A 57,671-nucleotide genomic window follows, 5' to 3' on the forward strand; every position below is an offset into this window, starting at 1 on the left:
CTCGGCGCTGGTCCCGGCGGTTACACCGCCGCGTTCCGTGCGGCCGATCTCGGCATGAAGGTCGCTCTCGTGGAGCGCTGGCCGCAACTTGGCGGCGTCTGTCTCAACGTAGGCTGCATTCCCTCCAAGGCGCTGTTGCACGCCGCCAAGGTGATCGAAGAAGCGCACGAGATGGAAGTGGCCGGCGTCACCTTCGGCAAGCCGAAGATCGACACCGAGAAGCTGCGCGGCTGGAAAGAGAAGGTCGTCAGCAAGTTGACCGGCGGTCTGGGCATCCTGGCCAAGCAGCGCAAGGTCGAAGTCATCCGCGGCATCGGCAAATTCGTCTCCCCGCACGAGATGAGCATCGCCAACACCGACATGACGCCTCAGTCCACGGTATTGTCCAAAGGCGAGAACGCGCCGGGCGAAGGCGCGCGCAAGATCTCTTTCAAACATTGCATCATCGCGGCCGGCTCCGAGTCGGTGCGCTTGCCGGGCCTGCCGGACGATCCGCGCATCATCGATTCGACCGGCGCGCTCGAGATCGACCTTCCCAAGCGCATGCTGGTCATCGGTGGCGGCATCATCGGTCTGGAAATGGCCTGCGTGTATGACGCGCTCGGCACCAAGGTCAGCGTGGTCGAGCTCACCGATGGGCTGATCCCCGGTTGCGATCGGGATCTGGTGCGGCCGCTCGAGAAGCGCATCGCCAAGCGCTACGAAAAGATCATGGTGAAGACCAAGGTCACCAAGCTCGAAGCGTTGAAGCAAGGCATTCGCGTGACCTTCGAAGGCGAGCAGGCGCCCGAGCCGCAGATCTACGACAAGGTGCTGGTGGCGGTCGGCCGCAGCCCGAACGGCAAGAAGATCGGCGCGGAAGCCGCCGGCGTGGTGGTCAACGAGCGTGGCTTCATTCCCGTGGACAAGCAGATGCGCACCAACGTCTCGCACATCTTCGCCATTGGCGACATTGTCGGGCAGCCCATGCTCGCGCATAAGGCGTCGCATGAAGGCAAGCTCGCCGCGGAGGTCGCGCAAGGTGAGAAGCGGTACTTCGATGCTCGCGTGATTCCGTCGGTCGCCTACACCGATCCGGAAATCGCCTGGGTTGGCGTGACCGAAACCGAAGCCAAGGCCAAGGGCATCCCGTTCGAGAAGGGCAGCTTCCCGTGGTCGGCCAACGCCCGCTCGCTCACGCTCGGACGAGATGATGGTATGACCAAGGTGTTGTTCGATCCCGAAACGCATCGCGTGATCGGCGGCGGCATCGTCGGGCCGAATGCCGGCGATCTGATCTCCGAGATCGCGCTGGCCATCGAGATGAACAGCGACGCCGGCGATCTGGGCATGACCATCCATCCGCATCCGACGCTGTCGGAGACGGTGATGTTCTCGGCCGAGGCGTTCGAAGGCACGCTGACCGATCTGTACGTGCCGAAGAAGACCGCTCGCGCTAAATAAAACAAAGGCAGGTCGCCGCGCGCCGGGTGCGGCGACCCTGCCTGTCTTTCCGCAGCGACATCGCCTCGCCGCGATGTCACAAATAATTCAACCGATCTTGTTTCCCTGCCGGGGCTGAGCGGCCGCCGTAGAGCAGTCCTTATCTGCAGCTGCCCTGATATCGATGCGCCGGGCGCATGGAATGGCGAGGTAGGGATATGACGAAAGCCGCGCGAAGTTTGCTTGCCCTGACCTTCAGCGGCCTGATTGCTCCGCCGGCCACGTCCGCCGCCGAGCGCTACACACTGCACATCGATCGTCAGCCCGTCGTACGCACGCTCGCCGAACTTTCCAAACAAACACGCCTGCAGATCGTGGGTATGTTCCGAAATGAGGGCGGTGCGGCAAGCCGGCTGACAGGGCCACTCACCGGCGAATTCACCATCGAGTGCGCTTTGCAAATGTTGCTCGCCGACAGCGATCTCACATTCGTTCGCGTCAATGCCAACACGATTGCGGTCATGGCAAAGCCCGCGGAGCCGGAGCCGGGCCAACGCGATCGATCGTGAAATATCGTTTACGGTCTCTCATATATATGAGAACACACCATTGACCGATCCACGTTATCTATCGCGATGCAGCATGTAATGTGTTGATTGTGATAATCCGTGATTAACGCGATGTGGTGTATGGAGCGCGTGGGTTGCTCCTGGCGATGTGATGTCCGCGAAGTGTCATCTCATTCCGTGGTGCGCGCGCTCACATTGCATCGCTTTGATGTGAAATCAACCGATGCGTCATCCATCGTCTGAGGTTTTTATTGCCGTTTACGAGTAAGTACCCGGCACATATCAGATTTTCAGGGGTGACCTTGGCCGCTTCACCGGTCATTCTCTGCATGGAGCCCTTTGCCGCGATCGTCAGATAAAACGTCGACGCATGGCAAAGGTGGTCGAACAAGGCACGTTGCTTCAGGAACGCTCGTGATCGATCGCCGGGGTTATGGGGAAATCGATGCGTTATCACAAACGCCCGGCGATGAGGCGCAGAGTGATGCCGCGTCTTCGGAATCGGACAGTGGCGCTGTCATTGGCGAAGCAGGTGCCGAGCCACGCGACAATCGGATCGCGCAGTGGTTTCGGGACTGGCGCAAGCCCGTGAGGCATTGGTTGTCCCGTCGGGCCTCCGTGCCCGCCGCCGAGCTCGACGATCTCGCGCAGGAAGTCTTCGTGAGGCTGCTTCGCTACAGCGGCAAGACCACGGTCGAGAATCCGCTCGGCTACTTGTTACGCATCGCAAGCAACGTCGCCAGTGAATGGCGCGAGCGGGCGCGGGTTTCCAAACCGCACGAGCAGGAATGGCTCGACGATCTGCTGATCGAGTCCGAGCAGGAGCCGGAAAACTCCGTCTGCCAGGCACGCACCGATGCGAACGTGCAATCCGAAGTCGACAAGCTGCCGTTCCGCCAGCGCCAGGTGCTGCTGCTGAGGGTGAACGAAGGCTTGACGTACAAGCAGATCGCCGAGCGCATGGAGCTGTCGCCGCGCGCCGTGCTTCGTGATCTGTCTCGGGCCTACAGCCAGCTGCGAATGCGACTGGATCCAGAAGACCTCAAGTGAATGGATCCACGCGGGGACGCTCTAATGACAACAGGACATGATCGGATGAGTATCGTGAGTCAGGAAGCCGCATATTGGTTGCTACGATTGAGGGATGACGCCGGCGCCATGCCGCTCGAGGACCGCCTGGAGTTCGCTCGCTGGATCAAACAGTCTCCAGAGAACGTGCGCGAACTCCTGCTCGCCCATCACATGGACGGCAGGCTGTCACGTCAGAAATTGTGCGATCAGAATACCAAGATCGACTCCACTGTGGTGCACGCCGACTTCGGCAGAGGCCTCTTTCAGTACGACTATCAGCCCTGTGCTTCAGTGAGCGACCAGGTGCCGCGGAAGCGGAAGCCGGTGTCCAAGCTGCGGGCATTGTTTGCTCGTGCGGCGATGGTTGCTATGGCGGTGCTGCTCCTGCTTATGCTTGTCAATCGCACGCCGGAAGGTGTGGTCGAAACAGCGGCCAGCCACCTGCAGCAAATGAGCATCGAGGACGGCAGCAGCATCCAGATGGATGCTCGCACTCGATTGAAGGTGGATTTGAAGCCAACCGAAAGAATCGTTCATCTGTATTCCGGGCAGGCGGTGTTCGAGGTCGTCAGCAATCGCAAGCGTCCGTTTATCGTAAGGACCGAGCTGGTCGACGTCACCGCTGTCGGCACCAAGTTCGGTGTGCGCGTCGACGATTCGGGTGTGACCGCCACCGTGCTGGAAGGTGTCGTCGAGGTCACGTCCCGCGATCCTCGCGACGGCGACATCGTCCGCCTGTATCCGGGAGAGAAGCTGCACATGCCGAAGTCGCGGGCGCCCCACTTGCTGTCCGAACGCTCGAAGGAGAGAGTGGACGCGCAACGTGAGTTCGAGTGGACGACCGGCTGGATCACTTTGCGGGATGTCGAGGTGGGCGAGATTGTCAGGGAGTTCAACCGCCGCCATAAAGTGCAGGTGAGCATCGGTGACCCAGACATCGCAGCGCGCACCATCGACTACGGGCGCATGAAGGTGACTTCGGTCGAGAGTTTCGAAGCGGTGATGAAGAGCCAACCGGGCATTCAGGTGACCAACGAAGGTTCGGTGATTACGCTGACGCAGCCCGGGCGCTCGGAATAAGCGGCAGTGACTTACAGGATGTGGCGAATGTCGGCGGCGGTGCTGGTCGCGCTGCTCTGCGCGTCCGGCATCTCTGTTGCCGACGAAGCCACACCGCCACAGATCTACACGTTCAACATCCCTCGCAGCTCGCTGGTCTCCGCGATCCAACAATTCTCCGAACAGACTGGCATCCAGGTCACCGCCAACTTCGGTTCTCCCGAAGAACAGGAGCAACCGGTTGAGGAGATCCTCGGCGACTTCGCCGCTCGGGACGCGCTGCAACGCTTGCTCGCCGGCACCAAGTTGACTGCCAAATGGGAGGGCAATGGCACGGTGCACATCTATCCTCGGAGCTCACCTCGTTCGTGGGATGGCGTGAATCGCGTTGTGGTCACCGGCAGCCGGCTCACGTGGGACGTGGAGGGGCCGGAGCCGGTGAGGGTCTATGACCGGGATGAAATCGATCGATATGGGGTGTCCAGCTTGCCAGGCCTTGCTGGTTACCTTACTCAGCAACCCTATTCTTTTGGCGAATGGGGTCAACAAAGTGGAGCACAACACTTTCAGATGCGGGGGCTGGGTGTGGACACGACACTGGTGCTCATCAACGGACGTCGAGCGCCGCCCAGTGCGACGAGTGTCACTCTGAATGCCTTTGACCTGAATACAATTCCACTCACAGCGGTTGACCGCATTGAAATCATGTCGGATTCCGCCTCGGCGATTTATGGAGCTGACGCGATCGGTGGGGTTGTGAATATCATCATGAAAAAGGATGTTCCGACGCCGGAAGTGTTTTTTCATTACGGAGACGCAGAGGGAGGCGCGCGGGAGCGCCGTGCGGCAACCTCCTTTGGTATTTCGGGCGAGCGATTCAAGTCCGCATTCACGATCGACTACCTCGAGCGCGGAATGCTCGTAGGCGCCGAGCGAGAGCTATGGAATAACCAGGACTTCACGCGATTTGGCGGAAGGGATTGGCGGGTGACTACTGCGAATCCGGGCAATGTATATTCGCTCACGGGCGACCTCCTGGGAACAGATGGAGAGCTTAGTCTCGATAGCTCTCGTCAGACCGTGTCCATTTTGCCGGACTTGGAGCGCCTGTCAGTGTTCGGCTCGGGGGAATCTTCGCTGGGCGACGGGGCGTCCTTATTTGGAGAGACTCTTATTGTCAGGAGTGATGTTGTTGCCCAAGGGCCTTCACCATTTATCTCGCAGCTGGTCGTCCCCGTGGACAACCCATACAATCCTTTTGGCCAGCCGGTCGTCGTGGATTACAAGCTCGCCGGAATGAAACCCCTATCCTATGTAACGGAATCAGAGCTCGAGAGATTCGTGCTTGGGGTGCGTGGTGGATTGCGGAGTTGGGATTGGGAGCTGGTTCTTACAAATAGCAATGAGCGTGTTGCCTCGGCGATCTACAACGAGGTGGATGTCACGAGGATTCAAGCCGCACTGGATTCGACTGACCCGCAGTCAGCCCTCAATCCTTTCAGAGTCGGTCCTGCTGGAAGTGTCGCCTTGTTGTCTTCGCTGGTGGGCGATCCTCAAGTCGCCGGTTCTCACTCGCGTGCAGTGCAAGTAGGAGGATTCTTGCGGGGTCAATTGTTCCGGACGCCCGGCGGTGTGAGCGAATTCGTCGTTGGAGGAGAGTGGCGGCGAGACTCGGTAGAGCTCGATGACAGCATCCATCTTGTGGAGCAGACGGACGAGATCGCCTCTGGATTCGTTGAGCTCAAGGTGCCACTGGTTGAAGGGGTATCGATCAAAGCAGCCTTGCGAGGAGACTACTACGATAACGCTATCGACTCGGTGAACCCGCAGTATGGCCTCGTTTGGCAACCGGCACAGGATTTGTTGGTGCGAGCCGCGTACGGCACGAGCTTCCGACCCCCATCGGCGCTCGAGCTGTTTTCACCAGGAACAGAGTTTTTTCGTCGACCTGTTGCTGATCCACGGCGCGGTGACTCCGTATCTCTCGTCGGTTGGGGCGTAGGCGGCAATCCGGACCTCGAGAATGTATCAGCTCGTTCTTTCACCAGCGGGGTCGTATATCGGCCGAATCGGCGGCCGGGTGTACAGTTGGGCGCTCACTACTGGCGAGTGGTGATGGACGATCGCATCGTCACTCCCAGGACTTCGGGGATTGAGAAGCTCGAAGAATTGGGCCGCGTGACGCGGTTTGCGCCGACTGAAGCCGATGCATTGGCGGGCTGGCCCGGAGCGATCCAGTCCGTCGACGGTTCCCTCGTGAACTACGGGCGACTGGAGACCAGCGGAGTCGATGTTGATCTGTCGTATCGAACAGCGAGCAAACGGGGACAACTACAGTTTGCGCTTTCCGCCACGTGGGTGGATGAATATGCCTCTCAGGACCTGGGTCCAGTGCAGCGATCAGATCGAGTGGGCATCGCGAGTTTGGACGGCACGATTCCAGAATGGCGCTTCGTAGGGTCGCTGATATGGGAAGGAAAAGCTTCGGGTGCATCCACCACAGCGACCTTCACGCCGAGCTATTGGGATGCTGACGCGAGCGGCGCTCTGAATCGGCGATTACCCTCACGTACGATCATCGATATGCAGGCCTGGGTAGAACCCGGCCGGCTCTACGAGTCAGAAGCTCTCGATGGATTGAGGCTGACTGTCGGGGCACTGAACTTGTTGAATGAAGCTGTGGACTTCGCCAACGTGGGCGGATCGCTCGGCCACGATATATCGCAAGGAGATCTAAGGCAGCGGTTCGCGTACTTGCGAATAACGAAGTCCTTCTAGTCTAGGGATCTGGCAGAGGGCCCATTCGCTCGGGCCCTCAGTTAGGTTATTTTACTTCAACATCAGATGCCGGCATAGGTCCACGAGACGTGGTTGTCCTTGATGTCATGGATCGGATGGGGTTGCTTCGTCTCGACCATCGCATCGCCCAAATCGATCATTTTCACGCCGTCGTCCTCAACCTCTCTCGCCGCGATATTCTCATTCATGACGTATACCTCAGAGCGGTTCAGACGTCCTCCTGCCAGCGGGTAACCTGCGCTTCCTAATGGTTAACGGCAATGCGATTTCCCCTGGGGATGAAAAACGTCGGTTAGGTGATCAGTAAGAGGGGTTAAGTTCAATTCATTGTCCGGTCAATGTGAGCAGAGACCGAGAGATCACAAGAACCTTGGTGCTTGGTTCGCCCTTGGTGGTCCGTAGCGGGCCTCATGGAAGAGGTCCGCTGCGTATCTTGCGAACGGAGCGCCGGAAAAAATGGGGTGCAGCCTCTCAGGGATGACGGGCTGCAAGCTCCGTTGCGGGCGGCCTGAGAATCTTCACGTTTGTGAGGACCTACCACTCGGTAGGATTTCTGCGGAAACGCCGAGTCTTAAATTCCATCGGCCAGCGGCGGGCTACATCTGTCGGAACAGGTGCAGATAAGTCCTGCTCACCGGCAGCACTTCGCTGCGGCCTTTGAGATGAAGCTCCGCGGTTTCGTTCGCGCCGCGAGTGACGTGATCGATCGCGTTGAGGTTCACGACCACGGAGCGATGAACCTGCGCGAAGCGTGAAGCATCCAACTGGCCGATGATGTCTTTGAGGGGCGTGCGGATCACGGCTTCGCGAGGCTGCTGTGCGTCGTCACGCCAGGCGACAACGGTGTACTTCTCATCGGAGCGGAGGAAGTCGATGTCCTCGACGGGAATCAAGCGCACGGTTTGCCCGATGGAGGCGCGGACCCAGCGCAGAGGAGAGGACGAAGGAGCGGGGCGCAGGCGGGCCGCGAGTTGTTCCAGCAGCTCTTCGGTGTTGAGCGCTGGTTGAGCTGCGCTAAGGCGCTCTTGCAGCCGGGCCACGGTATCGGCGAGGCGTCGGGGCTCGACGGGTTTCACCAGATAGTCGAGCACGCCCTGTGAGAATGCCTGGACCGCGTATTGATCGTAGGCCGTGACGAACACCAGATGAGCGCGACGACCGATGTGCTGGGCGACCTCGATGCCCGTGACGCCAGGCATGTGCACGTCGAGAAAACAGATCGCCGGATGCAGCGCTTCGAACTTATCGATGGCCTCGCGGCCATTGCGCGCTTGCGCGACCACGTGGAGCGCCGGCCATGCTTGCGCGAGCATGCGCTCCAGTGCGTCTCGCAGCAGCGGCTCGTCGTCGGCGATCAGGGCCGTAGGGCGCTGGGGGCTCATGCACGCCTCTCACGCGCGGGCAGATCGATCTCGGCGCACACGCCATGCGGCTCGACTTCCATCAGCCGTAGCTGAGCATCGCCGCCAAAGTTCAGTTGCAGTCGCTCGCGCAAGGTCGACAGGCCCGTGCCCAAGCCTTGACTGGTGGCGTGCAGACCGACGCCGGTGTCTCGCACGCGAATCAAACAACGATCATTGCGGTGAACGACTTCGATATCGATGCGGCCGCCTTCCTCGCTCGGATCGATGCCATGCCTCACTGCATTCTCGACCAGCGTGAGCAGCGTCATCGGCGGACACTGCAGGTTCCGCGCTGTTTGATCGACGTTCAAAGTGAACTGCAGGCGATCCGGCATGCGCATCTGCATGAGCTCCAGGTACGCATGCACCAGCTCTAGTTCATCGCCGAAGGTGGTGGTCGACTCGTGCAGACGTGGCACGGCGGCGCGCAGGTAGGCAACGAGGCTGGCCAGCACCTTGGAAGCTTGCGGCGATCCTGCATCGACCAGCGCTTGGATATTGGCCAGCGTATTGAACAGGAAATGAGGCTCGACCTGCGCTTGCAGCAGTCGCATGCGAGCATCGAGCGCCTGGCGTTCGAGCTCGCTCTTCTCGAGCTCAAACGCAAGCGCCTGCTCGCGCGCGAACGTGTCGCGCTGTTTCAACATCGCGCCGACGGCGATCCAGGGCGCGAACAGCAAACCGGTGACGGTGAGCATCGCGTAGCCCATCGTTCGCTTTTCTTCTGTGGCGATCCGGGTGTTGCCACCGGTGGTGAGCCAGTATGCGAATAGTGCGCTGAACGGAATGATGGCGGCCACGCCGATGACTTGCAGCGCCGAGCGGGAGAGCCATCGCGGCAGCCGTCGAGGCCACTGCTCGAACAGGCCGAAGACCAGCATGGCCGAAAACCCGACCAGCACCGCGCGTGACACGACGATGATGGTGGCCGTCTCACTGAGCAGGCCGAGGAACAGTCCAAACAGCACCGAGACGGTGAGCGTGAAGCGCAAGCGCCGCCACCCCAGCATCAACGCCAGGCCGTGCGGCTTCGAGGGCAATGCGGCGGCGGTCATGAGTGGACTATAGACGAATGCCGCGAGGCTGCCTGCGCGGCGGCCGACCAACGGACTCGCCCGGCCGTCTTTCGTCCGCCTGAAACGTGCCTGGGTGGCGATTCGCCGCGGTTCGTCGCATGCTTATCTCGTGCATGTGTGGGCTCGTCATAGTAGCGCCCGGTCCTTCAGGGCGCAGACATACAGGGAGTCCGAACCATGACGCTGACAAGAAAAATCCTGGTCATCGGTCTGGCGGTGATTGCCGTTGCGGTGACATCGCTGGCCGTTGCATTGAGCTACACGGCCCCTTGCCCGGCAGCGCAGACGCCTCCGGCCGGCGCCGACGGCATGAAGGCCATCATGCAGCGCTGTTATGGACCGCCGACGGTGCTCAAGCTGGAAACCATCGCCAGGCCGTCGCCAGAGCCCGATCAGATTCTCGTCAAGGTCCACGCCGCCGCGGTCAATCCGCTGGACTGGCATTCGGTGCGCGGCGAGCCCTACATCATGCGCTTGTCATCGGGCATCGGGACGCCGAGCGATGTGAGCGCGGGCGTGGATTTCGCAGGGACCGTCGAGGCGGTCGGCAGGGACGTGAGCCGATTCAAAGTCGGGGATGCGGTATTCGGCGCCCGCGGTGGCGCGCTCGCCGAATATGTCGTGGTTCGTGAAAGCAGGTCAGTCGTGCACAAGCCGGAGAATCTGTCGTTCGAGCAGGCGGCGGCCATGCCGATTGCGGCGATCACGGCGCTACAGGCGCTGAGAGACAAGGGCAAGCTTCAGCCCGGGCACAAGGTGTTGATCAACGGCGCATCTGGCGGCGTCGGTACGTTCGCAGTGCAGATTGCGAAAGCGCTTGGCGCGGAGGTCACGGGTGTTTGCAGCACACGGAACATCGAACTCGTGCGCTCGTTGGGCGCCGATCGCGTCATCGACTACACGCAACAGAATTTCACCGAAGGCGGCGAGCGCTACGACTTGATTCTGGACAATGTCGGCAATCATTCATTTCTGAAGGTGCGGCGCGTGCTGAAGCCTCGAGGCACGATCGTGATCGTCGGCGGACAGAGCGATGAGCCGTTTCTTGGGCCCATGGTCCAGTTCATTGAAGGCATGGCGGTCTCGCCGTTCATCAGCCAGGAGATCGTGGGCTTCATTGCGCACATGAACTCGAGCGATCTGCAGGCGCTCGCGAACCTGGCGCGCGAGGGCAAGCTGACGCCCGTGATCGATCGGCGCTATCCCCTGGATCAGGCAGCCGAGGCCATCGCGTATCTGGAGCAGGGGCGGGCGCGGGGCAAGGTGGTCGTGACGATGCTCGATCAACAGTGAGCCATCAAATATCAGGACCGGCGCGCGAGTATTTCGATCCCCGAGATTTTTCTGCGCGGGCGCGCAGTGTAGAGTTCACTGCGGTTCAAGTTGTGCCCGCTTCGAGAGAATCAATTGCTCAATCTCGGCCACGCGATTCAGCTCAGCGCGTCGGATCTGGTGGGCTACCTCAACTGCCATCACCTGACCCATCTCGACACGCTGGTCGCCACCGGCGCTCTGGCGAAGCCCCAGCTCTGGGACCCGTCGCTAGAGACGCTGTGGGAGAGAGGTGCGGCGCACGAGCGGGCTTATGTTGAACACCTGCGCGCACGAGGCTCGAATGTCGTTGCGATCGAAGGCATCGGCGTCGCCCCCGCGCAGGTTGAGCAGACGTTGGCGGCAATGCGCGCGGGCGCCGAAGTCATCGTCCAGGGCGCGTTTCTGCGAGGCTCGTGGAGCGGTCGAGCCGACGTGCTGATACGCGTGCCGCTGCCAAGCGCACTCGGCGACTGGTCTTATGAAGTCGTGGATACGAAGCTTGCGCGCGAGACCAAGGGCGGCACCGTGCTGCAGCTGTGCTTGTACTCGGATTTGCTCGCGACCGCTCAAGGTCGCCAGCCCGAGCAGATGCACGTGGTGATTCCGGGCTGCGGGTTCGAGCCGGTGAGCTACAGAGTCGCAGCCTACGCGGCTTACTATCGGCACGTGCGCACGGCGCTCGAGGACTCGCTGAAGACGCAGATCCCGGAAGCAACGTACCCGCATCCGAAGGAACATTGCGATATCTGTCGTTGGCGAAGTGAATGCGACGCCAGGCGTCGACGCGACGATCATCTGTGTTTGGTCGCGGGGATCTCGGCATCGCAGATCGGCGAGCTGAACCGGCACGACGTGAGGACGCTTGCGGATCTCGCGCGCTTGCCGCTGCCTATGCCGTGGAAGCCGGAGCGAGGCTTGCCGCAATCCTACGAACGAACTCGCGAGCAAGCGCGCGTTCAATGGGAAGCTCGGAAGGCGGGGAAGCCGATCTATGAAACGTTGCCGCTCGCCCCGCAGGTCGGGCTGCAAAGGCTGCCGCAGCCCTCGCCTGGAGATATCTTCCTGGACCTCGAAGCCGATCCCTTCGTGGGCGAGGAGGGCCTCGAGTTTCTGTTTGGCTATGTGACCGCGCATGCCAAGGACGCCGGCCGATATGTGGCTGAATGGGCTTTCTCGCGCAGCGAAGAGCGCGCGGCCTTCGAGCGCTTCGTGGATTTCGTCATGGCCCGCTGGGCGCAGCATCCGGGCATGCACATCTATCACTACGCGCCCTACGAGCCGAGTGCGTTGAAGCGCCTGATGGGCCGCTATGCCAGCCGCGAGAATGAAATCGATCGGATGTTGCGAGCGTCGTTGTTCGTGGATCTATACGCGATTGCAAGGCAGAGCATTCGCGCCAGTGTCGAAAGCTACTCCATCAAGAACCTCGAGCCGTTCTACGACTTCCAGCGTCATGTGCCGCTGGTCGAGGTGAGAAGTGCGCTGTCGAAGCTGCAGGCGCGCCTGGAGTTGAACGATGCCGCCGCGATCACCGAAGAGAGCAAGGAGACGGTGCTCCACTACAACCGTGATGACTGCCTCTCCGCGCAACGCCTGCGGGATTGGCTGGAGAAGATTCGCGGAGAATTGATTGCGGGAGGCGCAGCCATCCCGCGTCCCGAGGCGGGTGATCCCGAGCCCACGCCGGAGTTGGATGAACGCCAGCGCCAGGTCGCCGCGCTCATCGAGCGTCTCACAGCCGATGTGCCTGCTGACCGAAGTGAACGCACCGCTGAACAGCAGGCGCGTTGGATCCTTGCGTATTCGCTCGATTGGCATCGACGCGAATTGAAGTCCGCGTGGTGGGAGTTCTTCCGTCTCGCCGATCTCACCGCCGAGGACTTGCTGGAGGAGCGCTTCGGCATCGCGGGGCTCGAGTACGTGGGTGCGGTCGGCGGAACGGCGCGCGCACCCGTGCATCGCTATCGCTTTCCGCCGCAGGAGGTGGAATTGCGCGGTGGCGAGACGCTGCACCTGAGCGGCGAGCAGAGACTCGGAACGGTCGACGCCATTTCTTTTGAGGAGGGCGTCATCGATATCAAAAAGCGCGGTGACACCGCGTCAGTTCATCCGCAAGCGGCCTTTGCTCACGATCTGGTGCGCACCGATGTCATCGCGGATGCGCTGCTGCGACTTGGCGCGCACGTCGCAGAGAACGGCGTGGCGGGCGCCGGCGCCTACCAGGCTGCGCGGGATCTGTTGCTCAAGTTGCCGCCGCGTCTTGATGGCGAGCCGCTGCAGTTGCCGAACGAAACTGCAACGCAAGCCGCCGTACGAATCGCAACCAAGCTCGAAAGCGGTGTATTGCCGATTCAAGGCCCGCCGGGCGCAGGCAAAACATTCACTGCCGCGCAAATGATTTGCGCGTTGGTCAAAGCAGGCAAGACGGTGGGGGTCACCGCCAACAGTCACAAGGTGATCCGCAATCTGCTTGACAAGGTCGTGGAGCTTGCCCATCGAACCGGCATCGAGGTGCGATGTTTGCAAAAGGTGGCGGACAAAGCCGAGGACGTGCCCGGCATTCGCTTCGAGACTGATAACGACAAGACGCTCGCCGCCATCGGCTCGTGTCAGGTGGTGGCCGGGACTGCATGGCTCTGGTCTCGCCCGGAGGCTATCGCCGTCGTCGACACGCTGTTCGTCGATGAAGCTGCGCAGATGTCACTCGCCAACGTGCTCGCGGTCTCGCAGGCCTGCCGCGCCCTGGTGTTGTTGGGCGATCCACAGCAGCTCGAGCAGCCCATTCAGGGCAGCCATCCCGAGGGCACCGACGTTTCAGCGCTCCAGCATGTGCTCGATGGCGCGCCGACCATTGGCAAGTCCCAGGGTTTGTTCCTTGAAGAAACCTGGCGGCTGCATCCGGAGATCTGCTCGTTCACATCGGAGATGTTCTACGAAGGCAGGCTGCGCTGCCATGCCGGCCTCGGTGGACAACAGGTGCGATCCGAGGGGTGCATTCGCGGCGCCGGCCTGCGCTTCTTGCCAGTGCCGCATGAAGGCAATCAGAACTCGTCGATCGAGGAGGCGGAGGCGATCCAGCAACTGGTCGAGGGCACTCTGGCGTCGAAGGCCACATGGATCGATCGAGAGGGTCAGGTGCGTTCCGTGACGCTCGAGGACATTCTGATCATCGCGCCGTACAACTCGCAAGTCTTCGAGATCCAGCATCGCCTGCCGCACGCCCGCGTCGGCACGGTTGACAAGTTTCAGGGCCAGGAAGCCGCCATCGTGCTGTACTCCGTGACGACGTCCTCGCATACCGATGCGCCTCGCGGCATGGAGTTCCTGTACAGCTTGAATCGTCTCAACGTTGCCGTGTCGCGCGCCAAATGTTTGTGCGTGCTGGTCGCCGCGCCGGCCATTTTCGAGCCGGCCTGCACGACGCCGCGGCAAATGGCGCTCGCCAATGCGTATTGTCGTTATCGCGAGCTCGCGAATGCTCTACAGATCACAGAGCGTTAGGTCTTTCGGTCAGTAATATCCGCGCCCGGCATCTGGCATACATAGCCAGTCTACAAATCGGGAGGCTGCCTTGGACTTCAATAAACTGTTGGCTCGCGCCAAAGCCATTCTTCTCGCTCCGAAGCAGGAGTGGCCGGTGATCGCTGGAGAGCCGACCACCGTCGCGGACCTCTACAAGGGCTACATCATTCCGCTCGCCGCGATTCCGGCGATCTTCGGCTTTTTGCAGATGAGCGTGATCGGCATGTCCATGCCGTTCGCAGGCACGGTGCGCATCGGCATCGGCACGGGCCTGACCACGATGATCGTCGGCTATGCGCTGGCGCTGGTCATGGCCTATGTAATGGCATTGATCGTCGATGCGCTCGCGCCCACCTTCGGCGGTCAGAAGAGCAACATCCAGGCACTCAAAGTCGTCGCCTACGCGTACACGGCGAGCTGGCTCGCGGGCATCGCGCAGATCGTTCCGGGCCTGGGCATCCTGATCCTGCTGGCGGGCGGCCTCTACAGCATCTATCTGCTGTACCTCGGCTTGCCTCAGACCATGAAGTGCCCGCCCGAGAAGGCTGCGGGCTACACGGCGGTGGCCATCATCATCGCCATCGTGCTCGGCTTCGTGACTGCGGCGGTGGTCGGCAGCATCGCCGGCGTCGGCAGCATGATGGCCGGATCGAGCTACTCCAGCAGCGACGAGGATGTGCAGTTCGACGAGGACAGCCCGCTGGGCAAGATGCAGCAGTGGGGCAAGCAGATGGAGGAGGCCAACAAGAAGCTCGAAGCGGCTCAGCAGTCCGGCGATCAGGCCGCGCAGGAAGAGGCGCTGAAGGCGGTGTTTGGCGCGGCGATGAGCGGCGGTAGTGGCCAGGTCGAGTCGCTCGCGCCCGATCGTCTGAAAGCATTCGTGCCCGATCAGCTCGCAGGGCTGAAGCGCTCGAGCCTGTCGGCGGAGCGCAATGGCGCGATGGGTCTGCAGGTCTCCGAGGCCGCGGCGACCTACTCGGATGATTCCGGTCGCGAGATCAGGCTTGAAATCACCGACGCGGGCTCGGCCAAGGGCCTGCTGGGCCTCGCCGGCTGGGCCGGGGTGGAAGGCGAGAAAGAAGCGGACGGCCGTTTCGAGAAGACCTACCGCAAGAACGGTCGGCTGATCCACGAAGAATGGGACAGCAACGATTCCAGCGGTGAGTACACCGTGGTGCTCGCCGATCGGTTCACCGTCAAAGTCCAGGGATCGGCTGGCAGTGTCGGCGAGTTGCGCGCCGCGGCCGAGCAGGTGGACCTGGATGAGTTGGCCGAACTGCGCGACGAAGGCGTGAAGAATCAATAGCTAATACGCAACGCATGGCCAATGAGGGGCCATGCGTATATGGCTGCCAGCGCTCGACAGGGATGATCGGGCGCTGCACACCCGCGAGCCCGATGCCGCTCCGGCCAGCACCCTCACAAGCTCAGCGAAATCGACTAGACCGCCCATCTCATAAATTCATCCCTAGGCATTTTCCGAATTTGCCGTTCTTTCGCCGATGCATGACAGCGGGCTCTGGTAGTTTTTGCCGGCCCTGCATCGCTGTGTATTGGTCGGGATGCCGCAGTGCGAATTGCAACCGTGGCACCGGCGTTACAGGGAAATCAGCACGGCGCCGAGTGACGGCCCTCAACGGTACCAGCACTACCAGAGGACTGATCTCAAAGGACTTTCGGCGTCGGCCAGCGGGAATGGTTGAGGGATTCGGCCATGCATCAGTTCGAGGTGGCGCAGGGTTTCATAGAACAGTGTCAGGCGGGTCGCCCCGCCCAGGCGCTGGCGCGAGCCTTTCAGGCGGGCACCGAAGCGCTTGGCTTCCGTCATTTCGCGTGCTGCTCGCATGTGGATCCACTGCAGCCGCCTCGCCGGTCGGTGATGCTGCACTCCTACCCGAAGGAATGGGCGCAGCTGTTCAGCGAGGCGGAGTTCTTCGAAGTCGATCCGGTGCTGCTGCGGGCCAGCCGCTCGATGGTGCCGTTTGCCTGGAGCATGGCCGATTTCGACGAAGAGCTCAGCCCACCGCAGCAAGAGATATTTCATGAGGCGCGTCGCTATGGACTGACGCGCGGCTACACCGTACCGATTCATTCTGCGAACTCGCCTCGAGACTTCCGCGCCTCGTGCACGGTGGTGCCCGATTCGGATCGCTTGCCCAAGGCTGCGTACTTCGCGGTCCAGCTGATGGCGTTCTACATGTATGAGGCGGCGAGCAAGGCGGCGGCCGAGAAAGATCCGCCGCCGCTGCAGAAGCCGTTGAGCAAACGCGAGCGACAGTGTCTGGAGCTGGCCGCGCAAGGCAAGAGCGACTGGGTGTCCTCGAAGATTCTCGGGCTGAGCGAGCGCACGGTTCACAACCACGTCGAGAACGCCAAGCGCCGACTGCAAGTGGCGACGCGCGTTCAGGCAGTCGTGCATGCGCTTGCCGGACAACAGATTTCGCTGGGCGATGTGGTTCGTTGCGAGCCCTCGCCGTTGAGCTTCGAGTCGGCGCGCATGGCGCGCGTCGCCGCACGAGGGCGGAGCAAAACTGCGAACTAGTAGCACGAACGTCGACCCTCACGAGCCTGCTTGAGCCAATTGGCTCAGTGCCCGAGGGGGGTGAATTCGGTCATCTTCTCTCCAGCAATGTTTGTTTGGAGAGAGTCGATGATCTTGATCGTCAACGCGGAGAACCGTTCGCTGTTCGTCCCGGAGCTGATCGAAATGCATCGCCAGCGCAAGGTGGTCTTTGTCGACAAGCAGGGTTGGAACGTGCCGGTGATCGGCGACATGGAAGTGGATGACTACGATGCCGAGGACACGACTTATCTCATCGCCAAGGCCGACGGCGGCAGCGCCGAAGTGCTGGCCTCGGCGCGTCTGTTGCCGACCGTGCGTCCGCACCTCATGACCGATTTGTTTGCAAACGCCTGCGAGCGTCGCGCCCCGCGCGGGCCGCGCATCTGGGAGGTGTCGCGCTTCTGCGTGAGTCCGGCGATCGCAAGCCGTCGCAAACGCATCGAGCTGCTCTGGGAGACCGCCTGCGGCGTGATCGAAACCGCGCTGCTGTACGGTGTGCAGAAAGTCACATTCGTCGCCAACGCCGCCTTGTTGCCGCTCGCGCTCGAGTGCGGATGGAAGTGTGCGCGGCTTGGGCCGACGTTGCCGGATGGCGACGATGAGATCACCGCGGTGGTCGCGTCGATCACGCCGAACGGTTTGCGCGCCGTGCGTCGTCGGCTCGGCATCGATGCGCCGGTGACGCGCTTCGCTCTATCAACTGTAAAGATCGCGGCTTAACGTATGTCGCAGGCCATTGCCCCATTGCTCGACGCGAAAGGAATGTATCTGGATCAGCTGCGATCCAAAGGATATTTCATCGTCGAGCGGCTCGCCGCGCAGGCGCTGGTCGATCGTGTGACAGAGGAGCTCGAGCCCTGGTTTCACGCGACTCCAAATTGCCGCGGCGACTTTTACGGTTGGAACACCACGCGATTCGGCGCAGTGCTGTTGAAGTCGCGCGCAAGTCACGCTCTGGTGTTGAACGAGCTAATCCTTGCGATCATGGACGAGGTGCTCGGGCCGCACTGTGACTGGTATCAGCTCAACCTTTCTCAGGGCATTCGCATTCATCCCGGCGAGCGTCGCCAGGCGCCACATCGCGATGAGGAGATGTGGCCCTGCGCGAAAGGTCGAGCGGAATATCTGGTGAATGTGATGTGGGCGCTGTCGGATTACACCGCCGACAATGGCGCGACGCTGCTGTGGCCGCGCAGCCAGTTCGATTCGCTGTCGCGTGAGCTGAGCGAGGTCAACGCAGACATCGCAGAGATGCCGCGCGGCTCGGCGCTCGTCTATCTCGGCTCGGTGACGCATTGTGGCGGCGAGAATCGCAGCGCTGCGCCACGCACCGGTCTCATCTTCAGCTACAGCCTGGGATGGCTGAAGCAGTATGAGAACGCATTTCTGACCTATCCACCGCAGGTCGCGCGCGAGTTCCCCAAACCGATTCGCGACCTGCTCGGCTATCGCATTCACAGGCCGAATCTCGGCGGCTACGAGGGGCAGGATCCCGCGGTGCTGTTCGAGACGCAGTCACACACGCTGGCGGCGGTGGACGCCATTTCGCCGGAAGTGGCTGCGGAATTACAGGCGCATTATCGCAATCGTGCTGCTGGGGGAGGAACGGCGGGACAACAGGGTGAGACGACGGCGTCTCGAAGGGTTTCATCTTCAGGCTAACTAGGAGGGCGCACCATGCTCTCGGCGGATCCAAGCAAGCGAATCTTTGTGTTGAAACGTGACGAAACCAGCAGTCGCAAACCCAGCAGCGATCACGCTGTGGAAGGGATTTACGATCGAATCAAAGCGCTGTTGCTGGCGCATACGCTCGCGCCCGGACAGCTGCTGCAGATTGGCACGCTGGCGGAGGAGCTCGGCGTGAGCACCACACCAGTGCGTGAAGCGTTGACGAGGCTCGCAGCGGAGCGACTGATCGTGTTCGCGCCCAAGCGCGGCTTCTTCGCCAAGACCGCGTCTGAAGATGAGTTGCGCGGTCTGTACACGCTTAATCAGACACTGCTCGATTCCGCGATCCGGGAGTGGACCGCGGCTGCGCAGGCGGAGGAGGAGGCCAGGGCGCCCTCGAAGATCTTCGCGTCCATGCCGCTGTCAGACAAACCGGAGCAACTCACGCGCACGGTGGACGATCTGTTCGTGCGCATTGCAACGCGTTCAGGAATTGGCGAGCTGGCGGACATCGTTCGCAACTTCAACGATCGCTTGCATCACGCCCGCATGATCGAGGGCGAGATCATCGAAGATGCGGTCGAGGAGCTGTCGAACTTACGTCAACTGTATGGCGACAACGATCAGGAGCGGCTGCAGGCGGCATTACAGAAATATCATCAGCGACGTCGCGAAATGGTCTCCTCGATATGTAAAGAGCTGCTGTTTCGTCCCTTTCTTGCCGAAAACAAATAATGAAATGCGCGCTCCGGAGGCATTCTTCGCCTCCGGAGGGCTCGCCCGGCGAGCGCTCCCGGTCAGTACCTAATGACGGATGCCGCTGCCCGGATGCACACTGGTGTGCAGCGGGTGAGAAAAGCGGGTTCGGCCCGATTAGACTAATCGTGGTTTCGAGTTAGATTCTCCAAGGTTGGCCCCTTTGCACGGGAGTTGCGTGGCCGCGTCGCCAGGTCTCACCGGCGCGCCTGGGCCGCGTTGTGAAAACATAGGGACATATCGTGATCGATCGTCATAAGCACCTGGGCAGAGGGGATCGCGCGACGGCGACAGTGTCGCAGCTCGAGAATGCCGGGCAGGACGTCGAGCCCGCGCCGATGATGGATACACATGCGCGCAATGGCCGCGTCAGTGTGTGGTTCGGGCGCTGGCGCAAACCGATTCGCAGCTGGTTCTCGAGCAGGGCGTCGGTGCCGCGCGCCGAAGTCGACGATCTGGCGCAGGAGGTGTTCCTGCGCCTGCTGCGTTATAGCGACGATGTGGCGGTGGAGAATCCCCAGGGCTACCTGTTCAAGATCGCCGCCAACGTCGCCAACGAGTGGCGAGACCGCTCCCGCGTGCGTCAACCGCACGATCGCAGCTGGCTCGATGAGCTTCAGATCGATCCGTCCGATCAGCCGGACAACGCGATGTTTCAAAGCCGCGTCAGCAATCATTTGCAAAGCGCGGTCGATCAATTGCCGCAGCGACAGCGCGAAGTGCTGTTACTGCACGTCAACGAGGGTCTGACTTACAAGCAGATCGCCGATCGGCTCGGGGTCACCTACCGGATCGTCTTGCGAGACCTGACGCGTGCCTATGCCTCATTGCGCATGCAGTTGAAGGGCCAGGACCTCTAGGGAAGGGAGCCAGTGAGGGCAAGGGGCATGAAACACAGCAGCGACACCGAGATCGACGCGCAACTGAGCGAACAGGCGGCCGCCTGGTTCGTGCGGTTGGTCGCGAACGATCTGTCAGCGCGCGAGCGCCGCGAGTATCTCGCCTGGCTGAAAGCATCCGGCCGTCATGTCGAGGCGTTGCTCGACATCTATCGCTATCACGGCTATGGCCGCAAGGCCAAGCTGCACATGCGGGCCACGCCGAATCGCGACCCGGAGTCCAATATCATTCCGTTCACCCCGCGCGGCGTGACGGTGCATCCTCATTCGCTGCGCGAGACGCAGCGACCCCGTCGCGGTCGATTCCCGAAGATCGCGGCGTCGATCGCCGGTGTGATGTTCACGATCGTGGCGGCCTGGATCGTGAAGACGACCTACATCGACAACCGCATCACGACCGGGCCCGGACAGTGGGATCGCGAGCTGCTGTCCGACGGCAGCGTGCTGCGCATTGGTCCGAACACCAAGCTGCGCTGGGCGTTCGATGATTTCCAGCGCAGCATCGTGCTGAGTGAGGGCGAGGCTGTGTTCGAGGTGGCCAAGGATCCGCTGCGGCCATTCATCGTCAGTACGCACTTCGGCAACGTGCGCGCGGTGGGAACCGAGTTCGGCATCTCGCTGATGAACGGGTCGACCGCCGTCGTCACCGTCGCGCACGGCAAAGTGGCGGTGAGCAAGCCGCACGAAGGTCGTTTCGCGATCGAGCAAAAAGCGGATGCGGTCGCGGAGCTGGTGGCCGATCAGCAGATCGTGATGTCGCTGCAAGGCGCGGAGCCCATCAAAGAGGTGGACGCATCGCGCGAGTTGCAGTGGGCGACGGGATATTACGAGTTTCGTGGCGAGACGGTGGGCGAAGCCGTCGAGCAGTTCAATCGTCGCAACAAGCTGCAGGTGGTGATGGCGGATCCGGCCATCGGCAACATCGCGATGCCATTTACCACAGTGAAACTCGACGACCCGGAAACGTTCGTGGTGATGCTCGCCGCGCGCCCCGATGTTCAGGTCGCGTATGAAAACGCCAATGTGATCCGGCTGCTGCCCGAGTAGCGCTCGCAGCTGCGGAGTCCCCGTAGTCTTATGTTGAAACCCACAAGGATCGTGGGAGGCTTGTGTTCGGTCATTCTCTGTTGCGCGGTGACTCCCTCGGTGCAACTCAGCGGCCAGGAACATGAACGCGACCCCTCCGGGAACGGTGACGACGCAGGCCATCGAATGGCATCAGCGTCTGAAACAGGGTGAGATGGATGCGGCCACGCGCGCTCGATTCCGAGCATGGATGCGCTCGCCGGACCACGTCAAAGAGCTCGCGCATATTTGTTTGATCGACGCCTCGCTCGGCGGGATCAAGCGCGAAGGCCGGGCCTTGCCCAAGAATGTCATCGACTTCGGATCGTTTGCGCCGATGGCGCGCCCGCGCACAGCACCCTCCGCTCCACATCGGGCGCGCTTGAAGTCAAAGGTTGCGGCCGCCGCCAGCGTGCTGCTCGCGGTTGCGGTCGGCTCGTTGGCGGCCCTGCTGTCCGGCGATTCAGTCATCGTGACGCGCGAGGGTAGTTGGGACAAACGATTGCTGAATGACGGCACAGTGGTCTACGCGGGCCCGCGCACCAAGCTGCGTTTGCACTTTGACGAGCGCACTCGCGCGGTCGAGCTATTACGAGGCGAGGCGCTGTTCGAAGTGGCCAGGCAGCCCGGGCGGCCATTCGTCGTATCGACCAATGCGGGGCGAGTGCAGGCGCTGGGCTCGGCGTTCGCGGCCGCTGAAGCGGGCGATCAGGTGGTGGTCACGGTGATGAAAGGCAAGGTCGCGGTCACCGGCCATCACGGTGCGCAACCGATGGTGCCGCTCGGCGCGAACCAGCAGGTCGTGCTCTCGTCACGACGCGTGGGGGATCCTGTCACCGTGAACGCCGAAAGAGAACTCAAGTGGGTTCGTAACTGGTACGAGTACGATGGCGAGCAGGTCGGCGAAATCATCGCCGAGCTGAATCAGCGCCACGGCACCCAGATCGTCGTGGACGATCCGCAAGTGATGCCGTTGCGCATGAGCTCGCTGGCCTTCAGGCCGAGTCGGCCGGAAGAGTTCGTCGCCCAAATCAATCGCTGGTACGCCGATTATCCTCACAAGGCCGGCCGCCGCCGCGACGCCGTGCTGCACCTGCAGCGCTCCTAGTCCGCCGTCCGGCCGAACCGGGGTCGTTCACCACGGTTCAGGCCGATTCGACTTAATCCTGAGCTTGCGACTTCGATGCAATGCCGGAGGGATGAATCCCATCCCTGGCCCAGTCTTCTGTTCGAGGGGGGAAAGTTTTGTCTGTCTCAGACCATTGGCCCCTGCGATTGTTGCTAGGTAAGCGCTGAGTCACAAAGCTTGATCGATCGGCAGAAGCAGTCGCCAGACACCCATCGTTGGCGTTCATCCACGGAGGATGAACAGGGCGAGCAGGGGGTTTGTGGGCCTCCGGAAGCCGCCGCGCGCGCTCCACGACCCAATCGCGACGGCCGGCTGATCGAGTGGTTCGGCAAGTGGCGCAAGCCGATCCGCAGCTGGCTGCGCAATCGCGCCTCGGTGCCGCCGGGCGATATCGACGATCTGGCGCAGGAAGTGTTCCTGCGCCTGCTGCGCTATAGCGACGACATCGCCGTCGACAATCCGCAAGGTTATTTGTTCAGAATCGCCGCCAATGTCGCCAACGAGTGGCGCGAGCGCTCCAGGGTACGCAAGCCGCACGACGACAGCTGGCTGGAGGAGTTGCAGATCGAAGCCGGGGACGAACCGGAGAACGCTTTTGCCAAGACGCGCGCCAACGAATATGTGCAGGCCGCGGTCGACCGCCTGCCGCCGCGGCAGCGCGAGGTTCTGTTGTTACATGTCAATGAGGGCCTGACTTACAAGCAGATCGCTCAGCAACGGGGGCTGACCTATCGCATTGTGTTGCGAGACCTCACACGTGCCTACAGCGCATTGCGCATGCAATTGCGGCTGGAGGACCTGTGACCACTTCCAGGGAAGACGAGGACGAGGGCATGAATGGATTTCTGCACGAGGGCGACCCACAACGGCGCGCCACGCACGAGTTGAGCAATGAAGCGGCCGAATGGTTCGTATTGCTGCGTGATGATCGGTTGGGCCTGCGCCACCGCCAGCGCAACGTCCGCTGGCTGAAACAATCGCCGGACCACATCGCGGAATTGCTCCGCATCCAGCAGGTCTACAAGGTGCTGCGCGCGGCCAAGCTGGAGGACCGGGAGCCACGCACTTCGCGATTGGACGACGAACCCGAATCGAATGTGATCGAGCTGGCGCGGCGCCTGCCGCCGACGCCGCCGGAGCTGCCCCGATTGCGGCCGCGCCGTCGGCCGTGGCGCGCGGTCGCGGCAGTGGGTTGCCTCGCGATCTGCATGCTCCTGGCGTTTGTGGTCAAGGGCGCGTGGCTGGATCGAACCATCGAGACCGAGTTGGGCGAATGGCGCACGGCCACGCTGAAAGACGGCACGCAGGTGCGTCTGGGGCCCGGCTCGCTGTTGCGCGTGGCGTTCAACGATGAGCGCCGGATAGTCCGCCTGGTACGCGGCGAGGCGATGTTCGATGTCGCCGAGGGCTCGCGTCCATTCTTCGTTCAGTCCGAGATGATCGGCGTGCTGGCGACGGGCACCCAGTTCCGTGTATCGCGCCGAGGCGGCGAGGACGTGGTCGCGGTCACCGAGGGCAGCGTCTCGATCTATCGCGATGATGGTGAGCCGGTGCTGGGCTCGGTCGTCCGGCAAGCTCGGGCCAACACCGAAGTGCCGCTAGCGGCCGGAGAGCAGGTGTCGGTCACGAGCTCGCACGCGGTCGTAAAGCAAAAGATCAATGTCGATTACGAGCAGGCGTGGGCCGATGGCTGGCTGGTGTACGAGGACAAGACCATTGCCGAAGTCGCCAGCGAGTTCAATCGTCGCAACCGGACCAAGATCGTGGTGGCGGAGCCCGCCATCGCCGAGCGCCAGCTGGCCTTCTTCCGGGGCATCGCCACCGACCCTGAATCGTTTGTCGCCGCCATCTCTCGCAGCTCGGATATCGCCGTGGTCCGCGGCGGGCCGAATGTGCTGCGGATTGAACTCAGTCCACAGAGCTGATTCACAGAGCTCACAGTCCACCCAAGCCCGCCTGAATCCGAACTCGCCCCGACACCGTATTGCTCAGGGGTCGAATTTGATATCAACGCATGTTTCATAGGGGCCTCCGGGCGGATTTCGTCAGGGGCGTTGAAATATATTGTGAGTCGGATCTCGCCCTAAGTAACAAAGTCGCAGCGCATTGCAGCGTCATGCGCTAGATTCCGGTTCATTGGCGGCGGGGCAGCCGTCCCCGACTTCAAAGGGATCTTGCTGGGGAAGATGGTCGCGAAACAGGTCATCGCCGGAGTCGTGGCGGCTGCATTCATGGGCGGTCCGTTGCCCTTGGCTGCGCAAACCACGCTCGCGCCAAGCCAGGGGGTGACTGCGAGGAGCGACCGGGACGAGCCGCCGTCCCTGCACTACTACACCCTGGACATTCCGCGCCTTACCATCATCGAGGCGCTGAAAGAGTTCACCACCCAGACCGGCCTGCAGATCAGCTTCTGGCCCGATGCGCAGACCGACCAGAACATGCTGGTCGGGCCATTGCGCGGCAGGTTCACCGCGGAGGTGGCTTTGACTCGGCTGCTGGCCTCGAGCGGGCTGGCGTTCAGGAGAACCAACGATCGCTCCCTGGTGGTGATGGCGCCCTCGCTGCTCGGGCTGCCCCGCAATGGATCATCGGCGCCAGATCAGGAGCGAAGCCGCTTGGCGGAGGGGCAGCCGCGCCTGCGTGCAGTCACCCGACCGCCGGAGCCGGAAATCCGTGCGCAAGGAGCAGCCGGTTCGAGCAGAACCGAGCGAATGTTCTCGCGTGAGTCCATCGACGAAGTTATCGTCACCGGCACTCGCATGGAGCGCAGTGGCGAAGGGCCGGCGCCGGTGCAGGTGTTCACTCGCCGGGAGATCGAAGAGCTCGGCGCGGCCTCGATTCCCGATGTCTTGCGCTATACGCCGCAGCAGCCGTTCACGCGGCCCGAGTATTACTACCAGAATGGCGGGCAGTACTCGCAGATGCGCGGCATCGGCATCGACACCACGCTGGTGCTCATCAACGGCCGGCGGGTGGTGCCGACCTCCAACAGCCTGACGTTGAATGCGTTCGATCTGAACAGCATCCCGCTCGCCGCGGTGGAGAAGATCGAAGTGCTGTCCGACTCGGCCTCGGCCATCTACGGCGCCGACGCGATGGGCGGCGTGATCAACATCGTGCTGAGAAAAGAGATTCCTCAACCGGTGCTCGACGTTCAGTACGGCAGCGCGAGCGGAGGGGGCGATCTGTTGCGCGGCTCGCTGAGCGTCGGCTATGCCACGGAACGTTTCAAAGCGTCGCTCATCGCCGATTATCACCAGCGCGACTTTCTGTTCGGCGTCGAGCGCGACCGCTGGCGCAATCAGGATTTCAGCCGTTACGGCGGCATCGATTATCGAACGCCGGGCGGCGCGCCCGCCAACGTGCGCTCGAGCACCGGCCAGAATCTGCCGGGCCTGCCCAGTTCGTTTGCGACCGTGCCGGAGGGCAGTCGGGGCGTCGGACTCACGCCGGATGACTTCATTCCGACGGCCGGCATGCGCAATCACACAAGCACGCTGTCCACGCTCGCCATCGTGCCCGAATCTCGCCAGCGCAACCTCGCGCTGTTTGCAGAGTATGAGCTTGCGCCCGAGCTGAGCGCTTTCGCAGAGGTGTTGCACACCCACCGTGATGTCCTGAATCAGGATGAGCTTCCCTCGGTGGTGGGCGCGCGCGTGCCGGCGAACAATCCGTTCAACCCATTTGGCCAGGAAGTGCTCGTGGACTTCGCGCTCGGGGGCATCGGTCCGCAGCGGACTTCGGAACATTTGCAGACGACGCGCGGCGCCGCAGGCCTGCGTGGCGCGCTGAGTTCCGGCTGGCAGTGGGAGATCGCGGCTGTGGCGAGCACTGAAACCGACGATGTCGTGATCCCCAATCGCGTGAGCGATGAGCGGGTCAGCGCGGCGCTGGCGCAAACAGATCCCGCCCGCGCGCTCAACCCCTTCGTCGACGGGCCTGGCGGCGGCCCGGAGTTGCTGGCGTCGCTCATGGATCCGTCTGTCGATCATCACTTCTCGCGCGGCCGGCAGGTATCTGCCTTCATGCGCGGCGACCTGTGGGAGCTGCCGGCCGGGCCGCTGCAAGCGGTGGTCGGCAGCGAGTGGCGCGATGAGCGAATGGTTTACGACGGCGACACCGAGTCGCTGGCGGACGGGCGCGATGTGAAAGCGCTGTTCACCGAGTTGCGCGTGCCGCTGCTCGGGTCGGCGCCCGACGCCAATGAGGACAGGTTGACGATGACGCTGGCCGCGCGGCTGGATGACTACAGCGATTTTGGCAGCACCCTGAACCCACAGATCGGCTTGATGTGGCGGACGAGCCAGGAGCTGTTGTTGCGCGGCTCGTACGGCACGAGCTTCCGTCCGCCTTCGCTGTTCGAGCTGCATTCGCCGCGCATCTCGGTGTCCAACATGACCGTGGTGGATGCCGCTCGCAATGACGCCAGAAGCAGCGTCACCATCGTTGGCGGCGGCAATCCCGATCTGCGGCCCATTGAAGCGAGATCGATGACGGCGGGCCTGGTGCTCACGCCGAGCGCCGTGCCCGATCTGCGCCTGCTGGCCAACTACTGGAAGATCGGCGTCGACAATCGCGTGACGTACCTGCAGTTCAATTCGCTGCTTGCCAACGAGCACGTGTTCAGCGATCGAGTGCTGCGCGATGAGCCGACGCCGGCCGACATCGCCGCGGGCATCCCCGGGCGGCTGTTGCAGCTGGATATCTCGCGTATGAACTTCGGTCGGCTCGACACGAGCGGCATCGACTTCGAGGTGAGCTATGACATCGCGACCCGCTGGGGCGATTTCACGCCGCGTCTGTCGGCGACCTGGGTGAACGAGTTCGACTCCGTCGACGAGCCGCTCGGCAACGCCGTGAATCGCGTGGGCGTCGCGAGCGTCCTGGGCTCGGTGCCGCGCTGGCGTGTGATCGGCGGCCTTGGCTGGAAGCGCAATGGACTTTCCGCCTCGACCACGATCGATTGGTTGCCCGGCTACATGGATGCGAACCGCGAGGGGCTCACCACGCGGCGACTGCCCTCGCGCATCCTGGTGGATTTCCAGGCGAGCCTCACGGTGGACGAGATGTTCGGTCCGAGCCCGCTATGGAACGATCTGAAGCTGCAGGCCGGCGTGAGGAACGCGTTCGATGAGTTGCCGCCGTTTGCGGAGATCGGCTTTTCCAGCGGCTACGATTCCTCGCAGGGGGAACTGATCGGCCGCTTCGGCTACCTGAGATTGACCAAGGGCTTCTGAGTTTTCACGCCGCCGCCCGCTGCTGCGCGCCCTGCATCCAATGCCGCGCCCACAGCTCCGTATCCAGATGTCGGAACACCTCGCCCAGATAAACCGTGTTCTTGGTGGGGCCGGCCGCGAGCACCTCCTCCAGCAACGCGCGCTTCAGCAGACCTTGGCTGGCGAGCACGCCTTCCAGCAATGTTTCTGTCAGGAAGGCGCGTTGCCGTTCGAAGATCTGGTCGTGAAAGCCTGGCGCCCGATCTTTCCACAGGCGTCGCAGAATCGGCTCGGGCACTTCCGCGGCGAACGCTTTGCGCGCGAGGCCCCGATCGCGGCCCTGATTGAAATGAACATAGATGGGAATCCGCAGCAGCAGTTCGGTCACGGGCTGCGTGTACAGCGGTGAAACGATCTCCGGGACGTCTGCGTCGGCCGGCACGGCCACGTTGTAGTAGTCGGATGCACTCGTCAGCGTGCCGATGCGCCGGATCTTGTCCCATGGCGTGCGCTGCTGGCCATGGAACCAGGGGTGCGACACGTGCATGCCGCGATAGTCCTGCTTGATGTGGTCGCTGACCAGCTGACTCGCCTCGAGAATGCGTTCGCGAGGAATACCGCCTTCATTGGTGAAATTGCGACGGACGGCGGTGGTCAGCACGCTCCAGGTGGATTTCTGGGTCAGAAGCGCGACCTGCGCGGCGAGTTGAAACAAACGCGGTGTGACGCCGTGATTGCGCAGGTACTCGGGCACGGCATGGCTGATCGAGTCGGCGCAGAAGCCCGAATCGCCGCCGTCGCCGCTGAAGATGCCGGAGGCGCCGGTGCGCGCGGCAAGATCCTGTTCGATGATGGTTCGCTGGAACAACTGCAGCAGCGGCATGGGCTCGACCGAGACCGGCATGCGCGACCCAATGCTCAGATCGAGCTCCAGCGGCGACAGAGGATATTCGGTGTGCTCGCATCCGGCGTGTTGTGCGGCGAGCCGTGCCCAGGGGCGCTCGTCGGAGCGGCCGTTCACGCTGTGATAGGTGTAGGCGCTGAAACGCCCGGTCGGAGCATCCTTCAAGCAGCCGGCGATGATGGAAGAGTCGAGCCCCCCGGACAGACGCAGTAACAACGAACGATGTCGGCTGGCCATGCTGTGCACCGTGGACTTCACGACGCTATGCATGGCTTGCGCCGCCTGCGCGGGATCTTCGATCAGATCGCCCGCGCCATCGAATGCTATCGGGCTCCACCAATAGTGACTGGCGCTGCTCCCATCGCGTTGAAATTGGATGCACTCACCACCGCGCACCGGAGTGACTTCATTGAGCGGCGACAGCTCATGCAAGCTGCTGCTGGCCATCAGGTGCGCATGCAGGAACGCTTCGTTGATCGTGAAGCGTTGCAACCGCAGGTCCAGGCAATCGCCGACGCGTGAAAAGAAGATGCTCACGCCATGAAAAGCGGTGCGGAGACAGGGCAGAGGGCCGGTCGGGTCTTTCAAGACCCACCGGGTCTCATCCGCGCTGTCGCGGCCGAAGGCCACGTAGTTGCCCCAGGCGTGATCGATGAGCCATCGACCGCGGCTCGTGACAAACGAGTGGCGCTCGGCTGGCCCGAAAAGCATCGGCTCGTCTAGCGCCGGTGCTGACAGATCCCGATTGCGCGTGAACAACGTTCCGATGAGCGCACCAGCGCCGTCGGCGAGGCGGTGCACTTGTGATGAGTCGCTACGGGCGCCCGCGCAGAACACCTGCATTCCTGGCGTGTCGAGCTCTCGTGCCCACGCCGGGCCGAGCTGCGCAACGCGCGCACCGATCAGTCGCGCCGTTTCTTGTTGTTGCGGGTTTGTCGGGTCCCACACCAGCCCCAGGTATCGCAACATCGCCACGCTCCTTCGCGCGGTTCAGATCGCCAGAATGGGGGTGTACTCGCAAACCTGTTCAGGATTGGCGTCGAGCAACAGCGTTCCCTGCTGAACCCAGCTGTGCGCGGCCCAGGGTTTGGTGCGCACGCCGATCACCCACGTGGGATACACGCTGTGGCTGGCCAGGAATCTGACCAGCGCCAGTGCATGAAACAAACATTGGTCGCGCGCGGCGAACGTATGCGGGCGCAGCCGCCGGAAGATGCCGACCAGCTCGATGGCGCGCTCGGCATCGAACGGCGCGCCAGCTGCGTTCTTCTGCTGGCCGATCTCTTCAGCCACCACATATAAGGTGCGCGATCGCACCGAGCGACGGGCCCAGCTGCAAGCGCGCATGAATTCGACGAGATGGCGCCAGCGGATCGACGCCGTGCGCTCGACCTCGTGCCCCACGCTGGTCAGCAGACTGTCGAGATCCACTTGCGCGGGTGTGAACACCGCAGGCTCGGGCGCGCTGTTGCTGAGAAGGCCGGCGTCTACCAGCTTGTCTGCAATGCGCACCGCGTCTTCGAGCGGCAGAGGCTCGGCGTCCGCGGCGAAGGCGGGGGCTGCGGTCGCAAAGTTCTGCCAGTTGCCGGCGAGAGAGCGCAGCACGGCGGTTTCTTTGCGGCCGACGCCAAAATATCGATTGCGACGCAGGTCGAGCAGCACGGTGCCCGTTGCTGTCGAGCACGCCCGCACGTGCGCCGGCAGCCAGTACGCTTTTTCGGTGTGCATGGCCAGGACTGCCCGAGAGATCGCCCCAGAATATCGACCCAAACATCGAGCCCGATTCGCGCCGAAGCATCGACCCAGATCATCGATTCAAATCATCGACCCAAATCATCGACCGGATCATCGAATCAGATTATCGACTCAGATTATCGACCCATATCATCGACCCGGATCATCGACTCAAATTATCGCCCGGATCATCGACCCAACTCATCGACCCAACTCATCGACCGGTGTCATTCATGCCAGATCATCGATGCGAGATCACATCGGAGTATGGATGAGTGTATCGAATCGAGTATCGGTCGCAGTATCGGCGTATTTCATCAACGGAGCCCGCGCTGACGGGCTCCGCCATCAATTATTCATTGATGTTCTTCAAGATGACGGCCTATCCGTTCTCTCTCTCCCCCAGCAGAAACACCGAGTCGTAGTACTGGGGCCACAAACCCCACTGCTTGGTTTCGACGGTCGCATCACCGAGATCGAGCACCTCGATCTCCATTTCGTCCTGAACTTCGGTCATGTGTCTTTCCCTCGATAAAGCAGCAGTCCTCCTGCGGTGCCAACGCTGCTAGGTTTGCGACCCCACGTCAATACACTTAGGACAACTCCGCTCGAAATTTCTTCGCAGGCAGCAACGCCGAGGCGGGTTTCTGCCGTTTCATAACAGTCCGGAGCGACTCGCGACCGGGGTTCGTTGCTCGGCAAGCAAATAGAACAACACTGTCACTTTTGGTCTTGCACGCCGCAGCGGGCGTGCGAGGCGCATGCCGCGCGCTGAAATCGCTGGAAATAAACTGCCATATATTCGCAACGGCAGGCAGGGCGAATCGCCCAATGGCCGCGAGCTCCGTTATTGTCGCGCGTTGTGGCATGGTCGACACAGGGAGGTTTGCCATGACCTTGATCAAAGGTCGTCCCCTCGCCGCGCGGTGGGTTCGCCCGGAGCTGGCGCCGGCGCTGGGGAATATCGAGGACGAGCACGGGTGCCTGCAGTCCGCAGGTGACAGCGAAACGTTTCGTTTGTCCGTGCAGTTCGCGCAGGCGCATGGCGTGCAAAGCACGGTTCGGCGAGGCGAGATCACGACTCTGAGCAGTAGCGCGCTACTGTCCGGGGCCAGTTCGCGGTGAGTCGGACAGATGCATCGGTCGGCGCCATCGGCACATCGGAAGCTGTCCGCCAGCCTCGGCAAACCCTGCGCGAGGCTTTGCAGCTGCTCTGGTCGGCCGCCGACGGCTTTGCGAAGCGACGATTGCTGGTGGCGCTTGCCCTTGTTGCGGGCGGCTCCCTGCTGGCGGCCGCCACGCCGATCGCGCTCAAGCTGCTCGTAGATTCGCTGGCGCAGGAGGGCACGGGGGCCGGCGGCGCTGCGCTCGCAACGGCGCTGGTCTTTCTGGGGCTGTACGTGCTCGGCATGTATCTCGGTCGCGTTGTCTCCGAAGCGCGCCTCTTCTTACATTTGCGAGCCGAGCAACGCGTGCAGCGGCAGGTGGGGCGACGCCTGTTCGAACATCTGGTGCGCCTGCCGCTGCGCTTCCATCTGGAGAAGAAGACCGGCGCGATCGGCGAGACCGTGACGCAGGGCATGCGCGGTTATCAGCTGCTGCTGCAACACTTCATCCATACCTTTCTGCCGGTGATCATCGAGTTCGTCGCGGTGGCGCTGGTGCTCGCGCACTTCGGCCATGCGGAGTACATCAGCATCCTGGCCGTGGCGTCGATTGCCTATGTATATGCGTTTCAGCGCGGCGCCATTGCGATTCAAGAGCCCTCGCGTCTGGCCTCGCGCGCGCATATCGACGCGAACGCCGTGCTCACCGACAGTCTGATCAATCACGAGACGGTCAAGTATTTCGACGCCGAGCCAGTGGTGTGCAATCGTTATGACCTGGCGCTCGGGCGCACGGAACGATCATGGGCACGCTTCTTCGCGCTGCGAGCGAAGAACAGCATTCTGGTGCACACGATCTTCGGCCTCTCGCTGGCGGTCACATCCTACTTCGCGCTGGTGGACGTCTTTCGAGGCGCCATGACGGTCGGCGACTTCGTGCTGTTGAACGCCTATGTCATCCGCCTGGTGCAACCTTTGGAGATGATCGGACTGGCGGTGCGGGACACGGCGCAAGGGGTGGCGTTTCTGGACAGCCTGCTCGCATTGTTTCGTGAACAGACCGAGATCGAAGCGGTCAACGCACGCTCTGCCGCCGCGCCCCGTGGCGAGCTGCAATTCGACCGCGTCTGCTTCTCATATCACGAAGCGCGCGCCGTACTGCGAAATGTGAGTTTCGCCGTGCCGGCGGGCAAGACCGTCGCCGTGGTGGGCGCCAGTGGCTCGGGCAAATCGTCGCTGATCCGCTTGCTGTTTCGCCTGTACGAGCCGAATGCCGGCGCCATCCTGCTCGATGGCACGCCGATTCGCGACCTGTCGTTGTCGGCGTTGCGCCAGGCCATCGCCGTCGTGCCGCAGGATACCGTGATGTTTCACGACACCATCGCCAACAACATCGGCTTCGGCCGCGCCGATGCGACGTTGCAGGACATCCAGGAGGCGGCGCGGATCGCCAATCTCCACGAGTTCATCCTCACTTTGCCCGATGGCTACGACACCATGGTTGGCGAGCGTGGCCTGAAGCTCTCCGGCGGTGAGCGTCAGCGCGTCGCCATTGCGCGCGCCGCGCTCAAGAAGCCGAAGATTTTTGTCTTCGATGAGGCAACTTCATCGCTGGACACTCAGACCGAGCGGGAGATCCTGCGCAACTTGATCGAGGTGTCGGCGCACAGCACGACCCTGGTCATCGCGCACCGCTTGTCGACCATCGTGCACGCCGACGAAATCATCGTGCTGGATCGGGGTGCGGTTCGCGAGCGTGGCACGCACGCTCAGTTGTGCGCTCGAAATGGCGCCTACGCCGGGCTATGGCAGGCTCAACAAGGGGGACTGTCTCAGCGGGAGGAACTGCCGATATCGCCTGCTCGGAAGTAGAGGCTGTTCCTCCCGCCCCTGGGGCGTTGCCGAGCCCAGCAACGCCCCACTCCCGCCCACTCCCTGGGGCCCCGCTATCGGGTCACACGCTTTGGTGTTGCCGGTCCTCGTCGTCGCCGTCTCGGGCATCGGCGGCGCCATCCCAATAGTGAACTTTGATGCTGCCGCCGATCGGCACCAGCGGCGAGATGTCGTGCATGGCCGTGATCTTGAACAGCTCCGGGCGGCGCGCGCGATAGCGACTGATGGCCATCGACAATGTCGAAGGATCGCGTCGCAGGCAACGCGCGACTTCGCTCAGCGTCGCCACGCCACGCTCGGTCGCATACCACGCGATCAACGCACGCACCAACGTGAATTCGCGTTGACGCGAATTGGACAGAACCAGATCGCGCTCGACGCCCATGCGACAGGTGACGGTGTGAATGATCTGATCGAGCGACGCCTTGCTGCGATAGGTGCGCGAGTTGCGCGGCAGGTTCTCCAGAAATTCGGTGCTGCCGATCACGCGCAGATCGTTGGAGCCGACACGCTCGAACTGAACGACGTCTTCAGGTTCTGGACAACGCGCCATGAACGCCTCGTACTCGGTGCCGCCGTCCTTGAGCTCGAGCAGCCGCTGCGCCGTGCGCGTGGTGAGCCATGGGGTGGCGGACTGGCGCGAGTAGGCGCCATGGCTGGTATGTTCAGCCGCGCCGGGATGCTCCGCCAGCCCGCCCAGTACCGGTACGTGATGCAGGTAGTGCAGCAGCTTGAGCAGATAATGTTTCGGATCGATCAGCACCGCCTTGTAGCGCTGACGGAAGAAGTGTCCCGATTCGCCGATGCGTCGATGCATGCTGCGCGCATAGCGACTGGTGAGACCCTGCATGATTCGACCGACGGAGATCTCGTCGATCTGCAGGATCAGATGAATCGCTTGCGGCGTCCAGCAGTAGCCATGCACGCGAGCGTTCGTGCGACGCAGACCGGTCGCGAGCAGCCGTTCGAAGAGCGCATAGTCCTCGGGTTGCGAAAAGATGGGATGATGAGTGTTGCCATGTTGAACGACATAATAAGTGCCGCCCGCTACATGGAGCCGTTGCCGTCGAGACATCCTTTCAACCTCCTGGTGTGTCTTCCCTGACTGCAGGCGCGAGCATTGCGATCGCGCTCGGTGCTGTCCGTGCCGAAGGACTCTAGTCCGTGCCAGACGGACATGCATTCATATATTTTGTTGTGTCAACGCTCGCTGATGCGCGAAGGCAGCGCGCGCAAGCGTTCGGGATAGGTGATTTGCTGGGATACGCCGCTACCGCTAAACATAGGATAGTCGGCATCCCAAGGCATGACGATCATACGCTGCTCGTGTTTCACTACTTTGGGCAGCACCGGCGGCACCTCACGCTGCGCCTCGGCGCGCAGGATTGCGTCGAGGGCAATGTGTTGTCGCACGCTGGCGTCAAGCTCCATCACGTTGTAGAGCGTCGGTCGCGAAATCGACATCGAACCGTCACGAGCAGCGGCGATGAGCGCGGCCGGCGTCATCCACGAGATCTCAGTCGCTTCGATTGCGTCTACCGCCGCGCTCTGTTCGGGCGGCAGCGCGGCGACAAAGAACCGGGTATCGAAGCGTTTCGACACGCTCGAAGGCGTGATCCAATGCGACCAGTACACCAGCCGGCGCACATCCAGTTGCAGGTGTTCTTCCTGCAGCGAGGTGGCAAACAGCTCCGGTTGTGAGACGATTGCAGGCCGTCGCTCATGCAGTCGCGCCAACCTTGCATCGCTCCCATGGCCGCCGTCGGTCGTCGTCGCCAGCAACACACCGGTCTCTTCGAACGTTTCGCGAAACGCCGCGACGGCCAGCCCCAGACACATCGTATCGGGCAACGCATTGCCGTCCAGATCGAGCAGGCGATGGCAGCTTGCTTGCGCCGGTTCAGGGATCAGCGCAAGCGACTCTGGCGCCAGATCCGCCGGGCACAAAGCGCCGCCGGGAAACACCCAGAGACCTCCCATGAACGCGAGATTCTGATGTCGACGCGTCAACAGAATTTCGATGGCGCCGTCTCGTTCACGCAGCAACAGCACGCTGGCTGCATGGCGGGGAACGACCGGTCCGCTGGGCGTGGTCGCGCCGCTTTGGTTGGAGTTGCTGCTCAAGATGTCGGATCGCTCCCGTGAAGCGCGCCTCTTGGATGATAGGGGTGGCGATCGCGATTCTGCTGTGGGCGGTGGTGTTCGCGCCAGCCCCTGGTGAAACCCGCTGGATCCGCACCCTGCACAACTCGGCGCATGCGCCGATTTTTGGCTGTGTCGCCTTGCTGTCGTTGCTGCTCATTCGCACGCGCCCGCGGTTCGCTGCGCTGAGCCCGCAAAAACAGTACGCATCGGCCTTGGCGATTGCGGTGGGCCTCGGCGTACTGACCGAGTTCGTGCAAATGCTGACAGGGAGGGATGCAAGCTTGGAAGATGCGCTTCATGACACCATCGGCGCCGTAGCGGTGCTCGGGCTGTTCGCGGTGTTCGATGAGCGAGTTCGCGCCTCGCCGCGCACGTCCATGGTGCGATTCGCATCTGCTGTTGTTGGGGTGGCGGCGCTCGCCGTCGCGGCCACGCCGGTCACGCGAGCTGCCATCAAGTATCAGCAGCGCGATCAGCGCTTTCCGGTGCTGGCGGATTTCAGCGAACGCTTTGATCGCTACTTCATCCTGCAGCAGTCGGCAGAAGTTGCACCGGCGCGAATGCCCGCGGCATGGGCCAGCGGGGCGGACGAGCAGGCGATGCACGTGCGCTTACTCGAAGGGCCGTATCCGGGGCTGCATTTTATCGAAGTGCCTCCCGACTGGAGTGCGTACTCGATGCTTGCTTTGGATCTCACCAATCCGACAGAGCTTGCGCTTCAATTCGTGGTGCGCGTTCACGACGCCACGCACAACAATCAGGTGGAGGATCGATTCAATCGAGTGTTCGAGTTGCCGCCTGGAACGCGGCAGATCGTCCGCATTCCATTGCGCGACATTGCTGCCGGCCCACGGGCGCGGTCGCTCGATCTGCGCCAGGTTGCAGGCGTGATCGTGTTTCGAACCGATGAGTCGCCGCGTGCGAGCGAGCTTTACTTCTCGCGCGCCTGGCTCGAGTGATCGCTGCGACTAGAGCGCGATCACGGTGCGGATCGACTCGCCCTTACGCATCAGCTCGAAGCCTTCGTTGATCTGCTCCAGCTGCAGCCGGTGCGTGACCAGTGAGTCGAGATCGATTTTTTTCTCGACATACCAGTCCACGATTTCCGGCAGCTTGGTCACGCGCGCGCCGCCCATGTAGCAGCCAGTCCAGTGGCGGCCCATCATCAAGTGGCCGGGGTAGGAGGTGACCTCGGCCCCTTGCGGGGCGACGCCGACCACATAGCTCGTGCCCCAGGCCGGATTGGTGCATTCGAACGCCTGTCGCATCACCTGCGGATTGCCGATGCATTCGAAGGTGTAGTCGGCGCCGCCGCCGGTGAGCTTCATCAGATGGCTGGTCAGCTTCTCGACCGTCTTGGGATTGACGAAGTCGGTGGCGCCAAACTGGCGTGCCACCGCTTCCTTGGCGGGATTGGTATCGACGCCGATGATCTTCTTGGCGCCGGCCAGTCGCGCACCCTGCACCACATTGAGCCCGATGCCGCCCAGACCGAACACTACGACCGAGCTGCCAGGCTCGACTTTCGCTGCGAACAACGCCGCGCCCAGGCCGGTGGTCGCGCCACAGCCGATGTAACAGATCGGATCGAACGGCGCATCGTCACGCACCTTGGCCAACATGTTCACCGGCAGCACCGAATAGTCGGCGAACGTGCCCAGTCCCCACAACTGCGTGACCGGCTTGCCGTTCAGGGAAAAGCGCGACTCGCCCGGCTTCAGGCGCGTGAACGCCTCGACGCACAGATTGGTTTTGGGCGAATGGCAGTAGCCGCACTTCTCGCAATGAGGGATCAAGAACGGAATGACGTGATCGCCGGGCTTGAACCTGGTCACCCCAGGGCCGCATTCCACCACCACGCCGGCGGCTTCGTGCCCGAGCAGCGCAGGAAATTGCCAGGGCAACTTGCCCTCGAACACGTGCAGATCGGAATGACACAGGCCGGTGCTCTTGATGTGCACCAGGACTTCACCCTCGCGCGGCCCTTCCAGTTGCAAGGTCTCGATCACGAACGGCTGGTTGGGGCCATGCACGACGGCGGCGCGGACTTGCAGTGTCACGATGCAGTTTCCCCCGAAAGCTTGCGAGATCCAAAGCGGCTGCCGAGCCTACTCACATCGTCGGGGTGGAGCAATCGGTCAGCGCGCCGCGCTACCGGATATTGATGAATCTCGACGCTCGCCGGTGCGCTCTGCGGAAGACAGCAGGATTGGGCAACACGACGGCAGCCACCGCAGAGTAAGATTCGCCGCACTTTCCCCGGTAGCCCATCGCCAATTCCGAGGTTTCCATGATCAATCTTGACATCAACGGACAGAAAGTCGAGACCGACGCCGAGCCCGATACGCCGCTGCTGTGGGTACTGCGCGATCACCTCAGCATGACCGGCACCAAGTACGGTTGCGGCAAAGCGCTGTGCGGGGCCTGCACCGTGCACGTCGATGGCAATCCCACGCGCAGCTGCGTGCTGCCGCTCGCCGCCGTCGCCTCCAGCAAGATCACCACCATCGAAGCGGTCGGCGAATCGAAGATCGGCAAGGCCGTGCAGGACGCCTGGATCGCCGAAGATGTGCCGCAGTGTGGGTACTGCCAGTCGGGCCAGATCATGAGCGCCAGCGCCTTGCTCGCAAGCAACAGCAAACCCACCGACGCGGATATCGATGCGGCCATGGCGGGCAACGTGTGTCGTTGCGCCACGTATGTGCGCATTCGCTCGGCAATCAAACGCGCCTCGGGCTCGCTCGCTTGAGCGCAAGGAGATCACCATGAGCGCAGCAGAACGAGATGCAGTGATTCAGGCTTCACGTCGTGACATCCTCAAAGGCGGCGGCGCGTTGACCGTGGCCATGTGGTTGCCGACCGGTGGCGCGCGAGCGAACGATGCTGATGTGAAGAAAGCCGGCGCGTTCGCGCCCAACGCTTTCGTGCGCATCGACAAGGACAGCACGGTAACGGTGTTGTCCAAGCACACCGAGATGGGGCAGGGCGCGTACACGGGTCTTGCCACCATCGTCGCCGAAGAGCTCGACGCCGATTGGAGTCAGATCCGCGTGGAAGGCGCACCAGCCGACGCGAAGCTCTATAACAATTTCGCGTTCGGTCCGTTCCAGGGCACCGGCGGCAGCACGGCGATCTCGAATTCTTACGATCAGTTGAAGACGGCGGGCGCGACGGCGCGCGCGCTGCTGGTGACGGCGGCGGCGAATCGTTGGCAGGTGCCGGCGAGCGAGATCACCATCGCTTCAGGCGTCGTGCAGCACAAGTCAGGCAAGTCGGCGCGCTTCGGCGAGCTCGTGGCCGATGCCGCGAAGCTGCCGGTGCCCACCGATGTGAAGCCGAAGGATCCCTCGACTTACAACCGCATCGGCAAAAGCGCGCCGCGTGTCGACAGCCGCGCCAAGTCGACGGGCAAGGCGATCTTCACGCAGGACTTCAAGTTGCCCGGCATGTTGACCGCCGTGGTGGTGCATCCGCCTCGCTTCGGCGGCAAGGTCAAGAGCTTCGATGCGAGCAAGGCGAAGCAGGTGAAGGGCGTGAAGGCGGTGGTGTCCTTCGAGACCCCCGCGCGCTCGGGCGTCGCGGTCGTTGCCACCGATTTCTGGTCGGCGAAGAAGGGGCGCGATGCGTTGAGCGTCGAGTGGGACGAGTCGAGCGCGTTCAAACAAAGCTCCGATGAGCTGCTGAAGCAATATCGCGAGCTCACTCAGAAACCGGGCGACATCGCCAGGAAGGAAGGCGACGTCGAGACAGCGTTCGCGTCGGCCGCGCGGACCTTCGAGGCGACGTATGAGTTCCCGTATCTCGCGCACGCCGCCATGGAGCCGATGAATTGCGTCGCGAAGATCGGCCAGGGCTCGTGCGAGATCTGGAACGGCGAGCAGTTCCAGACGGCCGATCAGATGGCCATCGCCAAGCTGCTGGGCATCGCGCCCAAGGACGTGAAGATCAATCAGCTGTATGCCGGCGGCAGCTTCGGCCGTCGTGCGAATCCGTTGTCGGATTACCTCGTGGAGACGGTGGCCATCGCCAAGGCGATGGGGACGACGGATCCGGTGAAGCTGGTGTGGACGCGCGAGGACGACATGCGGGCGGGGTACTACCGGCCGATGTATGTTCATTGGATGAAGGCCGGTGTCGATGCGCAGGGCAAGCTCATTGCCTGGCAGCATCGCATCGTCGGTCAGTCGATCACGGCGGGCACGCTGTTTGCGTCCAAGGATCCGATCGACTTCACGTCGGTGGAAGGCGCAAAGAATTTGCCGTATCACGTTCCCAATCTGCAGGTGGAACTGCATACGACGAAGCCGCAGGTGCCGGTGCTGTGGTGGCGCTCGGTGGGTTCGACGCACACGGCGTTCGCGACGGAATGTTTCCTCGACGACATTGCGCGTGCGACCAAGCAGGATCCGTACGCGTTGCGGCGGTCGTTGCTCGAGAAACATCCGAGGCATGTCGGGGTGCTCGATCTGGTCGCGGAGAAATCGGGCTGGAAGAAAAAGCGCGCGGCCGATGAGGTGTATGGGCTGGCGTTGCACGAGTCGTTCAACAGCGTGGTCGGTCAGGTGGTCAAGCTGAAGAAGACGCCGAACGGGCCCAAACTGGTCAGCGTGGTGTGCGCGGTGGACTGCGGGATCGCGGTCAATCCGAATATCGTGGCCATGCAGATGGAGTCGGGCATCGGGTACGGGCTGTCAGCGGCGCTGACGGGCGCGGTGACGTTCAAGGAAGGCCGGGTCGAGCAGGGCAACTTCGATGACTATCCGGTGTTGCGGATCAACGAAATGCCTGCGGTCGAAACTCACATCGTGCCTTCCAAGAACAAGCCTACCGGAGTGGGTGAGCCTGGTACGCCTGTGATCGCACCGGCTTTGGCCAATGCGCTGGCTCTGATTGACGGTAAGCCGGTGCGGTCGCTTCCTCTGTCTTCTGCTGGAGTTCGATTGGCTTAAGAGTTTTGGTTGGATAGCGCGGTGGGTGGCAGCGCCAGGGGGGGTATCTCCTCCCTGGCACCGCTCCACCCGCCGACGCGTCGTTATCGCTCGCGCGTTGCTTGTACATCCTTGTAGCGCTAATGGGCCGACATCCCTGTCGGTCCCATTTGCCGGGGAGGAGATACTTTACCCTGACGCTGCCACCACGTCCGTGGAGCGTCGAGCCAAATCGAAGAATACAGATCGACAGCAAACCTTTTTGTTCTGACGAGTGCTGCCGATCGATCGAGCGCTACCGAGCGAATCACCAGCCCACGTTTCGGCGGCGTCGGGAGTGTCCTAACTCCTTCCGGCAGCGTCGAGAAAGAGGGACCTTTTCGGCGCAGTGCGCCCAGGGACGGGACCCCTCGGGCGCGCTTGCGCGGCCGAGGGGAGCACGGTGCCGGAAGGAGTTAGGACACTTCCGGCGACGCGAGCCACCGCGCCTCTGTCGACGCCGAGTGATTCACCCGCAGCGACGCCAGCCACCGCGCTTCTGGCGAGGCCGAGATCGAGGGTGAGGGTGAAGCAGTGGAGACCTCGCCTCTTTGCGAGAGGTAGGAGCGTCGTGGCAGGATGCCTGGATGACTCCAGCCAATACTGTCTCCCGTCGGAATTTTCTACTCGGTGCGTCCTCGCTCACACTGCTTGCATGGGCGCAGCGGAGAGCGCTCGCGAGTTCGCTCAGTGCGCGAGCGGAGGCGCATATCGAGGCGCTGATTGCGCAGATGACCATCGAGGAGAAGGCGGGGCAGCTCAGTATCTTTTCCGATATGACACGCCTGACTCCCCAGGCGGCGATCAATCCCGAAGCAGGTCCTCCCGTAGACAAGAACCTTGCGCAGCGAGTGCGTGAGGGGCGATTGATCGGTGTGTTCAATGGCCTCGGCGCCGCTGGCGCAAGGGCCATTCAGAGGATCGCGGTCGAAGAGTCGCGAATGAAAATCCCGCTGATCTTCGGCGCAGACGTACTGCACGGTTTATACACCGTGTTTCCGATTCCGCTGGGAGAAGCAGCCAGCTTCGACCCGCAACTGGCCGAGCGCACGGCGCGAGCCGCGGCGATCGAATCGACGGCGGCTGGCTTGCATTGGACCTTCGCTCCGATGGTCGACATCGGCCGCGATCAGCGCTGGGGTCGCGTCGCCGAAGGCTCAGGGGAAGATCCCTATCTGGGATCCCAACTGGCCGTGGCGCGCGTGCGTGGCTTCCAAGGAAAGAGCCTCACCGATGAGGACAGCATGCTTGCCTGTCCCAAACATTTCGTAGCGTATGGCGCAGCCTCCGGCGGCATGGATTACAACAGCGTCGAGATGTCCGAGCAGACCTTGCACGAGGTGTATCTGGCGCCGTTCAAAGCGGCGTTCGACGCCGGCGCACTGTCCACGATGAGCTCGTTCAACGACATCAACGGCGTGCCCATGTCCGCCAATCGCAAACTCATGACTGAACTTCTGCGCGAGCAGTGGAAGTTTCGAGGCATGGTGGTGTCCGACTACACGGCGGACCAGGAGCTGATCAAGCACGGTGTCGCCAGGGACGACCGCGAGGCTGCCAAGATTGCGATTCTGGCCGGCGTGGACATCAGCATGCAGAGCGATCTCTACAATCTGCATCTGCCGGGCCTGGTGAAAAGCGGCGAGCTGCCGATGGCGGTGGTCGATGAGTCGGTGCGCCGCGTGTTGCGCACGAAATATCTGCTGGGCTTGTTCGACAATCCTTATCGATCGCTCGATCCGGAAGTCGAGAAGCGCAACATCATGACGCCGCAATTGCGCGCCGTGGCTAGAGAGAGTGCGCGCGCCTCTATCGTCCTCTTGAAGAACGAAAGCAATCTGCTGCCGCTCGCCAGGTCAGGCCAGAAGATCGCATTGATCGGTCCGTTTGGCGCCGATATCAAGAATCTCGCCGGCCCGTGGGCGCCCTTCGGCAAGTCCGATCATGTGGTAAGCGTGGAGCAGGGCATGCGAGCCGTGCTCGGGGACAAGGCATCGCTCACGGTCACGCCGGGCTCGCTCATCGAGAAACCGCTCGAGGGCGGGATCGAAGCGGCCGTTGCAGCGGCGCGCGCGGCGGATGTGGTGGTGCTCGCGATTGGCGAAGGGCAGGACATGTCCGGCGAGGCTCAATCGCGCACGCAGATCGTCGTGCCCGAGCCTCAGCAACAACTCGCGGAAGCGGTCGCGAAAGTCGGCAAGCCGATGGTGGTGCTCCTTCGCAATGGTCGCGCGCTGGCACTCGAAGGGGCCGTGCGCGATGCGCAGGCCATTCTCGTCACATGGTTTCTTGGAACAGAGACGGGCAGCGCCATCGCCGACGTTTTGTTTGGCGACTACAGCCCGAGCGGACGACTGCCGGTGAGTTTCCCGCAGGACTCGGGACAGCAGCCCTATTTCTACAACCGACGAACCACCGGCCGGCCGCAAGGCGATGGCCCGCCGGCGTTCAAGGCGCGGTATCGAGAAGTGTCCAATGAAGCGTTGTATGCCTTCGGTCACGGGCTGACTTACTCGCGCTTCAATTATGAGCGGCCGCGGCTGAGCACCGAGAGGTTGCCTTGGAGCGGAACGCTGACGGTGACGGCAAAGATCACCAACACGGGCGAGCGAGAGGCGGAGGAGGTCGTGCAGCTATACATTCGCGATTGTGTGGCCAGCATGACGCGCCCCATCCGTGAGCTCAAAGGTTTTCGCAAGGTTCGATTGCCGCCTGGCGCGTCCACGGACGTGCAGTTCACCCTGACGCGCCAGGACCTCGCGTTCTACAACTTGGAGATGCAATTCGTGGCCGAGCCCGGCGAGTTCGACGTGTGGGTCGCGCCGTCCGCCACGACCGGTGTCAGCCGTCGATTCGTGTTGAACGCGAGCTGATGGGGCAGCGGCAACCAGGGGCGGAGCTTTGCCGTGGTGTCGGGGTTCTTGCCAGCTTGCCGGCGGCAAGACTTTGCCATGCAGCGAAAATGCCCGTGTTTCCCGGGCACTCACGCCGCCGGCATGCTAATTGCTCCAGCTGAGCAGTCTCAAGTCGAGCCGCGATTCGCATTCATGAAACACGCTTCGAGCTTCGTACGCGCCTTCGGTCGAGTCATTGCCCAGGTTGTCGCTCCGGTCCTGTTGATCGCGGTCAGTACGCAGGCGGCCCACGCCACCTCGGGCGCCGCCGAGGTGCTCGAGGGAATGTGGTGTAGCGAGGATGCGAACCGGGGTGCGACCATCGTGCAGTACTCGGCCGCCGGCTCCGACATCACCACGTTCACGGTGCTCTCCGAAGCGGATCCTCGCCGCATCGGCGCTCAGTCATCGATGCATCTGACGGCTGAAGCGCCCAATGTATTCACGCGTCGTTCGTTCGACGGCGCCGACCAAATCCTGAGCGTGCACAGCGGGCGGCTCACAGTGAACTCGCTGCGGATCTGGAATCGCGGCACCCGTGACGAGACGCGGCAGGTATTGGACACGCAGACCTACTACAAGTGCGACGTGGGCCAGGCACTGCGACGGGCGCAGGCATTCCTGTCCTCGCCCAAAGCCGAAGAAGCCACGCGGCTTGCGCTTCAGCGCGACGCCGACGCCGAGTTGGAGGAGCGTCGGAACGCCAGTAAAGATGCGTACTACGCTGGCCTGATCCGTCAGCTGAATCAGGCTCGCATCACGCGCTAACCCTCGCTCGGCGGGAGTTTGAAGCCCGCCGCGCCAGCAAACATCAGCAACTGCTGGATGTTCATCAGCATGAGCGCCGGCTCTTCGGCGCGCTCCGGGCGAATCGCGCGATCGAGGATGGCTGCTCCGCGCGTGTTCAAGTCGCCCACGGGCAGGATGCGGCTCACTTCGATCTCTGGAATATCCGCCAGCTCCTCGACGAGCAAGCCGAAGAGTTGCGTCCCCGCTGCCCGCACCACGATTACATTGCGAGCAGCGGCGTGCTGACCGGTGTTGAGCAGGCGGCCCAAGTCGATCACCGGCAGCGGCGTGTCCCGGTACATCAACAAGCCTGCGTGCCAAGCAGGCGCATTCGGAATCGGGCGAAGGTGAGCGCCATCGAGCGCTTCGACGATCTCATCGCGCAGCAGGCCGAGGCGTTGCTGGCCGCAATAGAAGGTTGCGATATCGATCATTCGTTCCTGCGTGAGGCCGCGTCGATGGTTCTGCGGCTCGGAGCGACGCACGGCGACCTGCTCAATCGCCTGACCCAGCGGAATCAGGATCAGGCTGAACACGCCCATGCCGGTATATTCACGATAACCTGAGCTCTTGCGCACGCCGATTCCGTAGTGCACGCCATTCATGCAGATCGTCTGCGGCGGGTGGCGCTCCGCGCCTAGCAGATCACGTGGCAACGCGATCGTATCGCCGGGCTCATAGTCGGAGGTGGCGGCGACCACGGTCATGCGGGCATCGACGAACAAGCCGATGCTGCCGCTCACGACCTCGCCCGATTCCGTGCGAGGCAGCGCATCTCGCAGCATGGCTTTGAACTGGGGCGCCGAATCAAAAACGACGCCGATGCCGCCGAGCACTCGCCGCGATTCGTCGCGAATGGCCGCGCTGTAGATCAACGTGTGCCGGGCCTCATATAGCTCGCTCGGAGCAAATGAAGACACGGCGTACTGCTGTGAGTCGCGCAGCTCCAGCGTGGCGGCAATCCATGGGGCGGCGATCGTCTCGCCGACCTTGTGAGCGTGCGCCGGATTGGAAACGGCAACGATGCGGCCGGCGCTGTCGAACAAGACGATATCGTGATAGACCGTGTAGAGACTATTGATGTGGCGGAGGATCTCGCCCGCATCGCCGCCCGCGGCGCTGAGGCAGCGACTCAGCGCGCCGTTCAGTGCCCACCAGCGACAGTCATTGGCGCGCTCGTAGAGATTTCGATCCAGCACGTCGACGGCGAGCGAGGCGAGCAGCTGCGCGTCCTCGAGAATGGCGGATACCACCGTTTCCTGCAGCTCGCTGATCGAACGCTCGAATGTTTCCTGTGTGCGGCGACCGGCATTGCCGATCTCGCGCAGCAGAACTTTGGTGAAGTCGCTGTTGTGATCCGCGCTGGTCGCAAGTCGCACGTTGCCGTTCCAGACCGTGCGATTGAGCTCGCGTTGAATGCCGTCGGCCTGCACGGGGATCTTGCGCAGGGAAGCGGAGAAGATGGTATGACTCTCACGCAATTCGGCGAGCAGTTGCCGGGAGATGGACCGGGTGCCCTCGACCGTCTGGCTGTTGAAAGCATGCTCGATCGGCAGCATGGCGTGACCGAACCAGCCGGGCCCCAGATAGCCCTGATAGCCTTGCGTCCGGCAGGTGATAGCGAGGTACTCGCGACCTGCGAAACGCACGATGCGGCCGCCTTCATCGAGGGCCATCGGCAGCGGCGCGCCGATGGGTATCTGCCAGGCATCGCTGCTCGCGATCACTCGTGCTCGCCGGTCGAGGAAACAAAACAGGGTCCAGTCGTCCGGCGCGCGCAGCTTGGCGAAAATGCCCTCGACTTCGTCCTCGAAGCGAAAGCACAGACACAACACGCCGTCGGTGCGGGCGCCGTCGCCCACCCGGAATGAATAAACCAGATTGCGCTCGCTATCGGGCAGCAGATCGATGCGACCGTAGCTTTCGACGTAACCCTGGCGCGTCGTGAGCGTATGTTGCAGCAGTTCGTGCGACGTGCGAGGCACATTGTACTGCTCATCGAGTCTCACCAGGACAGAGCCGTCGATATCCAGCAGCACGACGTCGTGATACACGGAATATTTGCCGACGTACTCGCGAAAGCGACCGCGCAGGCGCTCGTTCAATTTGTTGACCGGCGCGTCCTTGGCCCGGCGCTGGCGCAGGTAGTCACGAATGCCATCGTCCGTGGCGAGAAAGCCGATGTCGGCCGTGCGCTCGAACAGATTGCGCACCATCACGTCGATGGCGATCTGGGCTTTGGCTCGCAGCCCCAGCAGCGCCTTCTTGTATGTTTCCTCGCCGAGGCTGTGAATCAGATCATTGGCCAGAGCTTCGAACGCCTGGCGCGTGCCGCTCATGTCCGCGCCGTCGCCACGCAAGTGAGACAGCAGCGACAGCGTATCCCACGAGCCTTGCAGGCTGGCCAGGCGCGTGCGGTAGTCCTCGACCGAGGACATGTGACGTACCACCGCTGCCTTGACCATCGAACGCGCGTTCCTTTTGTCGTCGCCTGATCTCCGATGTAACGGCGCGCGATGCAGCAAGCTTGAAAAGTAAATTGCGGGCTGGTTCGCGATTTCTCGCGTCCAAAACGGTGCAGGCTCAGCGGTAGGTGATCAGCGAGCGCAGCTCTGCACGATCCAGGTGCGGCAGGCCGTTGAACATGGACAAAGAAACTTTATCGGCGTTGTAGATCAGCCGTGTGATCGAGGCGTTGTGAACGGCCCAGTTGAGCTCGATGCCGACGTGATTGGACAACCCCATCAGGTGCGCCACCAGGGTGCCGATGACGCCGCCGGAGGTGCTCACGATCAGGGTCTTGGAGCGGCCTTCGTTGCGCATGATGGATTCCATGGCGCCGGTGATCCGGCCGTGAAAGCCGCGCCACGACGTCATCTCTTCGGCTTCGATCTGCGCCTCCACCCAGGCGCGGGCGGCGCGCTCCAGGAAGAACTGAAACTTGCGTCGATCGGCGCGCAGCTCGGGCCAGCCGGCCTCGGCCAGTTGCTCTGGGGTCAGCGACTTCGCGAACGTATGCAGGATGACGTCGCTGTCGTACTCGTCGAACGCGTGCTCGATGGCAATGGGCGGGGCTGAATCGCCGAAGGCCGCGGCGATGATCTGCGCCGTTTCGGTCTGTCGGGACAGCGAGCCGGAGTAGATGCGGTCGATGCGCTCGCCGAGTTCTGCGAAGTAGGCGGCGAGATGGCGGATCTGCTCACGGCCCGTGGCCGAAAGTCGATCGTAGTTGTCGGTGCCGAACGAAGCCTGCCCGTGGCGGACCAGATAGATCGTGCTCATTCGCCGAGTGTAGCTGGCGCACGGCGTCGGCCGTATATTGTCGACCCTAGCGCTATTGGCAGGAGCCGACTGGAATGTCCCTGACCCGCATCGACGCGTATGAAGTCTTCTACTCTGCAAACGCGTATCCACCAAGGATCGCGCTGAAGGGCGCGGGCAACTACATCGGCATGATGGTGTTTCTGCCGAACGGCGCTACTTTGCCGGCGGACACGCTGACCAAGGGACAGGTGGTGCTGTACTACCACCTGGATCACTATCACAACGCCATCGACTTGCTACGGAACGAGAAGCCTGTGTACTTGTTTTACAACGGCTCCGGGCCGGGCTTCGAGAACGGCATCAAGACCATGGTCGAAAAGGTCGGCGAAGGAGAAATCACGCCCACGCAGTGAGGCGGGCGCGTGAGGGCGCCTGCAGGGCGAATCGATCGCGGGTCGCTGTTATCGACTCGCGGTGCGCTTTTCAGGCGTCGGCTCCACCGGGCCGAGATCGGTGATCTCCACTGCCCAGGAGCGCTCGGGCAGCTGATTGATCTCGACGCTCCCGGAGGTCTTTGGCGGAGCCATCAGGGCCGACGAGGCCCACACGGCTGCGCCCACCAGCGCGAACGCGCCAGCAATTCCGACGATTTGTTGAGACGTGATCGCCATGACACTCACTCCCTAATTGGCGAGGTCAATACCGGACCTACTCGTTACAAGCTCATCGACGTTGCAACAGTAGCTTGTTGACGATTCTTGACCGTGCGTCAGGTCACACCGCTCCGCGAAATGCAATGCAAAAAAAATTGAACTGAGACGCGCTTCTCAGCTTGCAGTGCAGCGATTGTCACATGCAAAGAAATATTCGCAGCTGCCGCTGCTACACAACCAGCCTCGTCGGAGGCTTCGGCGGCGCCAGCGACCCTGTTGATCCGATCCGAATCAGAACAGCTCGATCTCGCCCGCGTTGCCGACGCGGATGGTCTGGGTGCTCTGGTGGATATGGTCGCGCGCTTCGTCGGCGGACGCGCCTTCCACCATCATCTGGAAGATCTGCTTCTCTTCTTCAGTGCGATACAGGCGCTTCAGCGTGGTGAACAAACGTCGCCACTGATCGCGCTGACTCGCCTGGGCGCGGTCGCAAACGAACAGCGCCAGCGTCGACAGGCTGTAACGCACGTGACCGAGCCGCTGCGTGAGCTTGTCATAGAACTGGAAGGCGACCACGGCCGAGGTCATCTGCCGCTCGATCGACTCCATCTGTGTGTTCAAATCCAGATCGCCGAGCGCCTCGCGCTGTTCCGGCGTGAGCTTGGCGGCGGCGACTTTCATCGACCGCGCGGTATCCGCGAGGCCGGAGAACGCCTTGACCAGCGAGTCGACCGCGAGGTCGGATTCGCACATCGCCGATTCCATCTGCGCCTCGCACAGCTCGAGCATGTGCGCGATCTGTTGTTCGGGCGTCCAATCGGCGAGCGGCGCTGCTTCGGCGTTGGAGATTTCTATTGAGTTCGGCAGCATGGACGGATACACGCGGGCTTGGGGCCGTGGGTCAGAGCACCCGGGCGATGGTGGCCAGCAGCTGGTCCGGATTGAACGGCTTGACGATCCAGCCGGTCGCGCCCGCCTGTTTGCCGCGCATTTTGGTTTCCGGACCCGATTCGGTGGTCAGCACCAGCATCGGCGTGAACTTGTACGAATCCAGGCCGCGCAGTTCCTTGACCAGCGTGATGCCGTCCATGCGCGGCATGTTCACGTCGGTGAGCACCAGATCCACGCCGCGTGTTTTGGCGAGGTCCAGCGCTTCGACGCCGTCGGCGGCCTGGATCACTTCATAGCCGGCACCTTCCAGGGTGTAACGAACCATCTGGCGCATGGACGCGGAATCGTCCACCGCAAGAACTGACTTCGAGGCTCCAGACATTTACACGCGCTCCAATTGCACAGAATCTGCCTTATCGCGCCCGGGCCAGGGCGGCGACATCATCGTTTCACGCTATTAACGGCGGCTGTTCGGGGGAGTTGAGTAGGGGCTTCCCGGAATGAGCGGCCGGTCGCAGTCCGGGGGGCGTTTCTGAATGCGCAGCTGAACGGCGGCCCATGCAGCTGCATCCATCCCGGCCCGCCGGTTCGAAACTGCCAACTGCTCGGCAGAGCCGCAAAGTGTGACGCAGTACAGTCCCCGAGCAGACCAGACATAAGGATGGGCGCTCGCCCGCATTCATGAGGCCGCGGGGCGGCGCAAACCTCTAGGGACTTATGGACCTTTCCGAAACCATCATGGCGGCGATGATCGGCGCCTTGGCCACCGTCACCACCGCGCTGTTTCAGCTGTTCAGCACCATCAAGGAAAAGCGCACCCCCAGCAAGGTCGACGTGCGTCCCAAGAAAGGCTCGACCATGCGCTCGGTGCTGGCCGTGCTGGCGCTGATGGTGGCGTCCGCGGCCGGCGGCTTTCTGTATTCGGAATTGATCAAGCAGCGTTCGGAGGAAGACATCAGTGCAATGCGCGGCGAGCTGAAGGAACTGCGCACCCTGATTGCGAATGAAAAAGAAGCGGCGCGCGTCGAAGCGGCCAAAATGGCCGAGCCAGTGTCGGAGCCTGCTCGCCCGCTGATGGTGCCGGCAGCTGCCGAAGGCGTGTCGGACAGCGTCGAGTCCGTCGTTTATATCCCCGCTTGCCGCGCCGTTGGCGCGACCGCGTGTGGCGAGCAGGATGCGCAGCGAATCGCGCTGTGCGGGACGATCCCTTCCTATGCACGCGTCGAGGGCATCCAGCTGTTCGCCCAGCCGAACGCCATGCAACACCCTTGGGAGCAGCATCAGGTCAGCTTCGAGCAGGACCTGGGCGGCGCGCGTTTCACCGGCAATTCATTCGAATATGCGCAGGGCGCCGATCTCAAAGCGGTGTGCGTGAACTTCATGCAATGGAGCAGCGAGCATCCGCACATCGCGCGCATCGTCGTGCAGTTTGGTTTCGGCGCCGCTGCCGCGGATCAGCCGACGCCGGCGGCGCCGCCGATTCAGCCCATTCCATCGCCAGCGACCACGCCAACGTCTCCGCAGGCGCCGACGGTTATTGCCGCCGAGTCGCTGCACACTGTGCCCACCGCCGCCGCGCTCAGCACCACCTCGCCCTGACCGAACAGCCTTCTCACGGCATTTGTGGTATCACTTCGGATACTACAAAGATCCACCGGGGGAACGGCGATGTTCGGACAGATGATGGATCGGCCGCTGCTCATCAGCAGCATCGCGCGCCACGCAGAACTGCAACACCCGCGGCGAGAGATCGTCTCGATCACTGCCGACAATCCCAGACATCGTTACACCTACCGTGACGCGTTCGCACGCGCTCGCAAACTTGCCAATGCGTTGCAGCGTCTCGAGTTGCAGCGGGGCGATCGCATCGCCACCCTGGCCTGGAACGACTATCGTCACTTCGAAACCTACTATGGGGTGTCCGGCTCGGGCCTGGTCTGTCACACCATCAATCCGCGACTGTTCGAAGACCAGATCGCTTTCATCATCAATCACGCCGAGGATCGCTGGCTGTTCGTCGATCCGGTGTTCGTGCCGCTGGTGGAGAAGTTGCAGTCACGCCTGCCGAAGCTCGAAGGCTGCGTGGTCATGACTGACGATGCTCACATGCCGCGGACGCAGCTGCCGCGGGCTCGCAGCTACGAATCCTTGATCGCCGACCAGAGCGATGATTTCGAATGGCCCGAGTTCGACGAGCGCACCGCCAGCTCGCTTTGTTACACGTCCGGCACGACGGGCGATCCCAAGGGCGTGCTCTACAGCCATCGCTCCACCGTCCTGCACTGTTATGCCGCCGCCTTGCCGGACGCCATGGCCCTGTCGGCGCACGAGGTGGTGATGCCGGTCGTGCCGATGTTTCATGTCAACGCCTGGGGTCTGCCGTATTCGTGCCCCATGGTAGGCGCGAAGCTGGTGTTTCCGGGATCGAAGATGGGCGATGCCGAGACCCTGCAGGCGCTCATCGAAGAAGAGCAGGTCACCTTCTCGGCCGGTGTGCCGACCGTGTGGCAAGGCTTGGTCGCGTACCTGGAGAAGACCGGCAAGCGCGTCGACAGTCTGTCTCGTGTAGTGAGCGGCGGCTCGGCGGTGCCAATCGCGCTGATGGATCAATTGCGTGAACGTCACGGTGTGGAGGTCGTGCATGCATGGGGCATGACCGAAACCAGCCCGATCGGCACGATTCGCTGCCAAACGCCCGAGGCGGGAGCATTGCCGGAGGAGCGTCGCGAAGCATTGCGGGCGCGACAGGGGCGCACGGTGTTTGGCATTGAATTGAAAGTGGCGGGCGAGGATGGGCAGGAAGTGCCGCGCGATGGAAAAACGTTCGGTGCGCTGAAGGTGCGTGGCCCGTGGGTCGCGGCGGGCTACTACAAACGCGAGAGTGACGATGTGTTCGAGGAGGACGGCTGGTTCAACACCGGCGACGTCGCGACCATCTGCCCGCTGGGCTACATGCAGATCACTGATCGCACCAAGGATGTCATCAAGTCGGGCGGCGAATGGATCAGCTCCATCGAGCTGGAGAACCTGGCGGTCTCGCATCCGGCGGTGGCGCAGGCGGCGGCGATCGCGATTCCTCATCCAAAGTGGCAGGAGCGGCCGCTGCTCGTCGCGGTGTTGAAGCCGGGCTCCGCGCTGACGGCCGAGGAGCTGCTGCAGTTCTTCGCGGGGAAAGTGGCGAAGTGGTGGATTCCGGATGACGTAGTGTTCGTCGAGAAGTTGCCGCTGACCGCGACCGGCAAGCTGAGCAAGCTGCAACTGCGACAGCAGTTCGCGGGATATCAGTTTCCACAGACGTGAAAAGGCCACCTCCCCAGCCGGGGAGGTGGCCGCATCGTCACACGTTATCGTCCCTCGACCTTACCTGCACCCTCGACTTGCACGTCGCTGGGGTTGTCGAGCACGTACATCACCACGCGGCGATTCAGTGCGCGACCGGCTTCGGTGGTGTTGTCTTCGATCGGCTGCGTCTCGCCATAGCCTTTCGCAGTCAGCTGACCGGCGGGCACGCCTTGATCGAGCAAGTAGGTGCGTACCGCATCGGCGCGCTGCTGTGACAACTTCAAGTTGTACGCATCCGAACCTTTGTCATCCGTGTGACCCTGCAGCTCGATCTGCAAGCGCGGATATTTCCTCAGATCCGTGGCCACGGCATCGAGCGCGGTGCGCGACTCAGGCTTCAGACGCGCCGAGTTGTACTCGAACGTCACACCTTCGAGTGTGATGGACCCCTTGCGCGTGCAACCGTAAGCATCCACTGCCACGCCTGCGGGCGTGTCGGGGCACTTGTCGATGTTGTCGAGCACGCCATCCTTGTCCTGATCTCCCGGAGGCGGCGGCGGAGGCGGCGGGGGCGGGGCCGGCGGTGGCTCTGGTGCGGGAGGCGGTGTCTGCACGGGCTTGGCAGCCGGCGAGCCAAACGAGAACTGGAAGCCGAGCAGGCCGAGGTAGTCCCGGTTGTTGTCGGGAACGCCGTCTTCGTCCACGCGCATCTTCAGTTCGGGGCGCAGCGCGAAGCTGCTGGAGCCGTCGGCGCTTTCCCACGCCTTCCAGAACACGCCCGCACCGACCTGTCCCATGAGATTGGTCGCGTTGGTGCCCGGGCTGCGCTCGGCTTGCAACGCGCCGACGCCGAAGGTCAGGAATGGCTCGATCCGGCTGCCGCGATTGAACACGGTCAATACATCGAGCGATCCGCCGTACAGGCTCAGATCGCTGCGAGCCGGGCCGCCGCCGATCTGCGAGCCATTGAGGTTCAATTCGAGACTGATGAGCTCGCTCAGGTGTTTGCCAATGGCGACACCATACAGCCAGTCCTTGTCTTGCACCGGCCGATCGTTATCGACGGAAATGCCGCCAATCTGCGGTGTGAGATACCAGTGGCCGACATCGTCAGCTCCGGCGACGCCCGGCGCGGCGATGACGAGCGCGGGCACGGCCCAGCGCAGCGCCGGCCTCATCCGAGCACGTAACGCGTGAAACACCTTCATATCGATTCCTCTTGTTTATTCGACGTTGCCGCAACAACCAAAGTCGGCGAATGTTCCGGCAGGCGCCACCTTAGCGGCATAAATCCAACGAACAAGCTTTGATAACCGAAGTACCGGAATACGGTACTCTAGGGATCGCTCCCCAAGTCCTGTCGGAATTTGTTGCAGTGAACGAGACCAAACATCTGCTGGAAACTTTGAAGCGTTGCTTGCGCGCGCGTGGCATGACGTATCAGCGACTCGGTCGCACGCTGGGTCTGAGCGAGTCCTCCGTGAAACGTTTGTTTTCGGATGAATCTTTTACATTGGTGCGACTCGAGCGCGTGTGCGCGGCCATCGACATGAGTGTCGCCGATTTGGTACGCATGGCGTCCGGACCGCGCGAGGTACAAAGCTTCAGCCTGTCGCTGGAGCAGGAACGCACGCTCGCCAGCGATGCATCGTTGCTGGCGTTGTTTTATTTGCTATTGAACGGCCGCTCGGTCGAGGCGGCGGAGCGTCGGCTCGGGCTCAACGCTCGCACCATGCGTGGTCTGTTGACGAGACTGGTGGAGGCGCAGCTCATCGACGTCGACGCCAAGCGCCGAGTGCATCTGCATGCGCGCCTGCCGATCGCGTGGCGACCGGATGGGCCGGTGCGTAAGCTATATGAGCGCCAGGTGCGGGCAGAATTTCTGCAAGGTCCCTTCACCGGCAGCAACGAAACCCTGTCGTTTCATTCGGCGGAGCTGTCACCGGCGTCGGTGCGCATCCTGCTCAAGAAGATCGACAAGCTGGCGGCGGACTTTGCCGACCTCGCGGCGCTCGACATGCAGGCGCCGACGCGCGACAAGAGCAGCGTGGCGCTGCTGCTGGCGTGCCGGCCGTGGGTGTTCTCGATGTTCTCGGCGTATCGAGCCAAAGCGGCCGCCTGAGGCTCACCGCGGTCTGGATTTCGATACTTTGTAAATTCGGCTCACGCGGTCAGCAAGCGCGCGGCAAAGATCGCCCACATCACAAACAGCACGATGCTGCTGGCGAAAAACAGCTGAAAGCGACGGATGACGATATTCGAGGTGAGATGCACGTAGGTGTGAGCCGCGCGCAGAGCGACGTAGCCCCACGCGCAAGCCAGCAGCAGATGATTGGTCAGCTGCGTGATCGCCAGGAAGCCGCACAGTGCATAAAACAGCACCGGCACTTCGAACATGTTGCGGAAGTGGTCGGACGCGGCCACGTTCTGCAACGTGTCCTGCGCCTGCTTGGCGGACGCCAGGTGCTGTGGATGAATGCGACGCGCGCGGATCTCGGCGATGCGGTCTCGATACAGCCGCGCGAATACGAATGCGGTGATCAAGGCGAGGGCGGTGGGCGGCAACAGGATCGCGTACTTGATCTGCATCGGTCCATCCATCGCCTCGCTCCTTCTTCGTTAGCAGGTGACCTTACATGACCTTCACGGGGATGCCGGCGATGCGCTGACGCCATTCGGCAGGGCCGGTCTCATGCACCGATTCGCCGCGCGCGTCCACCGCGACCGTCACAGGCATATCGCGAACCTCGAATTCGTAGATCGCTTCCATGCCCAGATCGCCGAAAGCGACCACGCGGCTGGAGCGAATCGCTTTGGACACCAGGTAGGCCGAGCCGCCGACCGCCATCAGATAGGCGGCTTTGTGCTTGCGAATCGACGCGATGGCTTCGGGGCCGCGCTCGGCTTTGCCGACCATGGCGATCAGGCCGGTCTTGCCGAGCATCATCTCGGTGAACTTGTCCATGCGCGTGGCGGTGGTCGGGCCGGCGGGACCGACCGCCTCGCCCTTGACCGGGTCGACCGGGCCGACGTAATAGATCACGCGGTTCTTGAAATCCAGCCCCGGCGGCAGCGGCTGGCCCGACTCGATCAGGGTGCTGAGGCGCTTATGCGCAGCGTCGCGACCGGTGAGCATCTTCCCGGACAACAACAAACGTTCGCCGGGCTTCCAGGAGGCCACATCTTCGCGCGTCAGGGCGTCGAGATTCACACGACGCGAATCGGCGGACGCTTGATAGGTGAGCTTGGGCCACAACTCCAGATCCGGCGGATCGAGTTTCGCGGGACCCGAGCCATCGAGCACGAAATGCGCATGGCGGGTCGCGGCGCAGTTTGGAATCACCGCGACCGGCAGCGATGCGGCATGCGTCGGGTAATGTTTGATCTTCACATCCAGCACCGTGGTCAGGCCGCCGAGGCCCTGCGCGCCGATGCCGAGCGCGTTGATCTTGTCCATGATCTCGAGTCGCAGCGCTTCGAACTTGTCCTTCGGGCCGTGCTCGCGAATCTCGTGGATGTCGATCTCTTCGAACAAAGCTTCCTTGGCCAGCACCATGGCTTTTTCGGCCGTGCCGCCGATGCCGATGCCGAGCATGCCGGGCGGACACCAGCCCGCGCCCATCTGCGGCACGGTCTTCACCAGCCAGTCGACCAGGGAGTCGGACGGATTCAACATCGTGAGCTTGGCTTTGTTCTCCGAGCCGCCACCCTTGGCGGCAAGCTGGATGTCGAGCTTGTCGCCCGGCACCACTTCCATATGGATGACGGCGGGCGTGTTGTCCCTCGTGTTTTTTCTATCGAACAACGGATCGCCGACGATGGAGGCGCGCAGCGTGTTGTCCGGATGGTTGTAAGCGCGGCGCACGCCTTCGTTGATCATGTCGCTCAACGACAGGGTGGCGTCGCCCCACTGCACGTTCATGCCCACCCTGACGAACACCGTGACGATGCCGGTGTCCTGGCAGATGGGCCGGTGACCTTCGGCGCACATGCGCGAATTCACCAGAATCTGTTTGATCGCGTCTTTCGCCGCCGCGCTTTCCTCGCGCTCGTAGGCGGCCGCCATGGCCTGAATGAAATCCGGCGAGTGGTAATAAGAAATGTACTGCAGGGCGTCCGCGACGCTCTGGATCACATCGTCTTGTTGGATGGTCGGCATGTTGGCGGATGGCTGGCGCGAAGGCGCGAGATCGAGAGGTGGCGGAATCTACCATCCAGGTCCTGGCCCGGCCACCACGCGGTCCACGAACGCAGGTATCACCGGATGCGAAGGCCCGCCAGACCCTGCACACGGCGCAAATAAGCCTGCTCATCGGGCGGCCGGCCGGCGCGCTGCGCTTCCCACAACGCCTCTGCGAGGCATTCGATGATCTGATGTTCGGCGTCGTGCGGCGTGCCCGTGCGCGCCGCCAGCGCCTCGAATGCCGCCCGTATGCCAACGGGACGATCGGTACCAATCTGATCGCGCACTGCCAGGTGCAGCCCCATGTGCAGAAACGGGTTGGATTGCCCGCTCTCCGGGCTGTAATCGCGGTCGAGCACCTGGTCCGGGCGCTCAAGCTCCGCCTGATATTCAGGATGAAGCGCGACCACGTCGGCGATCTGCGCCTCGAGCGGCTCCATGGGCACGCCCTCGCGATGCTTGCGCCACGCCTCGATGTACATCTGGCGCAGCTGATCGCGGGACTGGGTGTCGAAAATCGGCATGCGGCGATTCTAGCCGCTTCCGCCGAGCCGAGTCTCCGGGCAATGTCACCGAGTACAACGTGTCGCTGCGCCCTGTCAGGAAATGCGCGACGCCGTTGGCGTGTCACATAGGCGCAGTGCTGTCGAGCCACAGTCGCTCACCGCGCGCCGGGCTCAACACCTGGCCGTCTTCACCTCAAATGACCTGGCCGTCGTTCAGCACAAAGGCGGACCTCGGGCTGCAACGTCACGTGTCGGGTCAGGCGAGGTGGTCTCTTGTCAATTCGGTCGACACTTGCCAGAGCTTCGCGGCCATGGCGCGGTTTGTCTGATCTGCGCTCTGCGGGGCAGGCTTGCAGTCGGAGAAGTATTCGCCGCTGACGTGCTTCAGGCTCGGATGGGCGGCGACGTAACAAACCGTGGCGGCGCCTTGTGCGGGTGACTTGAGATTGGCCGGCGCCGAGCTGGCCGGAAGATCGCGACGAATGTTGGTGTCCACTGGCCCCGGCGTGAGGCAGTTCGAGGTCGCGCGCGTGCCTCGCAGCCGTTGTGACAATTGCAAAGAGAACAGGCCATTGGCCAACTTTGAATGAGCGTAGCCTCGTTTGTACCAGCCACGGCCGGACAGATCGTCGAACTGAATGCCGCCGGCCGGCGCGTCGCGATGATTGCCGCTGCCGACCACGACTACGCGGCCTTGCTCAGCGGCGGTGACGCGATCGAGCAGACGCTGCGTGAGAATGAAATGGCCAAGATGATTCACGACGAACTGTTTTTCGAGCCCGTTCACCTGCTGCCAATCGTCGAGAACGATGCCGGCGTTCAGGATCAGCATGTCGACGCTCGCGACCATGTCGCGAATCGCCTTTGCGCATGCGGCGACGGAATCGAAGTCCGTGAGCTCCAGCACGACCGGTATGGCCTCGCCCTTG

Annotated in this window: 48 protein-coding genes (2 of these 48 running past the window's edge); 29 read left to right on the plus strand and 19 right to left on the minus strand. The window is 62.4% G+C overall.

The genetic code is table 11. From position 1 onward, the window contains the following. From lpdA to JM946_RS28330, 5 genes are all read left to right on the plus strand, one after another. Nucleotides 1-1,443: the 3' portion of a dihydrolipoyl dehydrogenase gene (lpdA, locus tag JM946_RS28310; protein ID WP_203170819.1), read on the plus strand. Its footprint begins 423 nt before the window's first position; only the last 1,443 of its 1,866 coding nucleotides appear in the window; the start codon falls outside the window, past its left edge; it ends in the stop codon at nucleotides 1,441-1,443. 197 nt (nucleotides 1,444-1,640) lie between these two features. After that, entirely contained in the window at nucleotides 1,641-1,991 is a 351-nt protein-coding gene (locus JM946_RS28315; RefSeq protein ID WP_203170820.1) for an STN domain-containing protein, read from the plus strand. Between the two features lie 414 nt (nucleotides 1,992-2,405). Then, entirely contained in the window at nucleotides 2,406-3,041 is a 636-nt protein-coding gene (locus tag JM946_RS31115; RefSeq protein WP_203170821.1) for an RNA polymerase sigma factor, read from the plus strand. A 45-nt stretch (nucleotides 3,042-3,086) separates the two neighbouring features. Then, nucleotides 3,087-4,142 carry a FecR family protein gene (locus JM946_RS28325; RefSeq protein WP_203170822.1) on the plus strand — a complete coding sequence of 352 codons (1,056 nt, stop codon included), beginning with the start codon at nucleotides 3,087-3,089 and terminating at the stop codon, nucleotides 4,140-4,142. A 27-nt stretch (nucleotides 4,143-4,169) separates the two neighbouring features. Continuing rightward, the gene (locus JM946_RS28330; RefSeq protein ID WP_203170823.1) at nucleotides 4,170-6,899 is read left to right on the plus strand and encodes a TonB-dependent receptor; all 2,730 of its coding nucleotides are present in this window, start codon (nucleotides 4,170-4,172) and stop codon (nucleotides 6,897-6,899) included. A 62-nt stretch (nucleotides 6,900-6,961) separates the two neighbouring features. On the opposite strand, the gene JM946_RS28335 is transcribed toward JM946_RS28330, so the two are convergent. From JM946_RS28335 to JM946_RS28345, 3 genes are all read right to left on the minus strand, one after another. Next, on the minus strand, nucleotides 6,962-7,108 hold the full coding sequence (locus JM946_RS28335; protein ID WP_203170824.1) for a hypothetical protein: 147 nt from the start codon (nucleotides 7,106-7,108) through the stop codon (nucleotides 6,962-6,964). A gap of 408 nt (nucleotides 7,109-7,516) precedes the next feature. Then, the gene (locus tag JM946_RS28340; protein ID WP_203170825.1) at nucleotides 7,517-8,302 is read right to left on the minus strand and encodes a LytR/AlgR family response regulator transcription factor; all 786 of its coding nucleotides are present in this window, start codon (nucleotides 8,300-8,302) and stop codon (nucleotides 7,517-7,519) included. Then, on the minus strand, nucleotides 8,299-9,378 hold the full coding sequence (locus JM946_RS28345) for a sensor histidine kinase (RefSeq protein ID WP_230980058.1): 1,080 nt from the start codon (nucleotides 9,376-9,378) through the stop codon (nucleotides 8,299-8,301). Before JM946_RS28345 ends, JM946_RS28340 begins: the two co-directional genes overlap by 4 nt. Before the next feature lie 330 nt (nucleotides 9,379-9,708). Here JM946_RS28345 and JM946_RS28350 point away from each other — a divergent pair, with 330 nt between their 5' ends. The 13 genes from JM946_RS28350 (at nucleotide 9,709) to JM946_RS28410 (ending at nucleotide 27,552) form a co-directional block, all read left to right on the plus strand. Continuing rightward, nucleotides 9,709-10,692, plus strand: a complete 984-nt coding sequence (locus JM946_RS28350; RefSeq protein ID WP_407700613.1) for an NAD(P)-dependent alcohol dehydrogenase — start codon at nucleotides 9,709-9,711, stop codon at nucleotides 10,690-10,692. Between the two features lie 114 nt (nucleotides 10,693-10,806). Continuing rightward, the gene (locus JM946_RS28355) at nucleotides 10,807-14,214 is read left to right on the plus strand and encodes a TM0106 family RecB-like putative nuclease (protein ID WP_203170827.1); all 3,408 of its coding nucleotides are present in this window, start codon (nucleotides 10,807-10,809) and stop codon (nucleotides 14,212-14,214) included. Nucleotides 14,215-14,284: 70 nt separating this feature from the next. Further along, nucleotides 14,285-15,541: a Yip1 family protein gene (locus tag JM946_RS28360; RefSeq protein WP_203170828.1), complete on the plus strand. Its 1,257-nt coding sequence runs from the start codon at nucleotides 14,285-14,287 to the stop codon at nucleotides 15,539-15,541. A gap of 408 nt (nucleotides 15,542-15,949) precedes the next feature. Further along, a complete protein-coding gene (locus JM946_RS28365) occupies nucleotides 15,950-16,777 on the plus strand; it encodes a LuxR family transcriptional regulator (RefSeq protein ID WP_203170829.1) in 828 nt (275 codons plus the stop codon). Between the two features lie 108 nt (nucleotides 16,778-16,885). Continuing rightward, nucleotides 16,886-17,518, plus strand: coding sequence for an acyl-homoserine-lactone synthase (locus JM946_RS28370; RefSeq protein ID WP_203170830.1), 633 nt, complete (start codon nucleotides 16,886-16,888; stop codon nucleotides 17,516-17,518). A gap of 3 nt (nucleotides 17,519-17,521) precedes the next feature. Next, on the plus strand, nucleotides 17,522-18,460 hold the full coding sequence (locus JM946_RS28375) for a phytanoyl-CoA dioxygenase family protein (RefSeq protein ID WP_203170831.1): 939 nt from the start codon (nucleotides 17,522-17,524) through the stop codon (nucleotides 18,458-18,460). Nucleotides 18,461-18,475: 15 nt separating this feature from the next. Beyond that, entirely contained in the window at nucleotides 18,476-19,201 is a 726-nt protein-coding gene (locus tag JM946_RS28380) for a GntR family transcriptional regulator (RefSeq protein ID WP_203170832.1), read from the plus strand. A 263-nt stretch (nucleotides 19,202-19,464) separates the two neighbouring features. After that, nucleotides 19,465-20,082, plus strand: coding sequence for an RNA polymerase sigma factor (locus JM946_RS28385; RefSeq protein WP_203170833.1), 618 nt, complete (start codon nucleotides 19,465-19,467; stop codon nucleotides 20,080-20,082). A 27-nt stretch (nucleotides 20,083-20,109) separates the two neighbouring features. Beyond that, nucleotides 20,110-21,168 (plus strand): FecR family protein, encoded by a 1,059-nt coding sequence (locus JM946_RS28390; protein WP_203170834.1) that lies wholly within the window; start codon nucleotides 20,110-20,112, stop codon nucleotides 21,166-21,168. A gap of 121 nt (nucleotides 21,169-21,289) precedes the next feature. After that, complete coding sequence (locus JM946_RS28395; protein WP_203170835.1) at nucleotides 21,290-22,294, plus strand: FecR family protein; 1,005 nt, start codon at nucleotides 21,290-21,292, stop codon at nucleotides 22,292-22,294. A gap of 198 nt (nucleotides 22,295-22,492) precedes the next feature. Next, on the plus strand, nucleotides 22,493-23,119 hold the full coding sequence (locus JM946_RS28400; RefSeq protein ID WP_203170836.1) for an RNA polymerase sigma factor: 627 nt from the start codon (nucleotides 22,493-22,495) through the stop codon (nucleotides 23,117-23,119). Beyond that, nucleotides 23,116-24,240 carry a FecR family protein gene (locus tag JM946_RS28405; protein WP_203170837.1) on the plus strand — a complete coding sequence of 375 codons (1,125 nt, stop codon included), beginning with the start codon at nucleotides 23,116-23,118 and terminating at the stop codon, nucleotides 24,238-24,240. Before JM946_RS28400 ends, JM946_RS28405 begins: the two co-directional genes overlap by 4 nt. A gap of 261 nt (nucleotides 24,241-24,501) precedes the next feature. Then, nucleotides 24,502-27,552: a TonB-dependent receptor gene (locus tag JM946_RS28410; RefSeq protein ID WP_203170838.1), complete on the plus strand. Its 3,051-nt coding sequence runs from the start codon at nucleotides 24,502-24,504 to the stop codon at nucleotides 27,550-27,552. A 4-nt stretch (nucleotides 27,553-27,556) separates the two neighbouring features. On the opposite strand, the gene JM946_RS28415 is transcribed toward JM946_RS28410, so the two are convergent. The 3 genes from JM946_RS28415 to JM946_RS31120 all read right to left on the minus strand — a co-directional run bounded on the left by JM946_RS28415 (nucleotide 27,557) and on the right by JM946_RS31120 (nucleotide 30,686). Continuing rightward, nucleotides 27,557-29,404, minus strand: coding sequence for an asparagine synthase-related protein (locus JM946_RS28415; protein WP_203170839.1), 1,848 nt, complete (start codon nucleotides 29,402-29,404; stop codon nucleotides 27,557-27,559). A gap of 21 nt (nucleotides 29,405-29,425) precedes the next feature. Continuing rightward, the gene (locus JM946_RS28420; protein WP_203170840.1) at nucleotides 29,426-30,163 is read right to left on the minus strand and encodes a lasso peptide biosynthesis B2 protein; all 738 of its coding nucleotides are present in this window, start codon (nucleotides 30,161-30,163) and stop codon (nucleotides 29,426-29,428) included. Between the two features lie 388 nt (nucleotides 30,164-30,551). After that, nucleotides 30,552-30,686 carry a hypothetical protein gene (locus JM946_RS31120; RefSeq protein ID WP_269141143.1) on the minus strand — a complete coding sequence of 45 codons (135 nt, stop codon included), beginning with the start codon at nucleotides 30,684-30,686 and terminating at the stop codon, nucleotides 30,552-30,554. Between the two features lie 374 nt (nucleotides 30,687-31,060). Here JM946_RS31120 and JM946_RS28425 point away from each other — a divergent pair, with 374 nt between their 5' ends. Beyond that, nucleotides 31,061-31,294 carry a hypothetical protein gene (locus JM946_RS28425; RefSeq protein WP_203170841.1) on the plus strand — a complete coding sequence of 78 codons (234 nt, stop codon included), beginning with the start codon at nucleotides 31,061-31,063 and terminating at the stop codon, nucleotides 31,292-31,294. Continuing rightward, nucleotides 31,291-33,147: an ATP-binding cassette domain-containing protein gene (locus tag JM946_RS28430; RefSeq protein ID WP_203170842.1), complete on the plus strand. Its 1,857-nt coding sequence runs from the start codon at nucleotides 31,291-31,293 to the stop codon at nucleotides 33,145-33,147. Before JM946_RS28425 ends, JM946_RS28430 begins: the two co-directional genes overlap by 4 nt. An 82-nt stretch (nucleotides 33,148-33,229) precedes the next feature. Here JM946_RS28430 and JM946_RS28435 read toward each other — a convergent pair whose 3' ends face one another. Both JM946_RS28435 and JM946_RS28440 read right to left on the minus strand, forming a co-directional pair. After that, nucleotides 33,230-34,243 (minus strand): transposase, encoded by a 1,014-nt coding sequence (locus JM946_RS28435; protein ID WP_203170843.1) that lies wholly within the window; start codon nucleotides 34,241-34,243, stop codon nucleotides 33,230-33,232. Between the two features lie 125 nt (nucleotides 34,244-34,368). Continuing rightward, nucleotides 34,369-35,292 carry an NUDIX hydrolase gene (locus JM946_RS28440; protein WP_203170844.1) on the minus strand — a complete coding sequence of 308 codons (924 nt, stop codon included), beginning with the start codon at nucleotides 35,290-35,292 and terminating at the stop codon, nucleotides 34,369-34,371. Between the two features lie 44 nt (nucleotides 35,293-35,336). On the opposite strand from JM946_RS28440, the gene JM946_RS28445 reads away from it, so the two are divergent. Continuing rightward, the gene (locus JM946_RS28445) at nucleotides 35,337-36,272 is read left to right on the plus strand and encodes a VanZ family protein (RefSeq protein WP_203170845.1); all 936 of its coding nucleotides are present in this window, start codon (nucleotides 35,337-35,339) and stop codon (nucleotides 36,270-36,272) included. A 9-nt stretch (nucleotides 36,273-36,281) separates the two neighbouring features. On the opposite strand, the gene JM946_RS28450 is transcribed toward JM946_RS28445, so the two are convergent. Beyond that, nucleotides 36,282-37,367: a zinc-binding dehydrogenase gene (locus JM946_RS28450; protein ID WP_203170948.1), complete on the minus strand. Its 1,086-nt coding sequence runs from the start codon at nucleotides 37,365-37,367 to the stop codon at nucleotides 36,282-36,284. 236 nt (nucleotides 37,368-37,603) lie between these two features. Here JM946_RS28450 and JM946_RS28455 point away from each other — a divergent pair, with 236 nt between their 5' ends. From JM946_RS28455 to JM946_RS28470, 4 genes are all read left to right on the plus strand, one after another. Continuing rightward, complete coding sequence (locus tag JM946_RS28455) at nucleotides 37,604-38,062, plus strand: (2Fe-2S)-binding protein (protein ID WP_203170846.1); 459 nt, start codon at nucleotides 37,604-37,606, stop codon at nucleotides 38,060-38,062. A gap of 16 nt (nucleotides 38,063-38,078) precedes the next feature. Next, nucleotides 38,079-40,262 carry a xanthine dehydrogenase family protein molybdopterin-binding subunit gene (locus tag JM946_RS28460; RefSeq protein WP_203170847.1) on the plus strand — a complete coding sequence of 728 codons (2,184 nt, stop codon included), beginning with the start codon at nucleotides 38,079-38,081 and terminating at the stop codon, nucleotides 40,260-40,262. Between the two features lie 605 nt (nucleotides 40,263-40,867). Continuing rightward, a complete protein-coding gene (bglX, locus tag JM946_RS28465) occupies nucleotides 40,868-43,153 on the plus strand; it encodes a beta-glucosidase BglX (protein WP_203170848.1) in 2,286 nt (761 codons plus the stop codon). A 174-nt stretch (nucleotides 43,154-43,327) separates the two neighbouring features. Further along, nucleotides 43,328-43,942: a hypothetical protein gene (locus JM946_RS28470; RefSeq protein ID WP_203170849.1), complete on the plus strand. Its 615-nt coding sequence runs from the start codon at nucleotides 43,328-43,330 to the stop codon at nucleotides 43,940-43,942. Here the strand turns inward: JM946_RS28470 and JM946_RS28475 are convergent. Together JM946_RS28475 and JM946_RS28480 are read right to left on the minus strand one after the other, a co-directional pair. Beyond that, nucleotides 43,939-46,428, minus strand: coding sequence for a chemotaxis protein CheW (locus JM946_RS28475; RefSeq protein ID WP_203170850.1), 2,490 nt, complete (start codon nucleotides 46,426-46,428; stop codon nucleotides 43,939-43,941). The two genes, JM946_RS28470 and JM946_RS28475, sit on opposite strands and share 4 nt — an antisense overlap. Before the next feature lie 118 nt (nucleotides 46,429-46,546). Beyond that, nucleotides 46,547-47,245: a histidine phosphatase family protein gene (locus JM946_RS28480; protein WP_203170851.1), complete on the minus strand. Its 699-nt coding sequence runs from the start codon at nucleotides 47,243-47,245 to the stop codon at nucleotides 46,547-46,549. Between the two features lie 74 nt (nucleotides 47,246-47,319). Between JM946_RS28480 and JM946_RS28485 the strand changes: the two genes are divergently transcribed. Further along, nucleotides 47,320-47,640 (plus strand): hypothetical protein, encoded by a 321-nt coding sequence (locus JM946_RS28485; RefSeq protein WP_203170852.1) that lies wholly within the window; start codon nucleotides 47,320-47,322, stop codon nucleotides 47,638-47,640. A gap of 48 nt (nucleotides 47,641-47,688) precedes the next feature. Here the strand turns inward: JM946_RS28485 and JM946_RS28490 are convergent, their stop codons facing one another. From JM946_RS28490 to JM946_RS28500, 3 genes are all read right to left on the minus strand, one after another. Further along, entirely contained in the window at nucleotides 47,689-47,898 is a 210-nt protein-coding gene (locus JM946_RS28490; RefSeq protein WP_203170853.1) for a hypothetical protein, read from the minus strand. Nucleotides 47,899-48,171: 273 nt separating this feature from the next. After that, a complete protein-coding gene (locus JM946_RS28495) occupies nucleotides 48,172-48,750 on the minus strand; it encodes a hypothetical protein (protein ID WP_203170854.1) in 579 nt (192 codons plus the stop codon). Nucleotides 48,751-48,781: 31 nt separating this feature from the next. Further along, a complete protein-coding gene (locus JM946_RS28500; protein WP_203170855.1) occupies nucleotides 48,782-49,153 on the minus strand; it encodes a response regulator in 372 nt (123 codons plus the stop codon). Between the two features lie 335 nt (nucleotides 49,154-49,488). Between JM946_RS28500 and JM946_RS28505 the strand changes: the two genes are divergently transcribed. Together JM946_RS28505 and JM946_RS28510 are read left to right on the plus strand one after the other, a co-directional pair. Next, nucleotides 49,489-50,370 carry a hypothetical protein gene (locus JM946_RS28505; protein ID WP_203170856.1) on the plus strand — a complete coding sequence of 294 codons (882 nt, stop codon included), beginning with the start codon at nucleotides 49,489-49,491 and terminating at the stop codon, nucleotides 50,368-50,370. A 69-nt stretch (nucleotides 50,371-50,439) separates the two neighbouring features. Beyond that, nucleotides 50,440-52,071: a 3-(methylthio)propionyl-CoA ligase gene (locus JM946_RS28510; RefSeq protein ID WP_203170857.1), complete on the plus strand. Its 1,632-nt coding sequence runs from the start codon at nucleotides 50,440-50,442 to the stop codon at nucleotides 52,069-52,071. Nucleotides 52,072-52,115: 44 nt separating this feature from the next. Here JM946_RS28510 and JM946_RS28515 read toward each other — a convergent pair whose 3' ends face one another. Then, a complete protein-coding gene (locus tag JM946_RS28515; RefSeq protein ID WP_203170858.1) occupies nucleotides 52,116-53,261 on the minus strand; it encodes an OmpA family protein in 1,146 nt (381 codons plus the stop codon). A 167-nt stretch (nucleotides 53,262-53,428) separates the two neighbouring features. Here JM946_RS28515 and JM946_RS28520 point away from each other — a divergent pair, with 167 nt between their 5' ends. Beyond that, nucleotides 53,429-54,175, plus strand: a complete 747-nt coding sequence (locus JM946_RS28520; protein WP_203170859.1) for a helix-turn-helix domain-containing protein — start codon at nucleotides 53,429-53,431, stop codon at nucleotides 54,173-54,175. A gap of 41 nt (nucleotides 54,176-54,216) precedes the next feature. Here the strand turns inward: JM946_RS28520 and JM946_RS28525 are convergent, their stop codons facing one another. From JM946_RS28525 to JM946_RS28540, 4 genes are all read right to left on the minus strand, one after another. Then, nucleotides 54,217-54,654 carry an MAPEG family protein gene (locus JM946_RS28525; protein ID WP_203170860.1) on the minus strand — a complete coding sequence of 146 codons (438 nt, stop codon included), beginning with the start codon at nucleotides 54,652-54,654 and terminating at the stop codon, nucleotides 54,217-54,219. 31 nt (nucleotides 54,655-54,685) lie between these two features. Then, nucleotides 54,686-56,212, minus strand: a complete 1,527-nt coding sequence (locus JM946_RS28530) for a fumarate hydratase (RefSeq protein WP_203170861.1) — start codon at nucleotides 56,210-56,212, stop codon at nucleotides 54,686-54,688. A gap of 98 nt (nucleotides 56,213-56,310) precedes the next feature. Next, on the minus strand, nucleotides 56,311-56,760 hold the full coding sequence (locus tag JM946_RS28535; protein ID WP_203170862.1) for a DUF1841 family protein: 450 nt from the start codon (nucleotides 56,758-56,760) through the stop codon (nucleotides 56,311-56,313). Nucleotides 56,761-56,998: 238 nt separating this feature from the next. Next, a protein-coding gene (locus JM946_RS28540; RefSeq protein WP_203170863.1) for an SDR family NAD(P)-dependent oxidoreductase crosses the window boundary here: on the minus strand, nucleotides 56,999-57,671 show its 3' portion. Its footprint extends 278 nt past the window's final position; the window shows 673 of its 951 coding nt (coding positions 279-951); its start codon lies off the right edge, out of view; its stop codon occupies nucleotides 56,999-57,001.

Source organism: Steroidobacter gossypii, assembly GCF_016801985.1.
Classification (GTDB): Bacteria; Pseudomonadota; Gammaproteobacteria; order Steroidobacterales; family Steroidobacteraceae; genus Steroidobacter; species Steroidobacter gossypii.

Excerpts from the sequence above, each read along its gene's own strand:
- JM946_RS28330 (WP_203170823.1), top strand. The coding sequence starts at position 4,170 with ATGTCGGCGGCGGTGCTGGTCGCGCTGCTCTGCGCGTCCGGCATCTCT.
- JM946_RS28340 (WP_203170825.1), bottom strand. The coding sequence starts at position 8,302 with ATGAGCCCCCAGCGCCCTACGGCCCTGATCGCCGACGACGAGCCGCTG.
- JM946_RS28410 (WP_203170838.1), top strand. The coding sequence starts at position 24,502 with ATGGTCGCGAAACAGGTCATCGCCGGAGTCGTGGCGGCTGCATTCATG.
- JM946_RS28335 (WP_203170824.1), bottom strand. The coding sequence starts at position 7,108 with ATGAATGAGAATATCGCGGCGAGAGAGGTTGAGGACGACGGCGTGAAA.
- JM946_RS28460 (WP_203170847.1), top strand. The coding sequence starts at position 38,079 with ATGAGCGCAGCAGAACGAGATGCAGTGATTCAGGCTTCACGTCGTGAC.
- JM946_RS28470 (WP_203170849.1), top strand. The coding sequence starts at position 43,328 with ATGAAACACGCTTCGAGCTTCGTACGCGCCTTCGGTCGAGTCATTGCC.
- JM946_RS28425 (WP_203170841.1), top strand. The coding sequence starts at position 31,061 with ATGACCTTGATCAAAGGTCGTCCCCTCGCCGCGCGGTGGGTTCGCCCG.
- JM946_RS28510 (WP_203170857.1), top strand. The coding sequence starts at position 50,440 with ATGTTCGGACAGATGATGGATCGGCCGCTGCTCATCAGCAGCATCGCG.
- JM946_RS28380 (WP_203170832.1), top strand. The coding sequence starts at position 18,476 with ATGCTCTCGGCGGATCCAAGCAAGCGAATCTTTGTGTTGAAACGTGAC.
- JM946_RS28325 (WP_203170822.1), top strand. The coding sequence starts at position 3,087 with ATGAGTATCGTGAGTCAGGAAGCCGCATATTGGTTGCTACGATTGAGG.
- JM946_RS28500 (WP_203170855.1), bottom strand. The coding sequence starts at position 49,153 with ATGTCTGGAGCCTCGAAGTCAGTTCTTGCGGTGGACGATTCCGCGTCC.
- JM946_RS28525 (WP_203170860.1), bottom strand. The coding sequence starts at position 54,654 with ATGGATGGACCGATGCAGATCAAGTACGCGATCCTGTTGCCGCCCACC.
- JM946_RS28495 (WP_203170854.1), bottom strand. The coding sequence starts at position 48,750 with ATGCTGCCGAACTCAATAGAAATCTCCAACGCCGAAGCAGCGCCGCTC.
- JM946_RS28435 (WP_203170843.1), bottom strand. The coding sequence starts at position 34,243 with ATGTCTCGACGGCAACGGCTCCATGTAGCGGGCGGCACTTATTATGTC.
- JM946_RS28375 (WP_203170831.1), top strand. The coding sequence starts at position 17,522 with ATGTCGCAGGCCATTGCCCCATTGCTCGACGCGAAAGGAATGTATCTG.
- JM946_RS28415 (WP_203170839.1), bottom strand. The coding sequence starts at position 29,404 with ATGTTGCGATACCTGGGGCTGGTGTGGGACCCGACAAACCCGCAACAA.
- JM946_RS28315 (WP_203170820.1), top strand. The coding sequence starts at position 1,641 with ATGACGAAAGCCGCGCGAAGTTTGCTTGCCCTGACCTTCAGCGGCCTG.
- JM946_RS28455 (WP_203170846.1), top strand. The coding sequence starts at position 37,604 with ATGATCAATCTTGACATCAACGGACAGAAAGTCGAGACCGACGCCGAG.
- JM946_RS28370 (WP_203170830.1), top strand. The coding sequence starts at position 16,886 with ATGATCTTGATCGTCAACGCGGAGAACCGTTCGCTGTTCGTCCCGGAG.
- JM946_RS28535 (WP_203170862.1), bottom strand. The coding sequence starts at position 56,760 with ATGCCGATTTTCGACACCCAGTCCCGCGATCAGCTGCGCCAGATGTAC.
- JM946_RS28420 (WP_203170840.1), bottom strand. The coding sequence starts at position 30,163 with ATGCACACCGAAAAAGCGTACTGGCTGCCGGCGCACGTGCGGGCGTGC.
- JM946_RS28530 (WP_203170861.1), bottom strand. The coding sequence starts at position 56,212 with ATGCCGACCATCCAACAAGACGATGTGATCCAGAGCGTCGCGGACGCC.
- JM946_RS28480 (WP_203170851.1), bottom strand. The coding sequence starts at position 47,245 with ATGAGCACGATCTATCTGGTCCGCCACGGGCAGGCTTCGTTCGGCACC.
- JM946_RS28505 (WP_203170856.1), top strand. The coding sequence starts at position 49,489 with ATGGACCTTTCCGAAACCATCATGGCGGCGATGATCGGCGCCTTGGCC.
- JM946_RS28475 (WP_203170850.1), bottom strand. The coding sequence starts at position 46,428 with ATGGTCAAGGCAGCGGTGGTACGTCACATGTCCTCGGTCGAGGACTAC.
- JM946_RS28345 (WP_230980058.1), bottom strand. The coding sequence starts at position 9,378 with ATGACCGCCGCCGCATTGCCCTCGAAGCCGCACGGCCTGGCGTTGATG.
- bglX (WP_203170848.1), top strand. The coding sequence starts at position 40,868 with ATGACTCCAGCCAATACTGTCTCCCGTCGGAATTTTCTACTCGGTGCG.
- JM946_RS28350 (WP_407700613.1), top strand. The coding sequence starts at position 9,709 with ATGAAGGCCATCATGCAGCGCTGTTATGGACCGCCGACGGTGCTCAAG.
- JM946_RS31120 (WP_269141143.1), bottom strand. The coding sequence starts at position 30,686 with ATGACCGAAGTTCAGGACGAAATGGAGATCGAGGTGCTCGATCTCGGT.
- JM946_RS28395 (WP_203170835.1), top strand. The coding sequence starts at position 21,290 with ATGAACGCGACCCCTCCGGGAACGGTGACGACGCAGGCCATCGAATGG.
- JM946_RS28390 (WP_203170834.1), top strand. The coding sequence starts at position 20,110 with ATGAAACACAGCAGCGACACCGAGATCGACGCGCAACTGAGCGAACAG.
- JM946_RS28515 (WP_203170858.1), bottom strand. The coding sequence starts at position 53,261 with ATGAAGGTGTTTCACGCGTTACGTGCTCGGATGAGGCCGGCGCTGCGC.
- JM946_RS28485 (WP_203170852.1), top strand. The coding sequence starts at position 47,320 with ATGTCCCTGACCCGCATCGACGCGTATGAAGTCTTCTACTCTGCAAAC.
- JM946_RS28490 (WP_203170853.1), bottom strand. The coding sequence starts at position 47,898 with ATGGCGATCACGTCTCAACAAATCGTCGGAATTGCTGGCGCGTTCGCG.
- JM946_RS28365 (WP_203170829.1), top strand. The coding sequence starts at position 15,950 with ATGCATCAGTTCGAGGTGGCGCAGGGTTTCATAGAACAGTGTCAGGCG.